The 57,671-nt window shown below is 73.7% G+C and carries 45 protein-coding genes, 1 tRNA gene and 1 pseudogene (2 of these 47 cut by a window edge); 25 read left to right on the plus strand and 22 right to left on the minus strand.

What is annotated here, in order from left to right:
• On the plus strand, positions 1 to 43 hold the end of the coding sequence (locus tag AB0K02_RS02645) for an ATP/GTP-binding protein (RefSeq protein WP_365990490.1). Its footprint begins 578 nt before the window's first position; 43 of the gene's 621 nt are visible here — the last part of the coding sequence; its start codon lies beyond the left edge, outside the window; its stop codon occupies positions 41 to 43.
• Positions 44 to 287: 244 nt separating this feature from the next.
• A complete protein-coding gene (locus AB0K02_RS02650) occupies positions 288 to 1,379 on the plus strand; it encodes a selina-4(15),7(11)-diene synthase (protein WP_365990738.1) in 1,092 nt (363 codons plus the stop codon).
• Positions 1,380 to 1,486: 107 nt separating this feature from the next.
• Here the strand turns inward: AB0K02_RS02650 and AB0K02_RS02655 are convergent, their stop codons facing one another.
• The 5 genes from AB0K02_RS02655 to AB0K02_RS02675 form a co-directional block, all read right to left on the minus strand.
• Positions 1,487 to 2,398, minus strand: coding sequence for a LysR family transcriptional regulator (locus tag AB0K02_RS02655; protein ID WP_365990491.1), 912 nt, complete (start codon positions 2,396 to 2,398; stop codon positions 1,487 to 1,489).
• Positions 2,399 to 2,407: 9 nt separating this feature from the next.
• The gene (locus AB0K02_RS02660) at positions 2,408 to 3,412 is read right to left on the minus strand and encodes a DMT family transporter (RefSeq protein ID WP_365990492.1); all 1,005 of its coding nucleotides are present in this window, start codon (positions 3,410 to 3,412) and stop codon (positions 2,408 to 2,410) included.
• A 179-nt stretch (positions 3,413 to 3,591) separates the two neighbouring features.
• Positions 3,592 to 3,822, minus strand: coding sequence for a hypothetical protein (locus tag AB0K02_RS02665; protein WP_365990493.1), 231 nt, complete (start codon positions 3,820 to 3,822; stop codon positions 3,592 to 3,594).
• Positions 3,823 to 3,845: 23 nt separating this feature from the next.
• Positions 3,846 to 6,059, minus strand: coding sequence for a 4-alpha-glucanotransferase (gene malQ / locus AB0K02_RS02670; RefSeq protein ID WP_365990494.1), 2,214 nt, complete (start codon positions 6,057 to 6,059; stop codon positions 3,846 to 3,848).
• Between the two features lie 10 nt (positions 6,060 to 6,069).
• Positions 6,070 to 6,339: a hypothetical protein gene (locus AB0K02_RS02675; protein WP_365990495.1), complete on the minus strand. Its 270-nt coding sequence runs from the start codon at positions 6,337 to 6,339 to the stop codon at positions 6,070 to 6,072.
• Between the two features lie 295 nt (positions 6,340 to 6,634).
• On the opposite strand from AB0K02_RS02675, the gene AB0K02_RS02680 reads away from it, so the two are divergent.
• Positions 6,635 to 9,547 (plus strand): beta-N-acetylglucosaminidase domain-containing protein, encoded by a 2,913-nt coding sequence (locus AB0K02_RS02680; protein WP_365990496.1) that lies wholly within the window; start codon positions 6,635 to 6,637, stop codon positions 9,545 to 9,547.
• A gap of 153 nt (positions 9,548 to 9,700) precedes the next feature.
• Here the strand turns inward: AB0K02_RS02680 and AB0K02_RS02685 are convergent, their stop codons facing one another.
• A complete protein-coding gene (locus AB0K02_RS02685; protein ID WP_177150873.1) occupies positions 9,701 to 10,237 on the minus strand; it encodes an HNH endonuclease in 537 nt (178 codons plus the stop codon).
• Positions 10,238 to 10,494: 257 nt separating this feature from the next.
• On the opposite strand from AB0K02_RS02685, the gene AB0K02_RS02690 reads away from it, so the two are divergent.
• The 12 genes and pseudogenes from AB0K02_RS02690 to AB0K02_RS02745 all read left to right on the plus strand — a co-directional run bounded on the left by AB0K02_RS02690 (position 10,495) and on the right by AB0K02_RS02745 (position 26,687).
• A complete protein-coding gene (locus AB0K02_RS02690) occupies positions 10,495 to 11,565 on the plus strand; it encodes a mechanosensitive ion channel family protein (protein ID WP_365990497.1) in 1,071 nt (356 codons plus the stop codon).
• A gap of 176 nt (positions 11,566 to 11,741) precedes the next feature.
• Positions 11,742 to 12,944, plus strand: a complete 1,203-nt coding sequence (locus tag AB0K02_RS02695; protein WP_365990498.1) for an ROK family transcriptional regulator — start codon at positions 11,742 to 11,744, stop codon at positions 12,942 to 12,944.
• A 118-nt stretch (positions 12,945 to 13,062) separates the two neighbouring features.
• Positions 13,063 to 13,203: pseudogene (locus AB0K02_RS02700) on the plus strand (carbohydrate ABC transporter permease); the annotation flags it as partial.
• 3 nt (positions 13,204 to 13,206) lie between these two features.
• Positions 13,207 to 14,472: a 6-phospho-beta-glucosidase gene (locus AB0K02_RS02705; RefSeq protein ID WP_365990499.1), complete on the plus strand. Its 1,266-nt coding sequence runs from the start codon at positions 13,207 to 13,209 to the stop codon at positions 14,470 to 14,472.
• 92 nt (positions 14,473 to 14,564) lie between these two features.
• Entirely contained in the window at positions 14,565 to 15,536 is a 972-nt protein-coding gene (locus AB0K02_RS02710) for a BadF/BadG/BcrA/BcrD ATPase family protein (RefSeq protein WP_365990500.1), read from the plus strand.
• A gap of 375 nt (positions 15,537 to 15,911) precedes the next feature.
• Positions 15,912 to 17,249 carry a hypothetical protein gene (locus AB0K02_RS02715; RefSeq protein WP_365990739.1) on the plus strand — a complete coding sequence of 446 codons (1,338 nt, stop codon included), beginning with the start codon at positions 15,912 to 15,914 and terminating at the stop codon, positions 17,247 to 17,249.
• A gap of 11 nt (positions 17,250 to 17,260) precedes the next feature.
• The gene (locus tag AB0K02_RS02720; protein ID WP_365990501.1) at positions 17,261 to 18,370 is read left to right on the plus strand and encodes a glutamate ABC transporter substrate-binding protein; all 1,110 of its coding nucleotides are present in this window, start codon (positions 17,261 to 17,263) and stop codon (positions 18,368 to 18,370) included.
• Between the two features lie 157 nt (positions 18,371 to 18,527).
• Positions 18,528 to 19,865 (plus strand): hypothetical protein, encoded by a 1,338-nt coding sequence (locus tag AB0K02_RS02725; protein WP_365990502.1) that lies wholly within the window; start codon positions 18,528 to 18,530, stop codon positions 19,863 to 19,865.
• Entirely contained in the window at positions 19,862 to 22,510 is a 2,649-nt protein-coding gene (locus AB0K02_RS02730) for a tetratricopeptide repeat protein (RefSeq protein WP_365990503.1), read from the plus strand. The genes AB0K02_RS02725 and AB0K02_RS02730 overlap by 4 nt, the downstream gene beginning before the upstream one ends.
• Before the next feature lie 3 nt (positions 22,511 to 22,513).
• Positions 22,514 to 23,827 (plus strand): PP2C family serine/threonine-protein phosphatase, encoded by a 1,314-nt coding sequence (locus AB0K02_RS02735; protein WP_365990504.1) that lies wholly within the window; start codon positions 22,514 to 22,516, stop codon positions 23,825 to 23,827.
• Positions 23,828 to 24,041: 214 nt separating this feature from the next.
• The gene (locus AB0K02_RS02740) at positions 24,042 to 25,403 is read left to right on the plus strand and encodes a VWA domain-containing protein (RefSeq protein ID WP_365990505.1); all 1,362 of its coding nucleotides are present in this window, start codon (positions 24,042 to 24,044) and stop codon (positions 25,401 to 25,403) included.
• 69 nt (positions 25,404 to 25,472) lie between these two features.
• Positions 25,473 to 26,687, plus strand: a complete 1,215-nt coding sequence (locus AB0K02_RS02745) for an FHA domain-containing protein (protein ID WP_365990506.1) — start codon at positions 25,473 to 25,475, stop codon at positions 26,685 to 26,687.
• A gap of 357 nt (positions 26,688 to 27,044) precedes the next feature.
• On the opposite strand, the gene AB0K02_RS02750 is transcribed toward AB0K02_RS02745, so the two are convergent.
• The 3 genes from AB0K02_RS02750 to AB0K02_RS02760 all read right to left on the minus strand — a co-directional run bounded on the left by AB0K02_RS02750 (position 27,045) and on the right by AB0K02_RS02760 (position 28,603).
• Positions 27,045 to 27,545 carry a hypothetical protein gene (locus tag AB0K02_RS02750; protein ID WP_365990507.1) on the minus strand — a complete coding sequence of 167 codons (501 nt, stop codon included), beginning with the start codon at positions 27,543 to 27,545 and terminating at the stop codon, positions 27,045 to 27,047.
• Between the two features lie 79 nt (positions 27,546 to 27,624).
• Positions 27,625 to 27,855 carry a DUF397 domain-containing protein gene (locus tag AB0K02_RS02755; RefSeq protein WP_365990508.1) on the minus strand — a complete coding sequence of 77 codons (231 nt, stop codon included), beginning with the start codon at positions 27,853 to 27,855 and terminating at the stop codon, positions 27,625 to 27,627.
• A 370-nt stretch (positions 27,856 to 28,225) separates the two neighbouring features.
• Positions 28,226 to 28,603, minus strand: coding sequence for a hypothetical protein (locus AB0K02_RS02760; protein ID WP_365990509.1), 378 nt, complete (start codon positions 28,601 to 28,603; stop codon positions 28,226 to 28,228).
• Between the two features lie 162 nt (positions 28,604 to 28,765).
• Between AB0K02_RS02760 and AB0K02_RS02765 the strand changes: the two genes are divergently transcribed.
• Positions 28,766 to 29,995: a helix-turn-helix transcriptional regulator gene (locus AB0K02_RS02765; protein ID WP_365990510.1), complete on the plus strand. Its 1,230-nt coding sequence runs from the start codon at positions 28,766 to 28,768 to the stop codon at positions 29,993 to 29,995.
• On the plus strand, positions 29,992 to 30,372 hold the full coding sequence (locus AB0K02_RS02770) for a hypothetical protein (protein ID WP_365990511.1): 381 nt from the start codon (positions 29,992 to 29,994) through the stop codon (positions 30,370 to 30,372). Before AB0K02_RS02765 ends, AB0K02_RS02770 begins: the two co-directional genes overlap by 4 nt.
• 223 nt (positions 30,373 to 30,595) lie before the next feature.
• On the opposite strand, the gene AB0K02_RS02775 is transcribed toward AB0K02_RS02770, so the two are convergent.
• Positions 30,596 to 31,579 (minus strand): methyltransferase domain-containing protein, encoded by a 984-nt coding sequence (locus AB0K02_RS02775; protein WP_365990512.1) that lies wholly within the window; start codon positions 31,577 to 31,579, stop codon positions 30,596 to 30,598.
• 365 nt (positions 31,580 to 31,944) lie between these two features.
• Here AB0K02_RS02775 and AB0K02_RS02780 point away from each other — a divergent pair, with 365 nt between their 5' ends.
• The 4 genes from AB0K02_RS02780 to AB0K02_RS02795 all read left to right on the plus strand — a co-directional run bounded on the left by AB0K02_RS02780 (position 31,945) and on the right by AB0K02_RS02795 (position 39,638).
• A complete protein-coding gene (locus AB0K02_RS02780; protein ID WP_365990513.1) occupies positions 31,945 to 32,352 on the plus strand; it encodes a globin in 408 nt (135 codons plus the stop codon).
• A 167-nt stretch (positions 32,353 to 32,519) separates the two neighbouring features.
• Positions 32,520 to 35,876 (plus strand): FtsX-like permease family protein, encoded by a 3,357-nt coding sequence (locus AB0K02_RS02785; RefSeq protein WP_365990514.1) that lies wholly within the window; start codon positions 32,520 to 32,522, stop codon positions 35,874 to 35,876.
• Between the two features lies 1 nt (position 35,877).
• Positions 35,878 to 38,694, plus strand: a complete 2,817-nt coding sequence (locus tag AB0K02_RS02790) for an ABC transporter permease (RefSeq protein ID WP_365990515.1) — start codon at positions 35,878 to 35,880, stop codon at positions 38,692 to 38,694.
• Positions 38,691 to 39,638 carry an ABC transporter ATP-binding protein gene (locus tag AB0K02_RS02795; RefSeq protein ID WP_365990516.1) on the plus strand — a complete coding sequence of 316 codons (948 nt, stop codon included), beginning with the start codon at positions 38,691 to 38,693 and terminating at the stop codon, positions 39,636 to 39,638. The genes AB0K02_RS02790 and AB0K02_RS02795 overlap by 4 nt, the downstream gene beginning before the upstream one ends.
• Positions 39,639 to 39,770: 132 nt before the next feature.
• Here the strand turns inward: AB0K02_RS02795 and AB0K02_RS02800 are convergent, their stop codons facing one another.
• The 7 genes from AB0K02_RS02800 to AB0K02_RS02830 all read right to left on the minus strand — a co-directional run bounded on the left by AB0K02_RS02800 (position 39,771) and on the right by AB0K02_RS02830 (position 48,556).
• Entirely contained in the window at positions 39,771 to 40,439 is a 669-nt protein-coding gene (locus AB0K02_RS02800) for a hypothetical protein (protein WP_365990740.1), read from the minus strand.
• Positions 40,440 to 40,447: 8 nt separating this feature from the next.
• Positions 40,448 to 40,927 carry a thioesterase family protein gene (locus AB0K02_RS02805; protein ID WP_365990517.1) on the minus strand — a complete coding sequence of 160 codons (480 nt, stop codon included), beginning with the start codon at positions 40,925 to 40,927 and terminating at the stop codon, positions 40,448 to 40,450.
• Between the two features lie 8 nt (positions 40,928 to 40,935).
• The gene (gene ettA, locus AB0K02_RS02810; RefSeq protein WP_365990518.1) at positions 40,936 to 42,600 is read right to left on the minus strand and encodes an energy-dependent translational throttle protein EttA; all 1,665 of its coding nucleotides are present in this window, start codon (positions 42,598 to 42,600) and stop codon (positions 40,936 to 40,938) included.
• 196 nt (positions 42,601 to 42,796) lie between these two features.
• On the minus strand, positions 42,797 to 44,206 hold the full coding sequence (locus AB0K02_RS02815) for an LAETG motif-containing sortase-dependent surface protein (protein ID WP_365990519.1): 1,410 nt from the start codon (positions 44,204 to 44,206) through the stop codon (positions 42,797 to 42,799).
• A gap of 259 nt (positions 44,207 to 44,465) precedes the next feature.
• Positions 44,466 to 44,918 (minus strand): single-stranded DNA-binding protein, encoded by a 453-nt coding sequence (locus tag AB0K02_RS02820; RefSeq protein ID WP_365990520.1) that lies wholly within the window; start codon positions 44,916 to 44,918, stop codon positions 44,466 to 44,468.
• A 119-nt stretch (positions 44,919 to 45,037) separates the two neighbouring features.
• Positions 45,038 to 46,840, minus strand: coding sequence for a GTPase (locus AB0K02_RS02825; RefSeq protein ID WP_365990741.1), 1,803 nt, complete (start codon positions 46,838 to 46,840; stop codon positions 45,038 to 45,040).
• 96 nt (positions 46,841 to 46,936) lie between these two features.
• Positions 46,937 to 48,556 (minus strand): GTPase domain-containing protein, encoded by a 1,620-nt coding sequence (locus tag AB0K02_RS02830; protein WP_365990521.1) that lies wholly within the window; start codon positions 48,554 to 48,556, stop codon positions 46,937 to 46,939.
• A gap of 310 nt (positions 48,557 to 48,866) precedes the next feature.
• Between AB0K02_RS02830 and AB0K02_RS02835 the strand changes: the two genes are divergently transcribed.
• The 4 genes from AB0K02_RS02835 to AB0K02_RS02850 all read left to right on the plus strand — a co-directional run bounded on the left by AB0K02_RS02835 (position 48,867) and on the right by AB0K02_RS02850 (position 51,833).
• Positions 48,867 to 48,939 (plus strand) — tRNA-Arg (locus tag AB0K02_RS02835).
• A gap of 214 nt (positions 48,940 to 49,153) precedes the next feature.
• A complete protein-coding gene (locus tag AB0K02_RS02840; RefSeq protein WP_365990522.1) occupies positions 49,154 to 49,582 on the plus strand; it encodes an SRPBCC domain-containing protein in 429 nt (142 codons plus the stop codon).
• On the plus strand, positions 49,579 to 50,145 hold the full coding sequence (locus AB0K02_RS02845) for a TetR/AcrR family transcriptional regulator (RefSeq protein ID WP_365990523.1): 567 nt from the start codon (positions 49,579 to 49,581) through the stop codon (positions 50,143 to 50,145). Before AB0K02_RS02840 ends, AB0K02_RS02845 begins: the two co-directional genes overlap by 4 nt.
• Positions 50,146 to 50,564: 419 nt before the next feature.
• Positions 50,565 to 51,833, plus strand: coding sequence for a Cmx/CmrA family chloramphenicol efflux MFS transporter (locus AB0K02_RS02850; RefSeq protein ID WP_365990524.1), 1,269 nt, complete (start codon positions 50,565 to 50,567; stop codon positions 51,831 to 51,833).
• Here AB0K02_RS02850 and AB0K02_RS02855 read toward each other — a convergent pair.
• The 5 genes from AB0K02_RS02855 to AB0K02_RS02875 form a co-directional block, all read right to left on the minus strand.
• Positions 51,739 to 52,269 carry a MarR family transcriptional regulator gene (locus tag AB0K02_RS02855; RefSeq protein WP_365990525.1) on the minus strand — a complete coding sequence of 177 codons (531 nt, stop codon included), beginning with the start codon at positions 52,267 to 52,269 and terminating at the stop codon, positions 51,739 to 51,741. The genes AB0K02_RS02850 and AB0K02_RS02855 overlap by 95 nt on opposite strands.
• Before the next feature lie 128 nt (positions 52,270 to 52,397).
• Positions 52,398 to 52,871, minus strand: a complete 474-nt coding sequence (locus AB0K02_RS02860) for a DUF1772 domain-containing protein (protein ID WP_365990526.1) — start codon at positions 52,869 to 52,871, stop codon at positions 52,398 to 52,400.
• A 159-nt stretch (positions 52,872 to 53,030) separates the two neighbouring features.
• Positions 53,031 to 54,545: a von Willebrand factor type A domain-containing protein gene (locus tag AB0K02_RS02865; protein WP_365990742.1), complete on the minus strand. Its 1,515-nt coding sequence runs from the start codon at positions 54,543 to 54,545 to the stop codon at positions 53,031 to 53,033.
• A 194-nt stretch (positions 54,546 to 54,739) separates the two neighbouring features.
• On the minus strand, positions 54,740 to 55,615 hold the full coding sequence (locus AB0K02_RS02870) for an ABC transporter permease (protein WP_365990527.1): 876 nt from the start codon (positions 55,613 to 55,615) through the stop codon (positions 54,740 to 54,742).
• Positions 55,612 to 57,671 carry the 3' portion of an alpha/beta fold hydrolase gene (locus AB0K02_RS02875; RefSeq protein ID WP_365990528.1) on the minus strand. 712 nt of this gene lie beyond the right edge of the window, so 2,060 of the gene's 2,772 nt are visible here — the last part of the coding sequence; its start codon lies beyond the right edge, outside the window; the stop codon is at positions 55,612 to 55,614. Before AB0K02_RS02875 ends, AB0K02_RS02870 begins: the two co-directional genes overlap by 4 nt.

The raw sequence follows: 57,671 nt of genomic DNA on the forward strand, positions 1-57,671 counted from the left end.
GCATTACCTGCAGTCCTTGGCCCAGGCCCCGGCGGCGTCGTGACCGGTCCCCGGCCCCCTGCGGCCGGGGTCCGCGAAAGGCCGCCCGCGGGCGGCCGCCGGTGGTGGGGTTCACGCACCGGTTCCAGCCACCGATGGACCGTTGCGCTCCGGTATGCCGGGGATTCGCCCCGTTGGATCAGCCAATCCGGCTGAGTACGATGCGTCTCGATGATCACTTCGAGGTGCAAGTTGCGCGTGTGACAACGGAGTTGACGTGCCGCACCCGCATCGAGAGGCAGGCCGCAGTGGAATCCGAGCTGACCGTTCCACCGATCTTCTCGCCCATTCCACCGGCGATACACCCCAGGCACGCGGACATAGACGTCCAGACCGCGGCCTGGGCCGAGACGTACCGCATCGGCTCCGAGGCGCTGCGCGCCAAGCTGGTGGTGCAGGACATCGGCACGTTCTCGGCGCGGATCCTGCCCGAGGGCCGCGAGGAGGTCGTCTCGCTCCTCGCGGACTTCGTCCTGTGGCTCTTCGGAGTGGACGACGGCCACTGCGAGGAGGGCGAACTGGGCCACCGGCCCGGGGACCTGGCCGGCCTGCTGCACCGCCTGATCCGGGTGGCGCAGAACCCCGAGGCGCCGATGATGCAGGACGACCCGCTGGCCGCGGGGTTGCGGGACCTGCGGATGCGCGTCGACCGGTACGGCACCGCGGGCCAGACCGCCCGCTGGGTGGACGCCCTGCGCGAATACTTCTTCTCGGTGGTGTGGGAGGCGGCCCACCGCCGGGCCGGCACCGTGCCCGACCTCAACGACTACACCCTGATGCGGCTGTACGACGGCGCGACCTCGGTCGTGCTGCCCATGCTGGAGATGGGCTACGGCTACGAGCTCCAGCCCCACGAGCGAGACCGCACCGCCGTGCGCGCCGCGGCCGAAATGGCGTCGTTCGTCATCACCTGGGACAACGACATCTTCTCCCACCACAAGGAGCACAAGGCCCCCGGCTACTACCTCAACGCCCTGCGCGTGCTGGAGCATCAGGGCATGAGCACCGAACAGGCGCTCACCACCGCGATAGCCCAGCGGGACCGGGTGATGTGCCTGTACACCCGCCTGAGCGAGCAGTTGTCCGAGCAGGGCAGCCCCCAGTTGCGCCAGTACCTGCGCAGCCTGTCGCACTTCATACGCGGAGCCCAGGACTGGGGCATCAGCTCCGTGCGCTACACCACCCCCGACGACCCGGCGAACCTGCCGCCCGTCTTCAGCGGCACCCCGACGGACGACCGCCACGAGCCGCTGGGCATCCCCGCCATCGCCTGGTGGTGGGACCTCGTGCCCGGCCCCGTCCGCACCGTGCACGGGCGGCACGCCGCGCACACCGCCTAGAGCCGCGCCGGTGGGTGGCCAGGTGCGAAGGAAGTGGCCTCGGCGGTGGCGCATCCGGGCCGCATACCGATGATCGTGACGCCACGGGACGCGTAGTGGGCCGGGGCTCAGCCCGCCCGTGACGGCTCACGCAGGGCCGACAGTACCCGCGCGATGCCCGGGGACGTCTCCGAGCCGCGCCGTACCGCCGCCAGGACGTGACGGCGCGGCTGGTCACGCTCCAGCACGCGCATCGCCACGCCGCGCCGGCGCTCCGCGGCCGCCATCCGCGGGACCAGCGCGACGCCCATCCCGGCCTCGACCATCGCGAGGATGGCGGTCCAGCCCGCCGCGCTGTGCGCCTGTTCGGGAACGAAACCGGCGCTCTCGCAGGCCGCGAGTGTGATCTCCGACCAGGGGCCGCTGCCACCGAAGATCCAGGGCTCGTCCGACAGGTCGGCCAGCCGCAGCCCGTCACGCTCCACGAGCGGGTGGTCCGCCGGCAGCGCCACGTCCAGCGGGTCCGCGAGCAGCGGCACCAGGGCGAACCGGGGATCGCGGGCCGTCGGGGCCTGGGCGGCCAGCGAGAGCGCCAGGTCCACCCGGCCCGAGGACAGCAGGTCGTACGCCTCGGCCGCCTCCGCCTCCCTGACGCGTACCTCCAGACCCGGATGCGCGGCCCGCAGCCGCCGCACGGCGGGCACGACCAGCGCGGGCACGGCGGTCGAGAACGCCCCGACGCGCACCGTGCCCGTCTCGCCCCGCAGATACCCCGCCAGTTCGGCGTCCGCGCGCTCCAACTGCGCGAACACCGACTCCGTGTGACGCAGCACCAGGTGGGCCGCGTCGGTGAGCCGGACCCGGCGGCCGTGCGCCTCGAGGAGCGTGACGCCGAGCTGCGACGCCAGGTTCGACAGCTGCTGCGAGACGGCAGAGGGCGTCATCAGCAGCGCCTCGGCCGTCGCCGTCACGGTCCCCCGCTCACTGAGCGTGCGCAGGATCCGCAGCTTCCTGATGTCCCACTCCCGCGTACCGGTCATGTCGGCACGCTATCCGGACCGGGTGCGGCCATCACCCGCCGGTTGCAGCACGCCCCCGCCCCTGCGGTCACTCGGCGGCATCGCGCCTTTCGCCGCCGCCAGCATCACTCCGCCGAGGATCAGCGCCATGCTCACGAACTGCGCCGGCCCCATCGACTCGCCCAGCACGGCGTACGACAGCAACGCCACGCACACGGGCTGCAGGTAGTAGACGGCTCCCGCGCGGGAGGCGCCGATCAGGGCGACGGCGCGGTTCCAGGCGAAGAAGGCGACCGCCGAGGAGAAGACGCCGACGTACACCAGCGGGCCCACCGTTCCCGCTGTCGGGGCGAAGCCGCCCTGGAGGGCGAGGCTGACCGCGAAGACGGGCGCCAGCAGCAGCGCGCCCAGCACGAACGTGACGAAGAGCAGGACCCGCCCGTCGATCCCGGCGGGACGCCGTCGCAGCAGCGCGCTGTACGAGGCGAAGCTGAGCGCCGCGGCGAACATCCAGAGGTCTCCTGCGGAGAAGTCCGCCGACAGGGAGCCGTCGCCGACCAGCAGCAGCACTCCCCCGCAGGCGACCAGCATCCCCGTGGCGCGGCGCGCGCCGAGCCGTGCCCCGCCCAGCCTCTCGTACAGCGCCATCACCACGGGCGATGCGGCCATGATCAGGCCCATGTTGCCGGCGGACGTGGTGAGCCCGGCCTGGTTGACGAGGGTGTTGTAGACGGTGACACCGAGCAGGGAGGCGGCGAGCAGGAAGGGCATACGGCGGCGGATCAGCGCGCGCTGCCGCCATGCGGCACGCACCGCGAAGGGCGCCACCGCGACGACGGCCACGATCCAGCGCCAGAAGGCGGCCTGCACCGGCGGCACCGAGTCGTGCAGGGCCCGTGACGTGACGAAGCTGCCGGACCAGACGACCGTCGCCACCGCCGCCAGCAGCAGCCCCGGCGCCGCGCCGCGTCCCGCCCGTCGTGCGGCGGTCGTCCTGCTGGTGGTGCGGGCGTGCTCCGGGGCCTTCACCGTCATCCTGTGCCTTCCTGCCGGGCTGGTGGGTGCGTCCACCGTCACCCGGGAAGACTCCTCAGGTCCATCGAATACTTACGACGATTCTTTTCAGCAGATCTGAACAATCGAGCCCCGGGCACGACGAAGGCGCCCCGGACACGTCGTGTCCGGGGCGCCTCGAAGGCTGGGTCAGCGCGGCGTCAGCTCTGCTTCCGGGACTTGTCGAACACCATCACCAGGCCGGCGATCACCACGAACAGGGCGATCGGCGCCACGACGTACAGGCCGAGGGTCTCGACCACGCTCAGGCCGGGACCCGGGTCGTCGCCGTCGTCCGGGGTGAGCGCAAGCGCGGGGGACGACATCAGCAGCATCATCAGCGTCGTACCGGCTGCGACGGCGCCGGCGCGCAAGGCGTTCTTCTTGTCCACGGTGCAAACGTAGCGAACGCCTTTCAGGGCCGCGCGCCCGGGGGTGCCGTACGGGACGCAGAGCCGGTCGCCCGGGATGCCGTACGGGACGCAGAGCCGGTCGCCCGGGATGCCGTACGGGACGCAGAGCCGGTCGCCCGGGGTGCCGTGCGCGAGGCGCCGGCGTTCTCCGCGGGGGCGAAGACCGTCATCAGCCGGTTCAGGCGGGGCGAGGCGGCGAGGTCCTCCAGGGACGTCGGCCGGCCCTCGCCGTCCGCGACGGGAAGGCGCCAGTTCGGGTACTCGTCCCAGGTGCCCGGCAGGTTCTGCGGGCGGAGGTCGCCGACCGCGTCCGGCAGCCAGACCCCGACCATGCGCGCCGGCGTGCGCAGCAGGAAGCGGTAGACCGCCCGGATGCCGGCCTCCTCGTCACCCGCGCCCTCGGGCAGCAGGCCGAGGCCCTCCAGCAGGCCCAGCCATTCCCGTACGTCGGCCGCGTCATCGGTCCGCTCCTGTTCGAGGCCACCGGTCAGCAGGCCGAGCCGGTGGCGCAGCTCCACGTGGCCGCCGCTGAGCCGGGCCGCGGTGGACGGCAGGTCGTGGGTGGTGGCGGTGGCGACGCATCCCTCCCGCCACCGCTCCGGCGGCAGCGGCCTGCCGTCGCCCGCCCAGTCCCGCTCGAACCAGAGCACGGAGGTACCCAGCACGCCGCGGTCAGCGAGCGCCTCGCGCACGCCCGGCTCGACTGTGCCGAGGTCCTCTCCCACGACGACGGCGCCCGCGCGGTGCGCCTCCAGGACGAGGACCGCCAGCATCGCCTCGGCGTCGTAGCGGACGTACGTGCCCTCGGTGGGCGGGGCGCCCTGCGGCACCCACCACAGCCGGAACAGACCCATCACATGGTCGATGCGCAGCGCGCCCGCGTTGCGCAGGATGCCCCGCAGCAGACCGCGGTAGGGCGCGAACCCGGTGGCGGCCAGCGCGTCGGGGCGCCAGGGCGGCAGACCCCAGTCCTGGCCGCGGGCGTTGAACGCGTCCGGCGGGGCGCCGACCGACATCCCGGCCGCGAAGACGTCCTGCTGGGCCCACGCGTCGGCGCCGCCGGGGTGCACTCCGACGGCCAGGTCGTGCACGACGCCGACGCCCATGCCCGCCTCGCGCGCCGCCCGGCCCGCGGCGGCCAGCTGGGTGTCGGTCAGCCACACGAGGCGGCTGTGGAAGTCGACCCGGTCCATCAGCTCGCTCCGCGCCCGCGCGGTCGCGGGGGAACGGGGGTCGCGCAGCTCGGCCGGCCAGCTGTGCCACACGGAGCCGTGCACCTCGGCGAGCGCGCACCAGGTCGCGTGGTCCTCCAGGGCCGGGCCCTGCTCGGCGAGGAAGGCGCAGTAGGCGGCGTGGCGGCCGGGCGTCAGCGGGACGGTGTGCAGGATCTCCAGGGCCTCGCGCTTCAGCTCCCACACGGCGTCCCGGTCGATCAGCGCGCCCTTGGCGAGGACGGACTCCCGCAGCTCGGCACCCTTGTCCCGCAGCTCCTCCAGCCGTGCGCGCCGCGTGTGGTCCGCGTACGCGTACTCCGGGACGTCCTCGACACGCAGGTGGACGGGGTCGGGGAAGCGGCGCGACGAGGGGCGGTACGGGGAGGGGTCGGCGGGGGCGCCCGGCACCGAGGCGTGCAGCGGATTCACCTGGACGAAGGACGCGCCCAGCGCGCGGCCGGACCAGGTGGCGAGCTCGGCGAGGTCCCCCAGATCCCCCATGCCCCAGGAACGCGCCGACAGCAGGGAGTACAGCTGCACCAGGAAGCCGTACGACCGGCCCTCGGGCCGGGGCGCCTCCCGGGGCGCCACGACGAGGGTCGCGGCGGCGGTGCGGCCGTCGGGGGTCTCGGCGCAGAGCCGGTGGACGCCGTGCGGCATCCGGTCCCAGCCGCCGGGCCGTCCCGCCCCGGGGACGATCTCGGCGCCGTCCTCGGTCTCGACGCGCAGCCGGGTGCCGCCGGGCAGGCCGTCGAGCGCGGACGGCGGCTGCGTCCGCGCGCCGTCCTGCCAGACGACGACCGTCTGCGGCAGCAGTCGCGCCGCAGCGGCGCGGTCCGCACGGTCCAGGGCGGCGCTGACCGCCCGCGGGGTGGACGCGTCGACGCCGAGCGCGGCGAGGACGGCGACGACCGTGGTGTCGGGGACCGCCACGGTCACGCCCTCGGAGGGCTGGAAGGCGGTGGCGACTCCATGCAGCGCGGCGAGCCGGGCAAGGCCCATGCGGACTCCTTCAGACCCCTGGTGACTCCGTGCCGCCCGCCGTGCCGTGGGCGGTCGGCTCGCTGGTCAGGGGCGCGATGTCGGCGAGCGGGGGCTCGCTGGTGAGAGGGGCGGCGTGAGCGAGCGGGGGCTCGCTCGTGAGCGGCACGTCGTGGGCGAGCGGGGGCTCGCCGGTGAGCTGTACCTCGTGAGTGAGCGGGCAGCCTGCCGGGTCATGTGCCGACTGCGCCGGGACCTGTTTGGACAGGGCGGAGAGCAGCAGGTGCGCGGATGCGGCCACGGTAAATCACTCCAAGCGGGCGTGAACGGTCGTGAGCGGGTCACAGCAGCCCTACCCCGTGGGCACGACCGCAGACGTAAACGATCGGCCAACGTGTTCCGCGTCACATGGTGTTGCCCTTCCGGCGGTCGGCCACGGCGGCGCGCCGATCCGCTCCGGAGGTCTGCCGACCCGCCCCCGGTCGCCCACCGCACCAGGCAAAAGGCACACAACGGCCAGGCACATTGACACTCTCGCGGTGGGGTGGTGGGCTCGAACCGACCGGAACGGCAGGGGAGAACGAGGGGAGACCGGCGTGCGGCTCGGGGGCGGAAGACGTACAGCGGCGGCCGTCGCCGTCGCCGTCATCGGCGGCCTGCTGGGCGGGGCGCCGGGGGCCGTCGCGGCCCCCGCGGAGCCCGGCGCACCGGCGGGCTCCGCGCAGGATCCCGAGGGCGCCGCGACGGCGCCCTCCGTGTGGCCGCGCCCCCAGTCGCTGCGGCCCACGGGCGGCTCCGTCCCGCTCGGCGACGAGGCGACCGTCGTCGCGGACCCGGCCGCCGACCCGTACGCGGTCACGCTGGTGAAGGACCTGCTGCGCGAGGCCGGGGTGCGTACCGTGCACACCGCACTGCCCGGCCGCGGGCCGGTGTTCCGGATCGGAGGGCCTGGCGCGCACGAGGCGCTGCGCGCCCTGCGCGCGGCGGAGCGCGCCGACCTGCCGACGGGCGGCTACCGCCTGGCGGTGGGGCGTACCGGCGGTCGCGACACGGTCGCCCTCGACGGCGTGGGCGGCGACGGCCTGTTCCACGGGGTCCAGACGCTGCGGCAGCTCCTGACGGACGGCCGCGTCGCGGGCGTCGTCGTGCGCGACTGGCCCGCAACGGCCGTGCGGGGCACGACGGAGGGCTTCTACGGCCGGCCCTGGTCCCACGAACAGCGGCTCGCGCAGCTCGACTTCATGGGGCGCACCAAGCAGAACCGCTACCTGTACGCCCCCGGTGACGACCCCTACCGGCAGTCGATGTGGCGTGAGCCGTACCCGGCGGCGCAGCGCGCCGAGTTCCGGGAACTGGCCGAGCGGGCGCGCCGCAACCACGTCACCCTCGCCTGGGCCGTCGCGCCCGCGCAGTCCATGTGCCTGGCCGACGACAAGGACGTACGGGCGCTGACCCGCAAGATCGACGCGATGTGGGCGCTCGGGGTGCGCGCCTTCCAGCTGCAGTTCCAGGACGTGAGCTACAGCGAATGGCACTGCGAGAAGGACGCGGAGACGTACGGGTCGGGGCCCGAGGCAGCGGCGAAGGCCCAGGCACGGGTCGCGGACGCCGTCTCCCGGCACCTGGCCGACCGCCACCCGGGCGCCGAGGCGCTGTCGGTGATGCCGACCGAGTTCTACCAGGAGGGGGCCACGGAGTACCGCGCGGCGCTCGCGAGGGAGCTCGACGCGGCGGTGGGCGTGGCGTGGACCGGTGTCGGCGTCGTGCCGCGCACCATCACGGGACGTGAACTGGCGGGCGCGCGCGAGGCGTTCGACCATCCCCTGGTCACGATGGACAACTACCCGGTCAACGACTACGCGCAGGACCGGATCTTCCTCGGTCCGTACACCGGCCGGGAGCCCGCGGTCGCGACCGGCTCGGCGGCTCTGCTGACCAACGCAATGGAGCAGGCGTCCGCCTCCCGCATCCCGCTGTTCACCGCGGCCGACTACGCCTGGAACCCCAAGGGCTACCGCCCCGAGCAGTCCTGGCAGGCCGCGCTGGACGACCTCGCGGGCGGTGACCCGCGCACGCGGGAGGCGCTGGCGGCCCTGGCCGGGAACGACTCCTCGTCGATACTCAGCCCCGAGAACGAGTCGGCGTACCTGCGGCCGCTGATGGACGCGTTCTGGCACTCGCGCACCACGACGGACGCCGGGGCGCGGGACCGGGCGGCGGCCGCACTGCGTTCGGCGTTCACGGTCATGCGCCGCTCGCCCGAGCGCCTCGAGCACACGGCCGACGGGCGGCTGGCCCATGAAGTGCGGCCGTGGCTGGACCAGTTGGCCCGTTACGGCCGGGCCGGCGAGCTGGCGGTCGACATGCTCCAGGCCCAGGCGCGCGGGGACGGGCAGGCGGCCTGGCGGGCGTCTCTCGGCTTGGAGGCGCGCCAGCGGGAACTGCGGGCGAGCAGGGCCACCGTCGGCAAGGGTGTGCTCGGCCCGTTCCTCGACCGCGTGGTGAAGGAGTCGCGGGCGTGGACGGGCGCCGACCGGGCCCGGGAGGGCGAGGACACCGTCCGCCTGGAGCGGCCGCGCCCGCTGACGGCGGTCACGGCGATGACCGAGCCCACCGCCTCCCCGCGCGGGCGTCTCGAGGTGCACGTGCCCGGCGAGGGCTGGCGTGCGCTGGCGCCGCTGTCGGCCGGGGGCTGGACGCAGACGGACGCGAGGGGCGTGAAGGTCGACGCGCTGCGGGTGTCGCCTGACGGGGACGAGCCGGTCCCGGTCCGTTCGGTGGTGCCGTGGTTCGCGGACGAGCCCGCGGCCGGACTCGACCTCGTCCGCAGCCAGACCAGCGCCGAGATCGGCGGTGCTCCGCAGCGCGCCGGGGTGCGCCTGACGGCGCAGCGGCCCGGTGAGGTGCGCGGCGCTCTCACCGCGAAGGCGCCGGCGGGCATCGAGGTGAAGGTGCCCAAGGAGACGACGGTGCCTCGCGGGCTGCGGACCACGGTCCCGGTGGAGGTCACGGTTCCCGAGGACACGCCGGCGGGCGAGTACCAGGTCCCGCTGTCGTTCGCGGGGCAGGAGAGCACGCTGACGGTGCGGGCCTTCCCGAGGACGGGCACCACGGACCTCGCGCGCACCCCCGGCGTGCGCGTCTCCTCGTCCGGCGACGAGACCGCGGACTACCCGGCATCGGCCGCCGTCGACGGCGACCCGCGCAGCCGCTGGTCCTCGACGCCGGGTCCGACGGCCTGGTGGCAGCTGGAGCTGCCGCGGCCGGAGCGGGTGGGCCTGGTGGTGCTGCACTGGCAGGAGGCGTACGCGACGAGGTACCGCATCCAGGTCTCGCCGGACGGCCGGGTCTGGCGCACGGCGGCGACGGTCACGGACGGCAGGGGCGGTCGCGAGGCGGTCCGCATGGACGCCAGGGACACCCGCTTCGTGCGGGTGCAGGGCGACGAGCGGGTCACCGAGTTCGGGTACTCGCTGTTCTCGGTGGAGACCTACGCGGTCGCGGAGTGACGCGCCTGCGCGGTCCCGGAGCGACTCGGAGTGCACGCCGGCTCGGTCGCGGAGTGCGCGCCGGCGCGGAGTCACAGGCGGCCGGCGGCCCGGGCGCGCGGCGCCCTCCCCGCTCGTGCGGGGAGGGCGGGCACAAAAAATGGCCTGCGGTCGTCAGGCGGAAATGCCGTCGATCCGGGCCATCGCGTCGTCCGCGCCGTACGGCTGCAGGTAGGGCAACCAGCGCGGGTCCCGGTGCCCGGTCCCGATGATGCGCCAGGCCAGTCCGCTCGGCGGCGCGGGCTGGTGGCGCAGGCGCCAGCCCAGTTCGCGCAGGTGCCGGTCGGCCTTGACGTGGTTGCAGCGGCGACAGGCCGCCACCACGTTGTCCCAGGCGTGCTGTCCCCCGCGACTGCGCGGAACGACATGGTCGACGCTGGTTGCGACGCCACCGCAGTACATACAGCGCCCGCCGTCGCGGGCGAAGAGCGCTTTGCGGGTGAGAGGAACGGGCCCCCGGTAAGGGACCCGCACGAACCGTTTGAGCCGCACCACACTGGGAGCGGCGACGACACGGGTCGCGCTGTGCATGAAGGCGCCGGACTCCTCGAGGCAGGTTGCCTTGTTCTCCAGGACGAGGACGAGCGCGCGGCGGAGCGGTACGACGCCGAGCGGCTCGTACGACGCGTTGAGGACCAGGACATGCGGCACGGTGGATGCCTCCTTGTACGCCGGCGGCGCGTGGCTCGCGCCGGGACGATCTGTCTTCAGTTTGTCCTCATGGCCGGTCCCGGCGCCACCACGTGCACGTAACGGGCTGGAGGTGTTTTCCGCCACAGGCCTCGGGACGTTCCTCCCCTTTTCTTCCCCCGGGTGAGCCTTGTCTCTCCCCCGGCCGACCACGCGGTGGCAGCCTTCGTCCCCCGTTAGGGTGGTTGGTCTCATCGCACGCCTGGAGGTTCTCCCCCGTGACCGCGTTCTGGTCCGCCGTCCGCGCGGACGCCGATCCCGCGCCCGCACCCGTCACGCTCGACGAGGCCGCCAAGCAGGCGGGCGACGCCGCCGGCTGGGTCGAGGAGAACTGGTCGACCTGGCTGAACACCGGGCTGCGCATCGCGCTGATCCTCGTCGTGGCGCTGGTCCTGCGCATGCTCGTCCGCCGGGCCCTGACCAAGCTCATAGAGCGGATGAACCGCTCCGCGCAGGCGGTGGAGGGCACGACGCTCGGCGGTCTGCTGGTCAACGCGGAGCGGCGCCGGCAGCGCTCGGAGGCCATCGGCTCGGTGCTCCGCTCGATCGCGTCGTTCGTCATCCTCGGCACCGCGTTCCTGATGATCCTCGGAGCGTTCCAGATCGACCTCGCGCCGCTGCTCGCCTCCGCCGGTGTCGCCGGTGTCGCGATCGGTTTCGGCGCGCGCAACCTCGTCACCGACTTCCTCTCCGGCGTCTTCATGATCATGGAGGACCAGTACGGCGTCGGTGACTCGGTCGACGCGGGCGTCGCCTCCGGCGAGGTGATCGAGGTCGGCCTGCGCGTCACGAAGCTGCGCGGCGACAACGGTGAGATCTGGTACGTCCGCAACGGCGAGATCAAGCGGATCGGCAACCTCAGCCAGGGCTGGGCGACCGCCGGCGTCGACGTCACCGTCCGCTCGTCCGAGGACCTGGACCGGGTCAAGGCCGTGATCGGGGAGGTGGCGGAGGACCTCGCCAAGGACGAGCCGTGGAACGAGCAGCTCTGGGGTCCGGTCGAGGTGCTGGGCCTGACCGAGGTGCTGCTGGAGTCCATGACCTTCCGCGTGTCGGCGAAGACGATGCCGGGCAAGTCGCTCGGTGTGGAGCGCGAGCTGCGCTGGCGGATCAAGCGGGCCTTCGACGCCGCTGACATCCGGATCGTCGGCGGTCTCCCGCAGCAGGCGACGGAGGCGGCCGCCGACCCGGCCGCCGGTATGGCGGCGCCGTCCGCCTACGCGTCGACGACGTCGCCGCAGTCCCTGGCCGCGTCCCCGATCCAGCCGCCCGCCAACTTGTCGAAGTAACCGCCCGCCGGGCCTCCGAAGGCCCGGCGGGCACCGCTCTCAGCGCCCCCTGGGCGACCGCTTCCCTCGCCCAGGGGGCGTCTGCCATTGACGACCCGCTGACGGGCGGCTTATTTTCCTCGACAGGACAGGAAAGTTTCCTAACAGTCCAGTGCGAAGAGGCAGGTGCGATCCTCGTGGCCGGAACCACCCCCGGGACCCCGCGTGTGCTGCGCGCCATGAACGACCGTGCCGCACTCGATCTGCTGCTGGAGCACGGTCCCCTCTCCCGCAGCCGGATCGGCAGGCTCACCGGTCTGTCCAAGCCCACCGCCTCCCAGCTGCTGGCCCGGCTGGAGGCCGCGGGCCTCGTCGTCGCCACCGGCACCACCGCGGGGCGGCCGGGACCGAGCGCCCAGTTGTACGCCGTCAACGCCCGCGCCGCCTACGCCGCCGGGCTCGACGTCACCCCGCATCGCATCCGCGCCGCCGTCGCCGACCTCACCGGCGCGACCGTCGGCGAGTTCGAGCTGCCCACCCCCGGGCGGCGTGCGCAGAGCGTCGTCCGGCAGGTCACCGACGCGCTCGACGGCGCCGTCAAGGCCGCCGGCGTCACCCGCGCCGAGGTCCACCGCACGGTCGTCGGCACGCCCGGCGCCTTCGACCCCTCGACGGGCCGCCTGCGTTATGCCTCCCACCTACCCGGCTGGCACTCCCCCACCCTGCTGGACGAACTCGCCGCGGCGCTGCCGATGCCCGTCGAGTACGAGAACGACGTCAACCTCGTCGCCGTCGCCGAGCAGCGCGGCGGCGCCGCCCACGGCCACGAGGACTTCGTCCTGCTGTGGAACGAGGAGGGCCTCGGCGCCGCCGTCGTCATCGGCGGCCGGCTGCACCGCGGCTTCACCGGCGGCGCCGGCGAGGTCGGCTTCCTGCCCGTTCCGGGGACTCCGCTGGTCCGCCAGGTGACCAAGGCGAACAGCGGCGGCTTCCAGGAACTGGCCGGCGCCCAGGCTCTGCCCCGGCTCGCGCGGGAGCTCGGCATCCAGGACGTCGGCAGCGGTCCGCACACGGAGGTCGCCGCGGCGCTGCTCGCCCGTGCCGCCGAGGCGGACTCGGGGCCGTACCGGCAGCTGCTCGACGCGTACGCGACCGGGCTCGCGACCGGGCTCGCGTCCATGGTCGCCGTGCTCGACCCGGAGCTCGTCGTCCTGTCCGGCGCGGTGATCGTCGCCGGCGGGGAGCCGCTGCTCGAGCGCGTCCAGGGCGAGCTCACCGAACTGGCGGCCTCCAGGCCCCGGCTGGTGCTCGGCTCGGTGCGCCGCGGCCCGGTGCTGCGGGGCGCGCTGGAAAGCGCCCTGGCCACGACCCGCGACGAGGTCTTCGACACCTCCCGCTGAACCCCCACGTCTCCGCTTCCCCTACCGCGACTCCGTCCTCGCCGACTCCGGCCTCATCGCAGGAGACATCGCCATGCCCGCACACCGCCGGACCACTGCCGCCGCGCTCGCGGCGGCGTCCTTCAAGGACGTCCACCAGAGCGACCGGAACCCGACCACGGCGGCCACGCCGCTGATCACGACACCGGTGAGCGTGGTCTTCTTCTTCGCACACAAGGCCTTCATCGAGGGCGCCACCCTGACCGGAGCGAAGGGCTGATCCATGAGACTCGCTGTTGTGGGGGGCGGTTCCACCTACACGCCCGAGCTGATCGACGGCTTCGCGCGGATGCGCGACACGCTGCCGGTCTCCGAACTGGTGCTGATCGACCCGGCCGCCGACCGCCTCGAACTCGTCGGCGGCCTGGCCCGCCGGATCTTCGCCAGGCAGGGCCACGACGGACGGATCGTCACCACCCGCGACCTGGACGCGGGCGTCGCCGACGCCGACGCGGTCCTGCTGCAGCTGCGCGTCGGCGGTCAGGCCGCCCGCCAACAGGACGAGACCTGGCCCCTGGAGTGCGGCTGCGTCGGCCAGGAGACGACGGGCGCGGGCGGCCTCGCCAAGGCGCTGCGCACCGTTCCGGTGGTGCTCGGCATCGCCGAGCGCGTCCGCCGCGCCAGCCCCAACGCGTGGATCATCGACTTCACCAATCCGGTCGGCATCGTGACGCGGGCGCTGCTCCGGGCCGGTCACCGCGCGGTGGGCCTGTGCAATGTCGCCATCGGGCTCCAGCGCAAGTTCGCGAAGCTCCTCGACGCCGACCCGGCCGGCGTCCACCTCGACCATGTGGGGCTCAACCACCTCACCTGGGAGACCGGTGTACGCCTCGGCGGCCCCGACGGCACCGACATGCTGCCCCGGCTGCTCGCCGAGCACGGCGACGCCATCGCCGACGATCTGCGGCTGCCGCGCCCGCTGCTGGACCGGCTCGGCGTTGTCCCCTCGTACTACCTGCGCTATTTCTACGCGCACGACGAGGTGGTGCGGGAGCTGCGCACCAAGCCGTCGCGGGCGGCGGAGGTCGCGGAGATGGAGCGCCGGCTGCTCACGATGTACGGCGACCCGGCTCTCGACGAGAAGCCGGACCTGCTCGCCCGGCGCGGTGGCGCCTTCTACTCCGAGGCCGCCGTCGACCTCGCCGCGTCGCTGCTGGGCGGCGCGGGCAGTCCGGTGCAGGTGGTGAACACCTGGAACGAGGGCACCCTGCCGTTCCTGCCGGACGACGCGGTCGTCGAGGTGCAGGCCCGGGTCGGCACGGACGGCGCCGCACCGCTGGCCGTGCCGGAGCTCGATCCGCTGTACGCGGGGCTGATCGCCGATGTGACGGCGTACGAGGACCTGGCGCTGGATGCCGCGCTGCGCGGCGGACGCGACCGGGTCTTCAAAGCCCTGCTGGCCCACCCGCTGATCGGCCAGTACGCGTACGCGGAGAAGCTCACCGACCAGCTGATCGCGCACAACCGGGAGCACCTGGCGTGGGCGTGACCGGCATCCCCGGGAGCCGCCCCGGTGCGGTGGGCCCGTCGGGGAGCCCGTCGGCCGGGCCGGCCGGGGGGAGCTCCCGTGGACCCCGCGGAGTGGTCATCGCCATCGACGCGGGGAACAGCAAGACCGATGTGGCCTGCGTCGGCACCGACGGGGCAGTCCTCGCATCGGCGAGGGGGCCCGGATTCCAGCCGCCGAAGGTCGGCGTCACCGCGGCTGTGGACACGCTCGCGTCGACGGTCGGCGAGGCGCTCGCCACCGCCCGGGCCCGCGGCACGCCGGCCGGCGCCGCCGAGCATGTCTCTGCCTGTCTCGCCAACGCCGACCTGCCGGTGGAGGAGGCGCAGTTGACGGCGGCTCTGCACGAGCGCGGGTGGGGGCGCACGACGCAGGTGCTCAACGACACCTTCGCCGTTCTGCGCGCCGGGGTCGACGAGCCGCGGGGCGTCGCCGTGGTGTGCGGCGCGGGCATCAACTGCGTGGGAATGCTGCCGGACGGCCGCACCGCGCGCTTCCCGGCCGTCGGGAAGCTCTCGGGTGACTGGGGCGGCGGGGCCGGACTCGCCGACGAGGCACTGTGGTTCGCGGCACGCGCCGAGGACGGGCGCGGCGAGCCGACGGCGCTGGCCCGCACGCTTCCCGCGCACTTCGGTCTCGACTCGATGTACGCGCTGATCGAGGCGCTGCACCTGGGCCGTATCGCGGCCGTGCGCAAACACGAGCTGACTCCGCTGCTGTTCGCCGCCGGGGCGGACGGTGACCCGGTGGCGCGCGGTCTGGTGCGCCGGCTCGCGGAGGAGGTGGTCGCCATGGCCGCGGTGGCACTGGGACGGCTGGACCTTCTGGAGGAGGAGGTGCCGCTGGTGCTGGGCGGCAGCGTGCTCGCGGCGCGGCACCCCCGGCTCGACGCGGACCTCGCCGAACTGCTGGCCCTCAAGGCCCCCAGGGCGGTGGTGCGCGTGGTGACGGCGGCGCCGGTGCTGGGCGCGGCGCTGCTCGGACTTGACCACGTCGCCGCAGCGCCCGAGGCTCACCGCACGCTGCGGGCCCGGTACGGGGGTTGAGGCCCAGGGTGGCCGCGCGCGCCGTCCCGCTCCCTGGGGCGGGGCGGGCGGCGCGCGCGTATTCGGCCAGGGGCCCGGTCCGGCGCGGCGCACGTTCACCCGTTCGGTGGGAACCGGGCCGGGCCGGGAAGCGTATTCACTGTGGGGACAAGGGTGGGGGGACGGGCCTGGCACGACGCCGACGGGGGCCCGGGACGCGAAGAGTTGCACAAGATCCAGTCAATTGTGGTGTGAAGCAGTCCCCTGCGGCCATACTGCTGGCCGGGAGTTGTCCCAGGACCCGCCGGGGGGCGGGCCGTCGGCGACCGAGGGGGAGGTCACGTGACACACCCGCCGAATGCGCGCACCGCGCCCCGGCCGGCCGCGCCCGTGCCCGTGCCCGCACGGCCTCCGGCAGGACCGGCGCCCCGCGGCGCCTGGGCCGAGGGGAAGCGACGGCTGCGGGCGGCGGCGACGACCGAACCGGGGCGGCTGCAGATCATCGGGGCCGTGCTCGCGGGGCTGGTGGTGCTGTTCGGCGCGGTGACGGCGTGGGAGGTCGCCGACCGGGCCGCCTCCGCCGACGACGTGGTGAGCCGGAGCCAGCCGCTCAGCGCGGACGCCGCCTCCATCTACCGCTCGCTGGCCGACGCGGACACGGCGGCGTCCAGCGGCTTCCTGGCCGGCGCCGAGGAGCCCCGCGACGTCCACCAGAGGTACGAGAAAGACATCGCGCTCGCGTCACGGCTGCTGGTCAAGGCCGCGACGAACACCGACAGTTCGAGCGAGTCGGGCCGTCAGATCGCCGAGCTGAACGAGCAGCTTCCGCGGTACACGGGCCTGATAGAGACCGCCCGCGCGAACAACAGGCTCGGCCGGCCGCTCGGCGGCGCGTATCTGCGCTTCGCCAACGAGCTGATGACCAAGCAGCTCCTGCCCGCCGCCCAGCGGCTGTACGACGCGGAGACGGCGCGGCTGGAGCAGGACGACGAGGACGCGCGCTTCTGGCCGGTGCTCTCGCTGGCGGCCGGCGTGGTCGCCCTCGCCGTGCTGGTGTGGGCCCAGCGGCGCAACTACCGCCGCACGAACCGGGTCTTCAACCAGGGGCTCCTCGCCGCCACCGCGGCGTCCACCGTGCTGCTGCTGTGGCTGGCGGTCGGGCACACAGTGGCCCGCGCCCAGCTGAACGACGCCAAGGCGCACGGCCAGCAGTCCCTCAAGGTCCTGGGCGACGCCCGCATCAACTCGCTGAAGGCCCGGGCCAACGAGAACCTGACGCTGGTCGCCCGGGGCGCGGTGCTGACCGACGACGGCAAGAGCGACAAGTACGAGACGGAGTACGCCGGCGGCATGGCGCGGCTCGGCGAGCAGCTGGGCCGGGCGCAGCGGCTGGCCGACGACGCCGAGGGGCGCGGTCCGGTCGAGGACGCCGTGCGGAGCGTGTCGCAGTGGCAGACGCGCCACAAGGACGTGACCGCCACCGACAGGGCGGGCGACTACGACGGTGCGGTGCACAAGGTCATCGGTGGCAAGGGCTCCACGGACGAGTCGTTCGACCAGGTGGACAAGGCGCTGGAGAAGGCGCTGGCGCACGAGCAGCGGGAGTTCACCGAGGCTGCGGAGGACGGGCGCGGAGCGCTCGGCGGTCTGCCGGCCGGGGCGGCGCTGCTGGCCCTGCTCGGGGCCGTGGCGGCGATCCTGGGCATCAACCGCAGGCTTTCGGAGTACCGGTGAGAGGGGGAGAGATGACGGACACCAGGTCGGACTCGCGTCCGAGGCGCCCTCGGCGGCCGAGCAGCCTGCGCGGCTGGGGCGGTGTCGCGGGGATGGCCGCCGCGTGCGCGCTGACCGCGGCCGTCACACTGCTGCCGCTGGCCCACGGCGGCGCGGACGCCCTCAGCCCGCACCCCGCCGGTCAGGGCATCGCGGTTTCCGGCACGGCGGACGACTGCGAGGACCCGGAGGCGTCACTGCGCCCGTCCTCGGCCGGCGGACCGAACATCGACGCGATCAAGGAGCGGGGCAAGCTGATCGTCGGCGTCGACCAGAACAGCTACCGCTGGGGCTACCGGAATCCGGGCGGCGGCCAGAAGGGCGCGGACGGTCCGGCGGGCGGCGGCACTGCGGGGCCGGGGGGACCGGGCGGTCGGACCGGCGGCGTCCTCGAGGGCTTCGACATCGACCTCGCCCGCGCCATCGCCGAGAACATCGTCGGCAGCAAGGACGCCGTCATCTTCCGCGCGATACCGACCAACCAGCGCATCGCCGCGCTCGACAGCGGCGCGGTGGACATCGTGGTGCGCACCATGACGATCAACTGCGCCCGGATCGAGCAGGTCGCGTTCTCCACGGCGTACTTCCAGGCGGGACAGCAGGTCCTCGCGCCGAAGAGCTCGCCGATCACCGGGTACGACACGTCCCTGGCCGGCAAGCGGGTGTGTTCGGCCGAGGGATCGACGGCGTACGAGGCGCTGGAGAAGAACAGCTTCGGCGCCACGTTCCGGGACGAGCACGACGGGCAGCCGGCCGACGAGGACCTGTACACCGTGCCGAACCAGCTGGACTGCCTCGTCAGGCTCCAGCAGGGCCTGGTCGACGCGATCGTCACGGACAACGCCCTGGCGGCGGGCCAGGCCGCCCAGGACCCGGCGATCGAGCTCAAGGGCGGCAAGCCGTTCACCACCGAGTACTACGGCGTGGCCACCAAGCTGGGCAAGGACGACCTCGTGCGCCGGGTGAACCAGGTGCTCGTCGACTACCGCAAGGGGCCCTGGATGCAGTCGTACAGCAAGTGGCTGGCCGCCGATCTGCCCGGCATAACGGCGCCGCCGGAGCCGAAGTACCGGGCGGAGTAGGCCGGCGCCGGTGAGGCTCGCCGGGCGGCTGCCCCGGTGGACGGCCCGGGGCACGAGCGGCAGGACGGGCACGGCCTGGACGGGTCCCGGCCCGGTCCGCAACAGTTCGGACCAGTTCGGAACGGTTCGACAAACGAGACGAACGGAGAGGTGATCGATGGGCGTCGCGGGACCCTTCCCCGGCTCGGCGGGGACGCCGCACGGGCCGGTGATGGACCGGGACGAGGTGGACCGTGCGCTGGCGCGGCTCGGCGCGGAGCACGAGGCGGTCGAGACCTCGCTCCTCGCCCTCCAGGACCACGCCGGGCGACGGCTCCTCGAAGGAGCCGAGCTGACCGGCGTCACCAAGGAGCGCTGGGCGACCGCCGAGCAGTCGATCACGCTGCTGTGGAACTACTTCGACGCGTACACCGCCGCGCTGACGGACATCCGTGAACTGCGCGCGCGCCGCCGCTGGTCCAGCCGCGAGGACCTGGCCGAGCTGACCGAGCGGCTGCGCGGCCGCAGCGTGACGGTGGCCGGCCAGGCCGCGGCTCCGGCTCCGTCGCTCACCGGCCCCGCCCGGCTCTCCGAGCAGTTCACGCTCGAGGAGCTGGTCGCCCGGATGAACGAGCTGTACGCGGCCGCGCTCGACATGGTCGTCGCCGCGGACGCGGTGTGGTCGGCGCTGCCCGCCCGCATCGACCTGCTCTCCGCCGAGCTGCAGCGCACCCGTTCGCTCGCCCGTTCCGTGGGTGTCCGGCCCGGGGAGCACCCGTCCGGGGACGACCTGGAGGACATCACCGACGAGCTGTCCACGCTGCGTGCCCAGGTGGTGTCCGACCCGCTCGCCTTCTGGCGGCCCGCGCCCGGCAGTTCGGCGCCGGGCGGCGGCCGCCCGGACACCGACCGCTACGACCGCGCCGCGCGCGCCCTGGAGGACGTGCGGCGGGAGATCGAGGCCGTCCTCCGGGTCCGGCAGGACTCGGAGGAGCGGCTGCTGAGGCTGCGCGACGTGCTCTCGCGCGCCGACCGGACGCTGACCGAGGCCCGCTCGGCGCGCGGTGAGGTGCTGGCGAAGATCGCCGCGTCCGAGGTGCCCGCGGTCAGCGGGCCGCCCACGGCCCTCCAGGAGCGGCTGGCCACGGCCGCCGAGTACCGGCGGCACTCCCAGTGGCACCGGCTGTCGCCGCTGCTGGAGTCGCTGGAGCGGGAGGCCGAGGACGAACTGCACCGCGCCAGGGAGTCGTTGACGGCCGTGACCGCGCCGCTGGCCGTGCGCGCCGAGCTGCGCGGCCGGCTCGACGCCTACAAGGCCAAGGTCGCCCGGCACGGCATGGCGGAGGACCCGCTGCTGATCGAGCGGTACGACGCGGCCCGGCGGATGCTGTGGAGCGCGCCGTGCGATCTGCGGGCCGCCGAGCAGGCGGTGCTGCGCTACCAGCAGGCCGCCGCCGAGGTGCTGGTGCCCAGACAGGGCGGAGCGGAGCCCGAGGACCGCAGGGGGGATTCATGAGCGGGACGACGAACTGCCAGCGGCCCGGCTGCGAGGGCTCGTACGAGGACATGGGCGGCGGTGAGATGTATTGCGGCACGTGCGGTCTCGCGCCCGTCGTGTCCTCCACCGGCATGGTCGGCTCGCAGCCCACCGGCATCGCGGGCGGCGGCCGGGACTCGTCGTCGGCGCGCGGCGGTTCGCGCTCCTCCCGGACGTCGTCCCGGTCGTCGTCCTCGCACCGTTCGGTGTCGGGCAGGCTGTCGCGGTCGCTGACCGGCAGCAGCACGTCCTCGCGCTCCGTCTCGGTGCGCAGCTCCGGTTCGTCCTCCGCCTCCTCGGGACGCGGCAGGCTGGGCGCCGGCCTGGTCACCGTGCCGGAGGTGCCGCGGCCGGACCCGCGTACGGCGGTGATGGCCGACCCCGAGGTGCCGGAGCGGAAGCGGTTCTGCTCGCGCTCCGACTGCGGGGCGCCGGTGGGCCGCGCACGCGGAGACCGCCCCGGGCGCACGGAGGGCTTCTGCACCAAGTGCGGTCACCCGTACTCCTTCGTGCCCAAGCTCAAGGGCGGCGACATCGTGCACGGCCAGTACGAGGTCGTGGGCTGCCTGGCGCACGGCGGTCTCGGCTGGGTGTACCTGGCGGTGGACCGCGCGGTGTCCGACCGGTGGGTGGTCCTGAAGGGCCTGCTGGACACGGGGGACCAGGACGCGATGGCCGCGGCGATCTCGGAGCGCCGCTTCCTCGCCGAGATCGAGCACTCCAACATCGTCCGCATCTACAACTTCGTGGAGCACCTCGACCAGCGCACCGGCTCCCTGGACGGCTACATCGTCATGGAGTACGTGGGCGGCAAGTCGCTGAAGGAGATCGCCAACGAGCGCCGCGGCCCGGACGGACGGCGCGACCCGCTGCCGGTCGAGCAGGCGTGCGCGTACGGCATCGAGGCGCTGGAGGCACTCGGCCACCTGCACAGCAGGAACCTGCTCTACTGCGACTTCAAGGTCGACAACGCCATCCAGCAGCAGGACCAGCTCAAGCTGATCGACATGGGCGCGGTCCGCAGGATGGACGACGACGAGTCCGCCATCTACGGGACCGTCGGCTACCAGGCTCCCGAGGTCGCGGAGGTCGGCCCGTCCGTGGCCTCCGACCTGTACACGGTCGCGCGCACGCTCGCGGTGCTGACCTTCGACTTCCAGGGCTACACGAACATGTTCGTGGACTCCCTGCCCGACCCGGAGCACATCCAGGTCTTCCGCACGTACGAGTCGTTCTACCGGCTGCTGGTGCGCGCCACCGACCCGGATCCGGGGCGCCGGTTCGCCTCGGCCCAGGAGATGGCCGAGCAGCTGACGGGAGTGCTGCGGGAGGTCGTCGCGATGCAGACGGGCCGGCCCCGCCCGGCGCTGTCGACGCTGTTCGGGCCCGAAGTCCGCGTCACCGACACCCAGTTGTTCGCGGAGCTCGACGAGGACGTCTCGGTGCTCGGCGCCCGTCCGGCCGCGGGCGCGCGCCGCCCGAGGGCCCAGGCGTCCGGGAGCTCCCCGGCAGCCGCCGCGGTGGGGCCCGGGGCGCCACCGTCGCCGTCGCTGCCGAGCGCGCCCCCGCCGCCGGCCGGCCTCCCCGGCCCCTCCGCCCCTGCCCCCGTGCCCGCCCAGCGCACACCGGACGGCGCGACCGCCCTTCCGGCGCTCGCCCCGCACCTCGCCGCGCTCGACACGCGCGGGACGGCCCTCGCCCTGCCGGTCCCCCGGGTCGACCCCAACGATCCGAACGCGGGCTTCCTCGCCGGTCTGATGGCCTCGGCCCCCGCCGAGCTGATCGCCGCGCTGCACGCGGCCGCGGCGAGTTCGCCGGAGACACTGCTGCGGGAGCTGCGCGCCCGGCTGGAGACGGGCGATGTCGCGTCGGCGGCCGAGACGCTCGCCACACTGGAGAGTTCGCGGCCGGACGACTGGCGCGTCGTCTGGTACCGGGGCGTCACCTCGCTGGTGACGGGCGACCACGAGGCGGCGGCGCTGTCGTTCGACGCGGTCTACGACGCGTTCCCTGGCGAGAGCGCGCCCAAGCTCGCGCTCGGCCTGTGCGCCGAGGTGCTCGGCCAGCTCGACAACGCCGCGGAGTACTACCGCCTGGTGTGGACGACCGACCCGAGCTTCGTCAGCGCCGCGTTCGGGCTCGCCCGCGTGCAGATCGCCGCGGGCGACCGTGCCGGGGCCGTACGGACGCTGGAGTCGGTGCCCGAGGTGTCCATCCACTACACGGCGGCGCGGGTGGCCGCCGTGCGGGCGAGACTTCGTCGGCGCGCCGCGCACGAGCCTCTTCTGGGCGACCTGTCGGCGGCCGCCGCGCAGGTGGACGCCCTGGGCGGCTTCGGTCTCGACCCGGTGCGACGCGAGAAGCTGACGACCGAGGTGCTGGGGACGGCGCTCGACTGGGTACTCTCCGGAAGTCCCGGAGCCCTGCCGTCCGTTCCGACCGCATCCCCCGCGCCGAGCGCGAGCACACCGACCGTGCTGCTCGGCAGCGAACTGGACGAGCGCGGCCTGCGCTTCGGCCTGGAGCGCTCCTACCGGGTCCTGGCCCGGCTCGCCCAGCGCGGTGAGGAGCGGATAGAGCTGGTGGAGCGGGCCAACCGCTACCGCCCCCGGACGTGGGTGTGATTGATGGCGCAGATGCACCAGCCGGCCAAGGGCACGGCCTGCCCCAGCTGCGAGGAGCCGGTGGAGCCCGGCGACCGGTTCTGCGGAGCCTGCGGGTACGACCTGTCGGCCCTGCCCGCACCGTCGCCGGACCGGCCCACCCTGGCCATCGGGACACCCGTGGAGTGGCCGGCCGCCGCCGGCGCCGACACGTCGGGCATGTCGCCGCGCACACAGCAGCCCGGGGACCTGCCGGGCACCGACTCCGACGGCGGTGAGCTGTCGGGCCCCGGCGTGCGCTACGACACCCCGCCCTCGGGCGACTTCGAGCTGGCCGCCCCGGATCCCGCCAGGGCCGCGCCGGCCGACCCGCGCGCCGCCGGGCTCCCGCCGGCGCCGGAGGCCTCAAAGGCGCCGGACGGCAAGCTGTGCGTGGCCTGCCGGTCGGGCCACGTCGATCCCGACGGCTACTGCGAGCACTGCGGCCACGCCCAGCCGCGCGAACGCGACCACATGGAGCAGGAGCTCGAGTCGGTCGCCGCCGTCAGCGACCGCGGCCTGCGCCACCACCGCAACGAGGACGCGTTCGCGGTCTCCGCCACCTCCCTGCCGGACGGTTCGCCCGCCGTCGTCGCGGTCGTCTGCGACGGCGTCTCGTCGGCGACCCGCCCGGACGAGGCGTCCGCGGCGGCCGCCCGCGCGGCCAGCGAGCAGCTGCTCGACTCGCTGCCGCGCGGCACCCACCCGCAGCAGGCCATGCACGAGGCGATCGTCGCCGCCGCCACGGCGGTCAACTCCCTTGCCCAGGACACCGGAAGCGAGGACCCCGACCAGGGCGGCCGGCAGAACGCGCCGGCGTGCACGATCGTCAGTGCCGTCGCCGCGGGCGAACTGCTGGTCGTCGGCTGGGTCGGCGACAGCCGTGCCTACTGGGTGCCCGACGACCGCAGCGGCCCGCCCGCGCGGCTCACCGAGGACGACTCGTGGGCGGCACAGATGGTCGCCGCCGGCCTGATGAACGAGGCCGAGGCGTACGCGGACGAGCGCGCGCACGCGATCACGGGCTGGCTGGGCGCCGACGCGTACGAACTGGACCCGCACACCGCGTCGTTCAAGCCGGACCGCTCCGGCGTCGTCGTGGTCTGCACGGACGGCCTGTGGAACTACGCGGAGGGCGCGGACGAGATGGCCCGGGCCGTCCCCGCCGACGCGGCCGAACGGCCGTTGCGCAGCGCCCAGGTACTGGTCGGCCACGCCCTCGACGGCGGCGGCCACGACAACGTCACCGTGGCGGTGCTGCCGTTCACGGTCCCGGCCGAAGGGGCGGCACCCGCCTGACGGTGGCCGCCCCGGGGGCCTGCCCGCTCCTTCCTCGACCACGCCCCGACCGTTCCGACCGACCGCCTCACGACCACGCCGCAACGGTCCACCGGGCCGCGCCCCGCCCCGCGGCCCCCGGGACCTCCCGCCCCGCGTCCCGTCCCGACCGTCCTGACCTGTCCTGAGCTGTCCCGACTCTCTGCCCAGGTGGAGCCCCGAGGAGCCGATGCAGATGGCCGTTTTCTCCAAGTCCCAGGTGCCGCAGTTCTCGGTCGACGTCTACCAGAACGAATACCTTCCGGAGGGCGGCCGCGAGGTCAACGCGATCGTCACGGTGACGGCGACCGGTGGCGGCACCACCGGCGGCGTTCCGCTGCCGAGGGCGACGCCGACGCCCTCGGCCGTACCGGACCCGGCGGCGCCGGCCGCCGGGGTCGTGATCATGGTCGACTGCTCCGGCTCCATGGACCATCCGCCGACGAAGATGCGCAACGCCCGCGACGCCACCGCCGCCGCCGTCGACACCCTGCGCGACGGTGTCGCGTTCGCCGTGGTCGCGGGCACCCACAAGGCGGAGGAGGTCTACCCGGGCGGCGGGCGGCTCGCCGTCGCCGATCCGGCCACCCGTGCCCAGGCCAAGGAGGCGCTGCGCCGGCTGCGCGGGGGCGGCGGCACCGCGATCGGCGCCTGGCTGCGGCTGACCGACCGGCTGCTCTCCTCCGCGGACCTGGCCATCCGCCACGGCATCCTGCTCACCGACGGCCGCAACGAGCACGAGTCGCCCGCGGACCTGCGCGCCGCGCTGGACGAGTGCGCGGGACGGTTCACCTGCGACGCCCGCGGCGTCGGCACGGACTGGGAGGTCAAGGAGGTCACCGGCATCGCCTCCGCGCTGCTCGGCACGGCCGACATCGTCGCCGATCCCAGCGGCCTGGCCGCCGACTTCACGCGGATGATGGAGCACGCGATGGGCAAGGGGGTCGCGGACGTGGCGCTGCGGCTGTGGACGCCCGTCGGCGTGGAGATCGCGTTCGTCAAGCAGGTCGCGCCGACCGTCGAGGACCTCACCGGGCGGCGTACCGAGGCCGGCCCCCGGGCCGGCGACTATCCGACCGGCTCCTGGGGCGACGAGTCGCGCGACTACCACATATGCGTCAGGGTCCCGGAGGCGGGAATCGGCCAGGAGATGCTGGCGGCGCGGGTCTCACTGATCGTCCCGGCGGCGGACGGCGGTGCTCCCGAGGTCCTGTCCCAGGGGCTCGTCAGGGCGGTCTGGACGGACGACATGGCGGCCTCGACCTCGATCAACCCGCAGGTCGCGCACTACACCGGCCAGGCGGAACTGGCCCAGGTCATCCAGCAGGGTCTGGACGCCCGCAAGGCGGGCGACATCGACGGCGCGACCGCGAAACTGGGGCGCGCCGTGCAGCTCGCGGCGCATTCGGGAAACGAGGACACTGCGAAACTGCTTTCGAAGGTGGTGGACGTCGTCGATGCGGCGACGGGTACTGTGCGACTGAAGGCGAAGGTCGCGGAGGCGGACGAGATGACTCTCGAGACGCGCTCCACCAAGACGGTTCGCGTGAAGAAGTAGACACGAACAGTACGCACGAGCGGACGTGATCGGCCCTGGGGCCGGAGAAGGAGAGGGGGACGCGCCGACATGCCGACCTGCCCGAACGGACACCAGTCGGGTTCCGACGACTGGTGCGAGGTCTGTGGCCACCGCATGGCCGGTCCTGGCGCTCCCACGGGAGCCGTTCCGCCACCGCCTCCCCCTCCGCCGTCCTACGGCTACCCGGGCCCGGGCGGCGATCCGAACGCCACCGCCCAGGCCGAGCTCTGCCCGCAGTGCCGTACGCCCCGTGAGGCCATGGCCCCCTTCTGCGAGGAGTGCCGGTACAACTTCCTCACGCACACGGCGACGTCGTACACGCCGCTGGCGCCGCCTCAGCAGCCCGGCCTGAACCTCCCGCCGGGCTTCCAGTCGCAGCCGGGGCCGCCCGGGCCGCCCCCGCACCAGGGCCCGCCGCCCCCGCCGCCCCACCAGGGGCCGCCCCCCGGCCCGCCCCCGCACCAGGGACCGCCGCCCGGCCCCCAGCAGCGTGACCCGTTCGAGTACCAGGGCTCGCGGCCGTCGCAGATGAACCGGCCCGCCGAGCCGCTCAGCCAGGAGCCGCCCGGGCCTCAGCAGCCTCCGCAGGCGTTCCAGCAGGGCGGTCCGCCGCCCCCGCCGCCCGCGTTCCAGCAGTCGGGGCCCGCCGCTCCGCCCGCACCGCCCGCACCGCAGCACACGGGCGGAGGCGACGACTGGATGCTGCCACCGCCGTCGCGTACCCAGTCGCCCCCGCCGCCGGCGACCCAGGGCCCCCCGGCGTCCCAAAGGGCGCAGAGTCCGCAGGGGCCCCAGGGACCCGCGCCGTTCCAGCAGCAGGGCGGGCAGTCCGCGCAGTTCCCGGGCGCGCGGGCCCCGATGGGCTGGACGGCCGTGATCGGGCCCGACCGCGAGTACTTCATGGCGATGATGCAGCGCAGCGGCCCGGAGGCCACGGGGCTCAACCTGCCCGCGTACTCCCCCGAGCAGCGACTGCCGCTCACCGGCACGCAGGTGACCATCGGCCGCCGCAGGCACTCGACGGGCGAGTCCCCGGACATCGACCTGTCCGTGCCGCCGGAGGATCCCGGCGTCTCGCACCAGCACGCGGTGCTGGTCCAGCAGCCGGACGGCTCGTGGGCGGTCGTCGACCAGAACTCGACGAACGGCACGACGCTCAACGGCGCCGAGGACCCGATCCAGCCCTATGTCCCGGTCCCGCTCAACGACGGCGACCGGGTCCACGTCGGCGCCTGGACGACGATCACGGTCCGCCGCGGCTGAAGCCCCCTCCCCCGGACCGGGCCACCGGTCCGGGGCTGGCCACGCCCGAGGCGGACAGGTACAGAGTCCAGCCCGAGCCTCTGGCCACCGTCATCCAGGGCGAGCCCGGCGAGAGCGGGGAGGGCAGCCAGGCGCCAGGCGCGTCGAAGCCCAAAGACGAGGGGCGTTCTGGACCACCTCGACGACCTCATCGACTTCTTCCGTCCGACCAGCTTCTCCTTCGCTCCCACGCGTTCGACTACCCAACGTGCCCCGATTCATGGACCCCGAGCCGACCGCCCCCACGCCCGCCCCCTCCGCGCAGCCCAGCGACCTCCGCCTACCCTGAGCCTCAAACGCTCGACGCGTAACCACAGGTCAGCCGAGCGGGCAGCTGAGATAGGGATGGTGCCGGTTGGGGCAGCACACCACGTTCAGCGAGACGATGCTGCCCGACCGGTTGTAGTACACCCAGCTCACGTCGACGCCGACCGGCAGGACTTCGAGCGCATACTCCCGCCTCGTCTCCAGACTCGCGTACGCCCGCCGCCCGTCCTCGCGCTCCATCGGCGGGTTGTCGAGGAAGTGCTTCGTCATCCAGTCGAGGGGCGCGGTGGTGTCAGTCCACGTCCGCTCATGCGACGCCTGCTTGCGCTTCAAAAGCCAGTAACCCGACATCATGGGCGGCAGGTTCGAGGCCGGGAACTCGGCTGCGACCTCGCGATACCGCTGAAGGATGCGGATGGCCGTCTTGTCCTCGTCGGAAGCAGGAGGCGCGGGAGGGTCAGGATGCGGAGGCCGCCGGTCACCTTCCCGGTGGTAGCTGTCGGGCGATCCGATCCACGGGCCGTAGGCGTGGAAGTGTCCTGTCCAGGTCATGCGCGCCTTCCTGGGAGAGAAGGCGGGCCGCCCTCGCCAGTGCGAGGACGACCCACCGGGGTTGAGATGTGTAGCAGGGTCAGGCGGTAAGGCCCCGCCGCTTCACCCAGCCGAGGGCGAAGTCGTCCAGCTCGGACCCGGTGTAGCGCAGCTCCTTGCCAGCGCCCTCGGGCTTGGAGTCGCGGACGATGAACGAGTCGGCCGCGCCGGGGATGGCGACGAAGTCGACGCAGCCCTCGGTGCAGGGGCCGCCGCAGAAGTTCGTCGTCGTCACGTCGCCGCTGACGGGCAGTTCGTAGATGTTCTCCATGGGGTATTCCTCCCTGGTGCAACTGCGCTGCGGAGATGCGGTCTCCGCGCCGTCGTGCACTTGCCGACCCACCCCGGCCCGACCTGTCCTAGGGGGCGGCCGGGGTGGGCGCTGGGTTCCGCCCCCGAAGGGGGTGAGCCGAGGGGGAATCGACCGGGGCCTCACCTCGGGGGCGGAAGATCATGTGGTCAGCTCCCAGTAGGCGGTCATGAGCACCACGGAGGTGAGGATCATGAGCCCTTGGAAGATCCACTGACGCCAGCCGGGCGGGCGTCTGTGCCGACCTCCCGGCCGGTGAGGAGGCCGACCGCCAGAGCAACGATGAGGCCGAGCAGGGTGAGTACGTAAACCACCTGTTGCGCTCTGGGGCTCACGCTGCACCCGTCCCGCTCCTCTGGGTGTAGATCCACAGCAGCCGGCGCGTCAGGTCGGCGACCTCGCGCATGAAGAAGTAGGCCGTGAAGGTCGGCGCGTTCTCGGTGGGACGGTTCTTCAGGTCGAGCACCCTGTACGCCTTGCGGCGCTGCTGCCTGACCATCTCGTCCTGGTCAGAGCCCAGTTCTTCGGCAAGGAGCAGTTGCAGGTGCCCGACCAAGACCGGCGTCTTGGCGTCGATGTGCTCGCGGGTCGAAGTGCCCAGCCCCATGGCGAGCGCTGCGTTGGTGCTGTCAGTGATCAGCTCGACATCGATCGTTCCGTCACCGTCTTCGGCCCTCGTCACGTCGAATCTGCTCGTCTCGGTCTTCACGGCGTTTCCCTCGCTGACTGACGGCGGTTTCACCGGATGGAGACAAGCGTTCCGCTCGAAACGCGTGTGGGCCACGGCGTTCATGGGTCAGTGTTGGGACAGCTCTGGGACATGCGACACACCATGGTTGAGAGCGGCACGATCAGGGGAAGGGGGGCCTGTATGAGCATCGCCGAGAGGCGCAGGGCTCTGGGCTTCACCCAAGAGGGGTTCGCCTTCGCGGTGGGCGTCGACCGGCGCACCGTCGGCCGTTGGGAGCGGGGTACATCCAGACCCCAGCCTCCCCAGCGGCCGAGAGTTGCCGAGGTGCTACAGATGGACCTAGAAGGACTCGACGCCTTGCTCGCCGCGGCCCAGGTGCCGCTGAAGCCCGAGCAGTTAGGGTCGAGCGCCGACTGCGGCCCAGGAGACACAGACGAGATGATCCGACGCGAGTTTCTGCGCCTGATGGCGGTCGCCGGCGCGCTCGCCGCCGTCCCGATAGACGAGGCGGACGCCCAGGGAGGCCCCGATGACTTCGGGCGCATGAACAGCCACCTGTGGCAGGTCTACCAGCTCTCGCGGGCCAAGCACTCGGTGTATCCCGTGGTCCAGTCTCAGCTCACCGCGCTGAACGATGCGCTGCGCGACGGGCGAGCCCAGACCAGCGCGCTGTGCATCGCAGTCGGCGACCTGTTCCAGCTCGCGGGCGAGCTGGCCTTCGACGCCAACCGGTACGACGATGCCGCCGCTTCGTACTCGCTGGCGGCCAGCGCGAGCAAGGAGGCCGGCGCGTACGACCTGTGGGCCTGCGCCCTGATCCGCAGTGCCTATGTGGACCTCTCGGAGCATCGCTACAAGCAGGCCGCGGACACCCTCGGAGCGGCTCGCCGCGTCGCGCTGCGCGGGGATGGCAGCCTTGCGACGAAGCACTGGGCTGCCGCTGTCCAGGCCGAGGCGTACGCGTGGCTCGGCGACTTCGATGCCTGCGAAGAGGCGCTCGACGAGGCCGAGAAGGTGGCCGACCTCGGGGGGCAGGTGTCCAACGGCGGCTGGCTGCGCTTCGACGGCTCACGTCTGGCGGAGGAGCGCGGGGCCCGGTACTTGCAGCTCGACCGGCTGGACCTTGCAGAGGCTGCTCTGAAGGATGCGTTGACGCTTGCCCGGCTCGCTCCTGGACACTCCTTCCGGCGTCGTGGCGCTGTGCTAGCCGACCTGGCGGCCATCGGTGCCAAGCGGAAGGACGCCGAGCAGGTCATGCACTACGGGGGCGAAGCCATCCGTCTGGCGCGGGCCTCCGGGTCCGGCTACGTCGCCCGTAGACTCCAGACCCTGACTGCCGAGCTGGGCTCCTTCGGGCGCGACCGGCGTGTAGCCGAGTTGAGGGCCGAGGTCGGCACCCTGACGGCATGACGAGAGGGGATGGCATGACCACCGAGGGCGCACGAGTCTTCCGCGAGGCGTGGATCGCGGGAGTGCACAAGCACTTCCCCGGCGAGCCGAAGCCGAGCTACGTGACCCCGTGGGAAGAGACGCCCGACTGGGAGCGTGCGGCGGCAGGCGCGGTGTACGAGCAGGTGCGCCAGTTCCTCGAACTGAGCGGCGGTCACGCTTCCCGCCTGACGCGCGAGCAGAAGGGCCGCTTCGTCGCGACGAGCTGGACGGCGCAGATGTTCAAGCACTTCGAGGACCCGAAGCCGGGGTACGTGGCGGACTGGCCAGACCTGCCGGACTGGCAGAAGGAGACCGACTCGGACATCTTCGAGGCCGTCGAGGACAGCCTGAAGTAGGCCGTAACGCACGAAAGACCCCCAGAACGCTGGCCTGGGCGTTCTTTTCTTCCGCCGAGTCCGCTTCTCCATGCCGGCCCCGTGGCCTGCTGGGCGTCGTTCACGTCACCACAGGTGGCCCGGATCAGGAAGCGTGTCATCAGCTCGTGCGCGCGGTGCAGCCCCCCGCCCCGGGCCACCGGTCCGGGGCGGCGCGGGTCGCCGGTCGCCCGCGCCCCTGCCGTCAGGCGGACGGGCCGAGCGGCCAGACGTACGGGCCTTCGGGGTCGTCCAGCCAGGCCCACTGGTGGTCGGCGGTGACGGTGATCCCGAAGCGGTTGCGCTCGGGGCGGCGTTCCCGCTCCCACAGCGACATGGCCTCGCGTGGGTCCAGGCTGTTCGCGGTCAGGCTCAGCAGGAAGCGGAACAGGTCGTTCTCGATCGCGCGCCGGGGCAGTCCGCCCGCTCGCGTCTCCGGCGGCGCCGCCCCGCCGCGCAGCGGTACGAAGAAGGCCGACGTGCGCAGGAAGCGCCCCTCGGCGCTGCGCCCCTCCGGGCCTTCGCGCACCCGCAGCCTGATGACCCCGGTCGACAGCGGAGCGACGATCCGGGCGCCCGGGTTGCACTGCGGCAGCCACTCGCGCGGCACCGACGGCAGCGTGCAGGTCGCGATGACGCAGTCGAAGGGCGCGCGCTCCGGGCAGCCCCGCGCTCCGTCACCCGTGACCACGGTGGGCCGGTAGCCGGCCGCGGCCAGGTGCTTGCGGGCGGCCTCGGTGATCTCGGGGTCCAGGTCGACGGTGGTGACCGCCTCGTCGCCGAGGCGGTGCGCGAGCAGGGCCGCGTTGTAGCCGGTGCCCGCGCCGATCTCCAGGGCCCTGTCCCCGTCGCGTACGCCGAGGGCCTGGAGCATCTCGGCCATCAGCGAGGGCTGGCTGGAGGAGGAGACCAGTTCGCCGTCCCTGACCCGGGTGGCCAGCGGCTGGTCCGCGTAGGCCCCGCGGAGCCAGCGGGCCTGCTGCTCGGGGTCGGGGTCCTCGCACCACAGGCGTTCGTACGTGCCCGTCCGGCCGATGAAGTAGTACGGCACGAACAGATGCCGCGGCACCTCCTCGAACGCGGTCCGCCAGGCGGGGTCGGTCAGCTCGCCGGCGGCCACGATGCGGCGCACGAGCGCGGAGCGCGCCTCGGCGCCCGGCTCGGCGAATCGGTCCGCGTGTGCAGCCATGCCTCCACTGTCCTGCGCCCGTGGCGGTGAGGCGAGCGTCCCGGCCGCGCGGGGTCGCCGATCGCCGCGGTCGCCCGGCCCGGCAGGACACCGGCCCCCGCCGCGCCACCGGCACGGGAGAGCCACCGCGGACGCCGGGAAAAGCCGGGAGGACCACTGCGGGCGCCGGGAGGCCGGGCGGGCCGCTGCCGGGCCGCGAGGCCGGGCGGGCCGCTGCGGGGCCGGGCGGCGCGGAAGGCCGGACCTAGGCCCTCCGTCCTCCGCCGTGCGTCTGAGAGCATGGACGGTGCCGCATTCTCCGGGGGACGGCCCCCCGGCCGACTCCACTCGGTGCGTGCCAGAGACACATTGCGAGGCTCATCAAGGTGAACGAGATTCCGCGCGGGACCCTTCAGGAGCAGACCTTCTACGAGCAGGTCGGCGGCGAGGAGACCTTTCGGCGCCTCGTCCACAGGTTCTACCAGGGCGTCGCCGAGGACCCGCTGCTGCGCCCGATGTACCCGGAGGAGGACCTCGGTCCCGCCGAGGAACGGCTCGCGCTCTTCCTGATGCAGTACTGGGGCGGGCCGCGCACCTACAGCGACAACCGCGGCCACCCCCGGCTGCGGATGCGGCACGCCCCCTTCACCGTCGACCGGGCGGCGCACGACGCGTGGCTGCGGCACATGCGGGTGGCGGTCGACGAGCTCGGCCTGCCCGAGGAGCAGGAGCAGCAGCTCTGGAACTACCTCGCCTATGCCGCGGCCTCCATGGTCAACACGCCGGACCAGTGACTCACCGAGCCGCCGGGGCGCCCTGCCCGCGCGGAATCCGATCATCCGTCGCCGGATAACGGTCACGATCAGATCAAGGTCGGGCTGCAAGCGGTTTCCACCGGCCGGTGTCCTCTGAAAGCATTTCGCCAAGGGTGCTTCGGGGAATCCGGCTGGGTGGGGGACGTGTGACGGGGTTCGTACTACTGCGCGTCGGAGCACACCGCCTCCTTCTCGCCGCGGCCCTGCTCGCGGTCGTCCTGACGACCTGCGTCCTCGCCGCGCTCACCGCGTTCTCCGGTTCGGTCGGGGACGCCGCGCTGCGCCACACGCTCGGCGGCCGGGAAGCGGCGAACTCCTCTCTGGTCGTCACCGCCCAAGTCCCCGGCGAACGTCGCGCGTCCGCCCACGAGGCCGTCGTCCGCGGCGCGCGGACGTCGTTCGGCGGGCTGCCGGTGACGGTACGGAAGCTGGAGCGTTCGGGGCCGTACGCGCTGCCGCGCTCGCTCCAGGCACCCGAGGCCCGCAAGGGCGAACCGGACCTGACGCACTTCGCCGCCCTCGACGCCACCCGCGTCGAGACGGTGGCGGGTGCGCTGCCCGGCCCCGCCGCCGACGGCCCCGTCCCGGTGGCGCTGCCCGAGACGGCCGCCGAGCTGCTGGGCGTACGGCCGGGGACGCTGCTCACCCTCAGCGACCGGCTCACGGAGAAGCCGCTGAGGGTCAGGGTCACCGGCGTGTACCGGGCAACGGACCCGGCCGATCCGTACTGGCAGCTCGACTCGCTCGGCGGGCGCGGCGTGCGCACCGTCGCGTTCACCACGTACGGGCCCCTCCTCGCCGACCCCTCGGTGCTCGCCTCCGGCCGCGCCACCGCCGGGGAGACGGCGTGGCTGGCCACCGCGGACTTCCGCAGGGTCACCACCGACCGGATCGGCGCGCTCCGCTCGGCGGCCGGGCACGGGCCCGAACAGCTCGCCGCCGACCGGGCGTTCGGGGGCGCGCCGACCGTGCGGACGGCGCTGCCGACCGTCCTGGCACAGAGCGAGCGGGCGCTGCTGGTGGCGCGTGCCACCCTGCTGATCGTCGCCGTGCAGCTGGTGGTGCTCGCCGCCTGCACGCTGCTGCTGGTGGCCCGGATGCTGAGCAGCGAACGCGCGGGCGAGACCAGTCTGTTGCGCGCCCGGGGCGCGTCCCGGGGCCGGATCGCGGCGCTCGCCGCGATCGAGGCGGCGCTGCTGGCGCTGCCCGCCGCGGTCTGCGCGCCGCTGCTGGCGGGCCCCCTGACGCGGCTGCTGGCCGAGCACTCGGCGCTGACCCGGGCCGGACTGCGCCTCGGCGAGGCGCCGACCGCGCAGGTCTGGCTGGTGGCCGGTGCGGTCGCGGTGTGCTGTGCCGCGGCGGTGGTGGCCCCCGCTCTGGCCGCGACGGGTGACGGGCCGCGGCGCGGGCGTGGCCGCGCCCTGCCGGCACCGGTCAGGGCCGGAGCCGATGTGGCGCTGCTGGCCATCGCGGTGGTGGCGTACTGGCAGCTCGACCGCCGGACCGGCGCCACCGGCGAAGGCGCGCTCAGCGGCGACCGTGAGGGCGACCTCGGCGTCGACCCGCTGCTCGTGGCGGCGCCCGCCCTCGCGCTCCTCGCGGGCACGCTACTGACGCTGCGTCTGCTGCCGCCCGTGGCGAAGTTCGCCGAACGCCGGGCGGCCGGCGTCCGGGGTCTGTCCGTGGCGCTCGCGGGCTGGCAGTTCAGCCGCAGGCCGCTGCGCGGCGCGGGCCCTGTCCTGCTGCTGGTGCTGGCGGTCGCGATGGGCATGCTGGCGGTCGGGCAGAGCGCGTCGTGGGACCGTTCGCAGCGCGACCAGGCCGACTTCCGGGCGGGCGCGTCGGTCCGTGTGACGGACGACGGGACGGGCGGGCCGGGGGACGCCGGCCTGTACCGGGCGCCGGCCGGTGTGCGTACGGCCGCTCCGGCGCACCGCGCGACGCTCCCGCTGTCCGGCGACCGCACGGCCACCCTGCTCGCGCTGGACACGGCCGACGCGGACGAAGCGCTGTTGATGCGCGGCGACCTGGCGGACGAGGAACCGGCCGCGCTGCTGGCCGCCCTCGCCCCGGTGAAGAGCGCCAGGCCGGGCCTGCTCCTGCCCGACGACACCCGCCGCGTCACGCTGGACCTGCGTCTCACGAACGAGGACACACCCTCCGGCACGTCGCCCGACGGCCTCTCGGTCAGGGCTGTCGCGGTCTTCGAGGAGCGTCACGGGACGGCCTACCGGACGTCCGCCGGCGAACTGCCCGCCGACGGGCGTGACCACACGGTGACGCTGGACCTGGACTGGACCGCCTCGGGCGGGCGGGCCGCTCCCGCCGGACCGCTCGCGCTGACCGGCCTGCGGCTGCTCGACGCCCCGGTCCCCGCGCAGGCCGAGCGGCATCGCCTGAGCGTCGAACGGGTCCTGGCGGCGGGCCCCGGAGGTGACTTCCGGCCCGTCGCGGTCCCCTCGGGACTGCGCTGGGCGGGCACGTACACCGAGACCCGGGGCAGCGAGGCGCACAAGCCGGTCGCGGTGCGCGCCGACGAGCCGGGGGCGCAGCCGCTGAGCGTGGTGTACGGGGCCGGCCCGGCGCCGGTGACCGACGACCGGTGGAGTCCGGCGGCCGAATTCGCCGTCCAGGTCGGCGCGGTGCGCCCGGCGGCGCCGCCGCGGATCCCGGCGGTGGCGACGGACACCTTCCTCGACGCGTCGGGGGCGAAACCCGGCGACAGCGTCGACGTCACCCTGGGCGGCGAGGAAGTCCGCGTGACGATTGTGCGGGCCGTGCGGCAGCTGCCGACCACCGGGCCGGCGGCAGTGACGACCGGCGGCCGGGTCCCGTCCGGGCAGGACGGTGACCAGGCCGCGGACGGCGGCGGGCTGCTGCTCGATCTCCGGACGGTCAACGAGGCCCTCGCCCGGCTCTCCGGCACGTCCCTGCGGCCCACCGAGTGGTGGCTGAGCACCGCCGCGGGCAAGGCCGCCCCGGTGGCCGAAGAGCTGCGGGCCCGCCCCGACGTGGAGCCGGGCCAGGTGCTGGTACGCGACGAGACGGCCGGTGAACTGCTGGGCGACCCGCTGGGGGCCGGGCCGCGCTCGGCGCTGCTCGCGGTCGCCGTGGTGGCGGTGGCGCTCGCCGCGGTCGGCTTCGCGGTGAGCGCGGCGGGGTCGCTGCGCGAGCGGGCGGCGGAGTTCGCCGTGCTCCGCGCGCTCGGCACGCCGCGACGCGGGCCGGCCCGGCTGGTGGCCGCCGAGCAGAGCGTGCTGATCGGCATCGCGCTGCTGGTGGGCCTGGCCCTCGGCACGGTGCTGACCCGGGCGGTGGTGCCCCTTCTGGTCCTGACCGCGCAGGCCACGCAGCCCGTTCCGCGGGTTCTGGTGCACCTGCCGGCAGAGCGGGTCGGTCTGCTGCTCGCCGCCGTCGCCGCACTGCCGCTGGCGACCGTCGCCGTCATCGCCCTGCGCCGCGCCGATCCCGCGGTGACGCTGCGCCATCAGGGGGGCAACTGACATGACCACGAACCCCGCCGGCCGGCGGCCCGGGACGCAGCCGAAGGAGACACCCCCTGTGGGCCCGCACCGCCGCTTCGTCGCCCCCTGGGTCAGGACCCGGCTGCGCACGGCGCCCGGGGCGGCCCTCGCCTTCGGCCTCCTCGTGCTGCTCACGTCGTTCCTGGCCGCCGCGTTCCCCCGTGCCGTGGACTCCTACGAGAACCGCGGGCTGCGCCATGACGTCACCACGGCCGCGCCGTCCCGGAGCGGACTGGAACTGACCACGCCCCCTCCTCGCATCGAACTGCCCGAGGCCGCGCGGGAGGCGTCCCTGCTGCCCGCGCGGCTCGGCCCCCTCCACCGCAAGGTGCTCGGTCTGCTCCCCGAGCCGCTGCGCGCCGATCCCGGCCAGTCGGCGTACGGGGTGCGGACCGCGAAGACCCTGGTGGCCCGCGACCGGTGGCTGCCGCGGCCCGACACCAAGGACCCCGAGTTCACGCTGGCCGCGCACAGCGGCCTCGCCGAGCACGCCACCGTGCGCGAGGGCCGCCTGCCGCAGGTCACGGGGAAGGTGACGGCCGGGACGAGGGAGGTCGAGGCGGCCGTCACCGTGCAGACGGCGAAGACGCTGAACATCAGGACCGGTTCGGTCGTCCACCTCGGCGACCCGGCCGGGACGGTCCTGTCCGCACGGGTGACCGGAATCCTCGAACCCCGTGATCCCGGGGGCGGCTACTGGTCCCACGACTCGCTGCTGCGCACCCCCGGACTCGACTCCACGCCGACCACCCTGCCCCAGGTCTACTGGAAGGGCGCGCTCCTGATCGCCCCCGAGGCGGCGCCCGCGCTGCTCGGCACCACCGGCGATCCGCAGCCCTACTGGCGGATCGCGCCGGCCACCGCGCATCTGACCGCCGCCGACGTGCCCCGGCTGACCAGCCGTGTCGCCTCCCTGGAGGACGGCCCGGACCTGCTGAGACTCAAGGAGGCCGTGGACGAGAACGCCGAGCTGACGACGGACCTGGACGGCATCCTCGCCTCCTACCGCTCGATGCGGTCCGCCATCGCGCCGGTGGTGGCCGTCGCCGCGTTCGGTGTCGGCGCCGTCGCCACGGTCGTGGTGCTCATGACGGGCGGGCTGTTCGCCGCCCGCCGCCGCGGCGAGATCGCCCTGCTGCGCTCACGCGGCGGATCGCTGCGGGGCATCGGCGGCCGGCTGCTCGCCGAGACCTCCGTCGTCACCGTGCCCGCCGCGGCCGCCGGACTCCTGGCCGCGGTCCTCGCCGTCGACGACGCCCGACTGCCGTACGCCGCGCTCGGCTCCGGGGCCGTCGCCCTGGTCGCCTGCGCCGCCCTCCCCGTGCGCGCGATGGCACGGCACCGGGTGGCGCGCGCCCACGGGGGACGCGACGACCTGGTGCTCGCGCGGCCCTCCGGCCGCCGCAAGGTCGCCGAGATGACCCTGCTCGTCCTGGCGGTGGGGGCGGTCGTCGCGCTGCGCCGCCGCGGCACCTCGGACGCGGGCGACCATCTCGTCAGCGCCGCGCCGGTCCTGGTCGCCCTGATCGCCGCGCTCGTCCTCGTACGGCTGTACCCGCTGCCGCTGCGCTGGGCCGCGCGGCCCGCCGCACGGCTGCGCGGCGCGGTCGGGTTCCTGTCGCTGGCCCGTGCGGGACGTTCGTCGGCGATCGGCGCGCTTCCGCTGCTCGCGCTGCTGGTGGCACTGACGACGGCGGGCTTCGGCGGTTCGGTGCTCGCGGGTGTCGACGACGCGCGGGCGCAGGCGGCGCTGCTGGCCACCGGCGCGGACGCCCGGATCTCCGGGGACAACGACGCCGTGGCCCTGCCGGCGGGCGCGGGGCTGGCCGTGCGCGCCGTGTCCGGCGTACGGACGGTGACATCCGTGCAGATCGAGCACGCGCTCAGGATGCCGGCCGACGACGACGCCCCGACCGGGCCGCCCGCGGCGTCGCTGGTCGGCGTGGAGCCGAAGGCGTACGCGGCGCTCTCCCGCGGGCTGGACCTCGGCCCGTTCTCCGCGGACACGCTGCGCGCCACCGGCGGCGCGTCGCCCGTGCTGCGGGCGGTCGCGTCCCCGGGCGTCGCCGAGTGGCTGGGCAGGGGACCGCACCGGATCAGTTCGCTGGCGGGCGAGTTCACGGTGGAGGTCGCGGCCGTACGGGAGCGCACGCCCGCCGTGTCGTCGGCGGACTTCCTGATCGTCGACGGCTCCCGGCTGACCCACCGCGCGCCCACCGCCCTGCTCGCCACCGGCGACGCGGTGGACGGGCGTGCACTGCGGGCCGCCGTACGCGACCTGGACGAGGACCTCACCGTACGGCTGCGCGCCGAGGCTCGGGCCTCTTTCACGGACTCGCCCCTGCAGTCGGGCGCGGAGCGCATCTACGCAGCCGCGATCGGCGCGGGCGCGGGGTACGCCGTCCTCGCTCTGCTGCTGTCGCTGCTGCAGTCGGCACCGGAGCGCACCATGCTCCTCGCCAGGCTCCGGACCATGGGCCTGACCACCCGGCAGGGGCGACAGCTGCTGGGCCTCGAAGCGCTTCCCCCGGCGCTGCTCGCCGCGTCCGGCGGCGTACTCGTCGGCCTGGCCACGATCCGGCTGCTCGCTCCCGGCGTCGACCTGGTCCGGCTGGCGCTGGCCGCCGCGCCGGGCGTCGCGCCGGTGGACGGCGCCACACTGCGGGCCGACGCGTGGTCGCTGCTGCTGCCCGCGGCCGCTGTGGTGCTGCTGACCGCGGCGGTCGCCGGGGCGCAGGCCTGGTGGACGGGGCGCCGCGGATCCGTCAACGAACTCAGGGCAGGAGACATGCGATGACCGACACGACCCTGGAGGAACTCGAACGGCGGGTCGCGGCCCGGCGCGAGAAGCCCTCGTACGGGCACGACGCGCTGATCACCTGCGACCGGCTGGTCCGGGTGTTCTCCACGGACGGCGTCGAGGTGCAGGCCCTCCAGGGGCTCGACCTCCTGGTGAAGGAGGGCGAGTTGATGGCTCTGGTCGGCGCGTCGGGCAGCGGCAAGTCGACCCTGATGAACATCCTCGCCGGTCTCGACGTGCCCACCGCGGGCGCGGCGCGCGTCGCGGGCTGCGACCTGCTCGCGATGGACGCCAAGGCCCGGCTGCGCTACCGCCGCGAGGTGGTGGGCTTCGTGTGGCAGCAGACGGCCCGCAACCTGCTGCCGTACCTGACGGCGGCACAGAACGTGGCGCTGCCGATGCAGTTGCGGGGCGGGAGCAGGCGCAAGGCGGAGCGCGTCCAGGAGCTGCTGACCATGCTGGGCGTCGCCGCGTGCGCGGACCGGCGTCCACAGCAGCTCTCCGGCGGCCAGCAGCAGCGTGTCGCGATCGCCGTCGCACTCGCCAATTCCCCCTCGGTCCTGCTCGCGGACGAGCCCACGGGTGAGCTCGACTCGGCGACGGGCGAACAGGTCTTCGCCGCGTTCCGCCGCGCGAACGAGGAGCTGGGCACGACGATCGTGATCGTCACCCACGACCAGGCGGTCGCGACGGAGGTCCGCCGCACGGTCGCCATACGCGACGGCCGCACCTCCTCCGAGGTGCTGCGCCGCACGGAGGTCGACGCGGCGACGGGCCAGGAATCGGTGGTGGCCCGCGAATACGCCATGCTGGACCGCGCCGGCCGCCTCCAGCTCCCCGCCGAGTACACCTCGGCCCTGGGCATGTCGGACCGCGTGGCCCTGGAACTGGAACCGGACCACATCTCCGTCTGGCCGGACGACAACACGCCGCCGCCCTGACGCCCCTCACGCGCCGCGCGCGCCGCAAAGCGGACTGGGGGCCATGTGCAGCAGGGGTGTCCAGTCGCGCCGCGAAGCGGCTGCGGCCAGGGGTCACGGCGCGAAGCCGGGTCCGTCGAAGACGCCCCGTCGTCAGGCCGTCGGCCGCACCGGCGTCACGCTCAGCCCGCCCAGCCCGTTCGTCCGCACCGCCACCGACCCGAACGGGGTACGCAGCCTCAGCCACGTACCCGCCGACAGCAGCGCCACCGGCACTCCCGGGCGCAGGAAGCCGAGCGCCTGCGCCGCGTGGACGGCGCGCAGCGTCAGGCCCGTGCCGCCCACCGTCCGCGACCAGATCTCGCGGCCGATGCGGTCCCGCTCGGCGCGCGTGCGCCGCTCCGCAGGCAGCGCCTCGTCCCGCGCGCGGAACTCCGCGACGGCCGCCGCCACCGCGCCCCGCATCGCCTGCACGTCCGGCAGCCCCGCCAGCTCGCGCCAGCCGCCGCGCGGCGGCAGCACGCCGGCCCAGGGCGGCCCGGTCACGGCGCCGGGCACCGTGAACTGCGCACCGCCCAGCGACTCCAGCAGCTCCCCCGCCGACACGGTGACGTCGAGCTCGACCGGCTCGGCCAGCCGCGCCGTACGGATCGCGAGCACCTCGAAGGAGGGCGGGCGTCCGAACACGGCGAGCGCACCGCTGCCGGCCTGCAGTCTGACCGCGGCGGCGCGGTCGTAGTGGATCAGCCGGGCGAGGAAGGCGGCGAGATCGTCCGCCTCCCTCGCGTCGGCGAGGTGCAGGCTCTGCACGGGTACGGACATGGGCACGGTCATGCGACGAGGGCGTCCTCGGGCTTCTCGTCCCGAGCGTCCCCGGCGGCGTCGCTCCGGGCGCCGTCGTCGAGGTACTTCTGCAGGAACGACTTCTCCTCCGCGCTGATCCGGCGCGGCCGGCCCTCGGCCAGGTTGTAGGGGACGACGACGGTCGAGGCCCGCACGTACACCTGCGCGGGGTCGTCCGCCTCCTTCACCTCGTAGGCGATGGTCAGCGACGCCGCCGCGATCCGGGTCACCCACGACTCGATGACCACCGGTTCGTGCCGGTGGACCAGCGGCCGCAGGTAGTCGATCTCGTGGCGGGCGACCACCGATCCGCCGGAGAAGGACGGCGAACCGTCCCCCGGCGCCAGCCGGAACATGAAGTCGATCCGCGCCTCTTCCAGATACCGCAGGAAGACGACGTTGTTGACGTGCCCGAAGGCGTCCATGTCCGACCAGCGCAGGGGGCAGCGGTAGATGTGGCGAGCCATGCGCTGCCTCAGCCCCGGGTGAGCTTCTTGTAGGTGGCACGGTGCGGACGAGCCGCGTCCGGGCCGAGACGCTCGATCTTGTTCTTCTCGTACGACTCGAAGTTGCCCTCGAACCAGAACCACTTGGAGTCGCCCTCGTACGCCAGGATGTGCGTGGCGACGCGGTCGAGGAACCAGCGGTCGTGGGAGACGACCACGGCCGCGCCGGGGAATTCCAGCAGCGCGTTCTCCAGGGAGGACAGCGTCTCCACGTCGAGGTCGTTGGTCGGCTCGTCGAGGAGGAGCAGGTTGCCGCCCTGCTTCAGGGTGAGCGCGAGGTTCAGGCGGTTGCGCTCACCGCCGGACAGGACCCCGGCCGGCTTCTGCTGGTCCGGTCCCTTGAAGCCGAAGGCGCTGACGTACGCGCGGGACGGCATCTCGACCTGGCCGACGTTGATGTAGTCCAGCTCGTCGGAGACGACGGCCCACAGCGTCTTCTTGGCGTCGATGTTGGCGCGGCTCTGGTCGACGTACGAGATCTTGACGGTCTCGCCGACCTTGATCGTGCCCGAGTCCGGCTTCTCCAGGCCCTGGATCATCTTGAACAGGGTCGTCTTGCCGGCGCCGTTCGGGCCGATGACGCCGACGATGCCGTTGCGCGGGAGCGTGAAGGACAGGTCGTCGATGAGGACCTTGTCGCCGAACGCCTTGTTCAGGTTCTCGACCTCGACGACGACGGAGCCCAGACGCGGGCCCGGCGGGATCTGGATCTCCTCGAAGTCCAGCTTCCGCATCTTGTCGGCCTCGGCGGCCATCTCCTCGTAACGCGCGAGACGGGCCTTGGACTTGGCCTGCCGCCCCTTCGCGTTGGAGCGGACCCACTCCAGCTCTTCCTTGAGGCGCTTCTGCCGCTTGGCGTCCTTCTGGCCCTCGACCTTGAGGCGGGCGGCCTTGTTCTCCAGGTACGTGGAGTAGTTGCCCTCGTACGGGTGGGCGCGGCCGCGGTCGAGCTCGAGGATCCACTCGGCGACGTTGTCCAGGAAGTAGCGGTCGTGGGTGATGGCGACGACGGTGCCGGCGTACTTGGCGAGGTGCGCCTCCAGCCACTGCACCGACTCGGCGTCGAGGTGGTTGGTGGGCTCGTCGAGGAGCAGCAGGTCGGGGGCCTCGAGGAGCAGCTTGCACAGCGCGACGCGGCGCTTCTCACCACCGGAGAGGTTGGTGACGGGCCAGTCGGCGGGCGGGCAGCCGAGGGCGTCCATGGCCTGCTCGAGCTGGGCGTCGAGGTCCCACGCGTTGGCGTGGTCCAGCTCCTCCTGGAGCTTGCCCATCTCCTCCATCAGCTCGTCCGTGTACTCGGTCGCCATCTGCTCGGCGATCTCGTTGAAGCGGTCGAGCTTGCCCTTGACCTCGGCGACGCCCTGCTGGACGTTCTCCAGGACGGTCTTGGACTCGTCGAGCGGCGGCTCCTGGAGGAGGATGCCGACGGAGTAGCCGGGCGAGAGGAAGGCGTCACCGTTGGACGGCTGCTCCAGACCCGCCATGATCTTCAGCACGGTGGACTTACCGGCGCCGTTGGGGCCGACCACACCGATCTTCGCACCGGGCAGGAAGCTCAGCGTCACGTCATCGAGGATGACCTTGTCGCCGTGCGCCTTGCGCGTCTTGCGCATCGTGTAGATGTACTCAGCCAAGAGAAACCGTCCGGCAAGCAGTGGGTGGGCAGATACACCCATCTTGCCGTACGCCGCCCCCCGGACGGAAACCGTGGCCCGGCCGACGCGGAAGGCCCCGCACGCGCGGCCACCGCCCACGACGCGCGAGGGGCCCGGCACGCCTCCCGTGCCGGGCCCCTCTCTCAGCGCTGTGTCACACCGCGCGGTCGTTCACTCACTCGCCGGCTGCGGACTTCTTGCGGAGGAAGAACACCGCGCCGCCGCCGATCAGCACCAGCACGATCGCGATGCCCGCGATCATCGGCGTGGCGCTGGAACCGCCGGTCTCGGCGAGGTCGCCCTCGGAGCCACCGGACGTGCCGCCCGCCGACGCCGGGCTGGGCTGGGACGACGGGGTCTCGGTGCCCGGCTGCGGCGTGCCCGCGGTCTTGCAGTCCAGGACACCCTTGAAGTTCTTCTCGAAGCCACCGGGACCGGTGATCGTGAAGTCGTACGCCTGGTCCTCGGCGACCGGCACGGTCACGGTCCGGGACTCCCCGGCCGGGATGGTGTGCTTGATGCCGGCCAGCTCGAAGGTGAAGGGGGAGTCGCCCTTGTTGCCCGCCGTGATGTCCACGCCGCCCTTGGCGCAGTTCTTCTCAGCGGTCACGGACGGGATCGCGCCCGTCTTCGCCCACGTCGCGGTCGCGGTCGCGGAGACCGTGGACTGGCTGGACCCGGCCAGGATCTGCGTCTGGCTCTTGCTCGCGCTGGCGAACGCGCGTCCCACCGGAACCGACATGGTCGCCTGGGCGGTCAGCGAGGCCGTCCCGTCGGCCGCGCCCGCCGGGACGTCGAAGTACAGCTTGCTGCCGTCGACCGCGGAGGTCAGCGGCTTGCCCGCCTCGTCCGTGATCTTGACGCCACTGGCGGCGGCGTCGGCCGGCGGCGTGACGGTGACCTGGCCGGCGTCGGTGCGCACCGTCACCGGACCGAGCCGGCTGCCCGCCTTGCCGGAGACCGCGTTCGGCTCGAGGCTCAGCGAGGCCGTGGGCTCGGCGAGGTCCTGGGCGGACTTCTCCAGCCAGTCCGCCAGCTTCTCGGCCGCGGGGTCGACCGCCGTGACATCGGCGCCGTCCGAGAAGCGCCAGATGGCGACCTGGGTGCCGGCCGCCGCGGTCTCGGCGGTCAGCGACCCGGCCTTCGCGCCCTTGGCCAGCTCGGCCAGGTCGTCGACCTGCGGGTAGGAGTGCTGGAGGATCCAGCGGATCTTGCCCGCGTCCTTGTTGGTGCGCAGCGACGTCTGGTCCCAGGGGGTCTCCAGGTACTTGGCCTGGGACTGGGTCGGGTTGTGGATGTCGATGCAGTACGTCTTCAGCTGACCGCCGCCGTCGACGGTCATCTCGAAGAGCCCGGCGGCGATCTCCTTGCTCTCGCCGTCGTTGTGCAGCAGAGCCTTGTCGAACGTCTTCAGCCCGTCGAGGGTGGCGACGGCGCCCCCCTGGTGCTGAGTGCCGTCGTCGGCGGCGGCCATGCCCGCGCCGGCGAGGGACCCTGTGGCGATCAGGCCCGATACGAGGGCCGCCGCGGCAAGACGCGCGGCACGCCGCCTGCGTACGGCAGACGCAGAGAACAGAGCAAACACAGCAGAATTCCCCTCTGGGCGAGAACTTCGCGTGTGACGCGTGGGGGAAGTGTCTCGCCAGCTAACTCAAGTGCCCCGTGAGTACGCGGGAATCCTATGGACGGCGCCCAGCCCGGTCCCCCGTCATGTCATCAGATAACCATTCCGACTCGTAATCGTTATCACGGTCGGTCAATTCACCCCCCGATCACCCGTTTTACCGGCCCGCGCCCGCTGCGCGGTGTAGTAGCTCCGGCCCCAACTGCTCCTCAACTCCCCCTCAAGGGACGGGAGCCGGCTCCTTCGCCCGTCGGCCCACCCCCGGCTCCTCCAGGTCGCCCGGCCCTCCGCGCCGGGCCGCCGGCACCGACTCGCCCCTCGCCACCCGCCGGAACGCCGCCGTCCCGCGCGTCAGGTCGTGCCCCGCCGCCAGCGCGTCGATGTCCACGAACGTCCGCCGCCTGCCGTCCCCGTCCTCCTCGCGCACCTTCAACCGGCCGTGCACCACCAGCGGTTCGCCCACCGACACGGAACCGGCCAGATTCGCCGCGAGCGACCGCCAGGCGAAGACGGTGTAGAAGCTCGTCGGTCCGTCCGTCCATGTGCCGCTCTGCCGGTCCCACCGCCGCGATGGCACCGCGAAGCGGAATCGCGCCATCCCTCCCGTGGCCGTTTCCCGGTACTCCACATGCGTGGCCACATTCCCGACCACCGTCACCGTCGTGTCGTTCATGACGGTCACCTCCCCGTCCGGTCGCATTGCCCGATCGCTGTCTTCCGGGCTCCATGCTGGACCGGACGGAGAAGACCCGCGGACGCCTGTGGACAGGCGTCCCGTTGTGGAAAACCCCGTCACCCGATCCGGGCACGCACCCGCCCCGCGCCCGGCCGTGTCGTCCCCGACACCGTCGCGTACTGCTCCCGCACCTCGCGGTAGCGCATGAGCTCCGCCGCGATCGGATCGAGCACCTTGGCCCTGCCGCAGCCCGCGGCCGCCTCCTGCAGCCCGCGTCTGACGTCCTGGCCGTATCTCCGGGCCGGCCCCTTGGCGGCCGCCGCGCACGCCCACTCCACCAGCGGGCCGCCCACGATGCCCGCGAGCATCACCAGCACCGGCGGGATCAGCCCCGGCTCCAGCACGCCGACGATCTGGCCCACCAGCCACAGGCCGCCGAAGATCTGAAGCAGCGTCATCGACGCCTGGGCCAGCACCGCGGCCGGCCACCACGCCGGGCGCTGGGGCCGCCCGCTCGTCGCCGCGGCCTCGCGCGCCGCCAGTTCGTCCAGCGCCTCGGGCAACCCGTGCGCGCCCCGCACCGCCGCCTCCCGCACCGCCTGCGCCCACGGAGCGGGCAGCCCGCGCGACGCCTCGCCGGCGACCGTGCGGACCGCCTGCTCGACCCGCTGACGGGCGGTCAGTTCCTCCTCCACCGGAACGGCGGGAGGCTCCAGGGCCGCCCCCGGCATGCGCTTGTGCTCGTACCAGCGCCACAGCCGCAGCCAGGGCGTCCCGCACGCCCGTGACGCGTTCCTGCGCCACTCGCGCTCCGCGGCCTCCCCGGCCGCCGTCGCGCCGATCGCGTCCGCGAGCCGGGCCGAGAAGTCGTCGCGGGCGCGCTCGTCCAGACCCGTCCTGCCGTCGGCGACGTACACGGGGCGCAGCTTCGCCGCCGCCGCGTCCACGTCCGCGGACAGCCGCAGCGCCGCCGCCTCCTGCCCCTGCACGAACTCGCCGACCATTTCCCGCAGTTCACCCACGCCCTCGCCCGTCAGCGCGGACAGTGCCAGGACCGTGGCGCCCGGTTCGCCGTGCTCGCCCAGCGCCATGCCGTCCTCGTCGAGGAGCCGCCGCAGGTCGTCGAGGACCTGGTCGGCGGCCTCGCCGGGGAGCCGGTCGATCTGGTTGAGCACCACGAACGTGATCTCGGCGTGCCCGGCGAGCGGCCTCAGGTAGCGCTCGTGCAGGGCGGCGTCCGCGTATTTCTCGGGGTCGACGACCCAGATCACGGCGTCGACGAGCGCGAGCACCCGGTCGACCTGCTCTCGGTGGTGCACCAGGGCCGAGTCGTGGTCGGGCAGGTCGACCAGCACCAGCCCCTGCAACTGCTCGTCGCCGTCGCCGCCCGCGAGCGGCCTGCGGCACAGCCGGCCGGGGATGGCGAGCCGTTCCAGCAGCCCGGCGGCGCCGTCCGACCAGGTGCAGGCCATGGGCGCCGACGTGGTCGGCCTGCGCAGCCCGGTCTCGGCGAGGCGCACTCCGGCGAGCGCGTTGAAGAGGGTCGACTTGCCGCTGCCCGTCGCGCCGGCGATCGCGACCACCGTGTGGCGGGAGGAGAGCCGCTGGCGGGCGGCGGCCTCGTCGAGGACCCGGCCGGCCTCCGCGAGGGTGCGGCCGTCCAGGCGGGTCTGGGAGAGCCCCAGCAGTTCACGCAGCGCGTTGAGGCGGTCGCGCAGCGGCCCGGCGCAGGCGCCGCCGATCGGCACCTCGTGAGGGTCCTGCGAGGCGGCGCCGCGGCGGTGACCGGTCTCCTCGTCGCCGGCTTCCTCCTCCCCTTCCGGGTCGGGGGAGCCGCCCGCGGACCTCGGCTCGGCGCGGCGCGCGATGAGACCGTCGTCCCAGCGGTCAGCGGCCTCCCCTGCCACGGCCGTCTCCACGCCGCCCGCTTTCTCGCGCACTGCCCCGTTCGGGGTTCCAGCGACGGCCTCGTTCCCCGTCTCGTTGTGGTCGTCGGTGACGGCGGTCACCCGCGCTCACCTCTCCTTCTGCAGTAGGGACAGCGCGGCGATCAGCTCGGCCTGCGGCTCGGGGGTCAGTTCCAGGGCGTCCAGGGGCGCCAGGCGGCGGTCCCGTTCGCCGTGCAGTACGGCGTCGATGGAGGACGAGACAAGTTCGCCGCCCTTGTCGCGCAGCCTCAGCGCGCCCTGGGCGCCCATCCGTTCGGCCAGCCGCTCCCCCGCGCCGCGGGCGCGCCGGCCGCCGAGCAGAGCGGTGGCGAGCAGCGCGGCGACGGTCTCGGCGTCTGGGGCGGCGTTGCGCTCCATCCCCCGTACCTCCTCCTCGGCGATCTCCTCCAGCACCCGCCGCCAGCGGCGCACGGCCATCCCGATCCGCTCGCTCGTCTCCAGGTCGACGCGGTGGTGGGGGGTGACGGCCGCCGCGGCGGGCTCACGCCGCCAGGCGCTCTGCACCTGCTCGTCGGCGGCGGCCACGGCGCACTGCAGGAGCGCGGACAGGCTGGCGACGAGCGCGTCGAGCAGTTCGGCCGCCGTGCTGTCGCGGGGGTAGCCGCGCCAGCGGGTGCGCGCGTCCCCGGCGAGCACGGCACCGGCACGCAGCTGCTCCCGCACGCGCTCGCGCTGCTTCTCGTACGCCTCCTCCACGGCGCCCGTGAGCCGTACGGCCGCCGCGTACTGGGCCGCGACCGCGCTCGCGAGCTCCGGCATCCGCGCGTCCAGAGAGGCGAGAACGCCGCCCGCGGTGCGCCCGAGCGCCTGCTGGCGCGCGGCCGGGTCCTGCGCCCGGTGGGCGAGCCAGGACAGCAGGGGCGCGACGGCGGTGGTGGGCAGCAGCCCGTTGCCGGCGCCCGCGGACTCGGGCAGCTCGGGGATGGTGAACCGCGGCACATGGCCGAGCCCCGCCTTGGTCAGCAGCGCCGCGTACTGGCGCGAGACCTCGTCGACGACCTGGTGCGGCACCCGGTCCAGCACGGTGACCAGCGTGGCGTCGTACTCCTTCGCCGTACGCAGCAGATGCCACGGCACGGCGTCCGCGTAGCGCGAGGCGGTGGTCACCATGACCCAGACGTCGGCGGCGCAGATCAACTCGGCGGCCAGCAGGCGGTTCTCCACGACGAGCGAGTCGACGTCGGGCGCGTCGAGGAGGGCGAGGCCGCGCGGGAGGGTGGACGCGGTCTCGATCCGCAGCGCCTTCTCGTCCGGGTTCTGCTTCCCGGTCTTGCGGGGCCGCCCGGCCCCGTCCCGCTCCCCCTCCTCATCGGCGGGAGGCATCCAGACGCGGGGAAGTTCCGGGAGCACCCGCATACCGGCGAACCAGTGGTGGTCGTCGGGGTGGCAGACGAGGACGGGGGTCCGCGTGGTGGGCCGCAGCACCCCGGCCTCACTGACCTTCCTGCCCGCAAGGGAGTTGACGAGTGTGGACTTCCCGGCGCCGGTGGATCCGCCGATCACGGCGAGCAGCGGGGCCTCGGGGTCCTTGAGGCGGGGCACCAGATAGTCGTCGAGCTGCGCGAGCAGTTCGACACGCGTCTGCCGGGCGCGGGGCGCGCCGGGGAGCGGGAGTGGCAGACGCACGGCGGCGACACGGTCGCGCAGGGCGGAAAGTGCGTCGATCAGCTGAGGCCGTGCATCCAAGGTCACCACATGCGAAGAATGCCCAATTTGATCGGCTTTTTGAAGCGTATGGGCCTCTCTGCGCGCCGACAGGACAGACGGTACACATGGGACGAGTGGGACGCAGGCATAACGAGTGCACAACACCCGCGTCGCGAGGCGTCAAAAGCGGTGCACGGATCGCACCTGCCTGCGATTATCGGTTCGCTTCACCGAACCTCCACATCGTGCCACGCAGGTGAGGCAACCGGGCCAAGGCGATCGGAGCCCTATCCTTGACCCCGGCAGGCCGGGCGACCCGAGCGGGCTCCTGGCCGCAAGGCCGCTTCCGGCCCCCGTAGCTCAGTGGATAGAGCAGGCGCCTTCTAAGCGCTTGGCCGCAGGTTCGAGTCCTGCCGGGGGCGCACCGTCCGCACCACCGCAAGGCCCTCCCGCCGGGAGGGTCTTTTTGCTGGTCAGGGGCAAGTTAGCGGGCGGGGCGTAGAGGGCGCGTAAGCGCCGGACCGCCCGCGCACCCCGGCGCGCCGCGAGCCTGTGCGCTTGCGTAGCTAACGGCGTTAGCCGTACGATCCGAGTGTCGGCTAACGCCGTTAGCCACGGTCCCTGCAGGGAGGCCCCATGCACGCCGTCCGCACCCACATCGACATCGCCGCCCCTGCGTCCCGCGTGTGGCAGGTGCTCACCGACTTCGACGCGTACCCGCGGTGGAATCCCTTCATCGTCAGCGCCACGGGGGTGGCCGAGGTGGGTGCGGTGTTGGAGAACGTCCTCGTCAACAACGGGTCCACCATGCGTTTCCGCCCCACTGTCCTGGCCGCCGTACCCGGGCGGGAGCTGCGGTGGGTCGGGCGGTTCGGGGTCCGCGGTCTTCTCGACGGGGAGCACTCCTTCGTCATCGACGAGACCGGACCCGGCAGCGTCCGGCTCACCCATGCCGAGACCTTCACCGGTGCCCTGGTGGCCCTGCCCTTCATACGCCGTAAGCTCGACGTTCTCGACGCCTTCCACGCCATGAACACCGCCCTCAAGCAGCGAGCGGAGCAATGACCGACCAGCCCGACCGTTCCCCGCGTACCCCGCGCGCCGCCCAGATCGTCGCCGCCGCACGCGAGTTGCTGGAGGAGCGCGGGCGTGACGAACTCACCATGCGCGCCCTCGCCGAACGTCTGGGCATCCGCGCCCCTTCCCTCTACAAGCACTTCCGCAACAAGGAAGCCGTGGAGGCGGCCCTCGTGGAGGACGGTCTCGCCGAAATGGGCGCCGCCCTGCACGCCGCCCTGCGCGAGGCGGAGCGCGCCGAGCGCGTACCAGCACTCCTGGCCGCGTACCGACGGCACGCGCTCGCTCGCCCCGGTCTCTACCGCCTCAGCACCGCGGGCCCGCTGCCGCGCGCCGCCCTGCCCCCGGGGTTGGAGGAGTGGGCCGGCAGCCCGTTCTTCGTCGCCACCGAGGACTCGCACCTCGCCCAGGCCCTGTGGTCGTACGCGCACGGGATGGTCGTCCTCGAACTCGATCGCCGCTATCCGGGCGGCTCCGACCTCGATCTCACATGGCAGGCCGGGGCGCGTGCCTTCACGGCGCAAGCAGATGTGCGCAGTTCGCGGGACTGAGGACGGAGACCGGGGGCCGGGCGTTCTCGCGGCGGCCGTCCGGCGCTCTCGCGCGATCGGCAGTGCCCGCCACATGGTCGTCCCCGGACCGCATGCATCAACCGGCACGCACCCGGAGGGCGGCAAACGACGGGCACGCGCGACCGGTTGCGCTTGACCAGCATGTCGTCGAAATTCGCTGGACCGCGCCCCGTGACGTTCCTACGGTGGGTGGCCATGGCCAGTCCTGAGGCGTCAAGACTCTAGCCACCGGTCGTCCGGTGGCTTCGCCGCGTACCCGTCGGGCACGTCGTCCGCCGCCGGATCACCACGCAACGGGCTGTGTTCCGCCCGGCTCGTGAGTCCCTTCGCGACTCCGACCCGGGTCCCTTCGCGTGCGGCCCCTCACGTCTTGCGTGCCGGGGCCCTGGAGTCTTGCCATGCCACTTGCTCTGTACCTGCTCGGACTCGCCGTCTTCGCCCAGGGAACGTCCGAGTTCATGCTGTCCGGCCTCGTGCCGGAGATCGCCGCCGACCTGGGGGTGTCCGTCCCGGCGGCGGGGGCGCTGACCTCCGCGTTCGCCGTCGGGATGGTCGTCGGCGCGCCGCTGACGGCCGTCGTCGGTCTGCGGTGGCCCCGGCGCCGGGCGCTGCTGTTCCTCCTCCTGGCCTTCCTGCTCGTCCACGTGCTCGGCGCGGTCACCGGCAGCTTCGGCGTGCTGCTGGCCGCGCGGGTGGCCGGCGCGCTGGCCACCGCGGGCTTCCTGGCCGTGGCGCTGGCGACCGCGACCGCCATGGTCGACGCCGGCTCCAAGGGCCGCGCCACCTCGGTCCTGCTCGGCGGCGTGACGCTCGCGTGCGTCGCCGGTGTGCCCGCCGGGGCGCTGCTCGGTCAGTTGTGGGGCTGGCGCTCGGCTTTCTGGGCCGTCGCCCTCGTCTCCGTGCCCGCCGTCGTGGCGGTCGCCCGCTCGGTGCCGGCCGGCCCGGTGGACGCAGGTGTGCCGCGGGTGCGCGGCGAACTGCGGGCCCTGCGCAGTGCGCGTCTTGCCGTGACCCTGAGCGTGGGGGCGCTGGTGAACGGCGCCACCTTCTGCACGTTCACCTATCTCGCCCCGCTGGTCACCGATGTCGCAGGGCTGAACGCGGTGTGGGTGCCCGTGCTCCTGGCCCTGTTCGGCATCGGGTCGTTCGCCGGCACCACCGTCGCCGGGCGGCTGGCCGACTCCCGGCCGCTCCAGGTCCTCGTGCCTGGCGGGGCGACGCTGCTCGTCGGATGGGCCGTCCTCGCGCTCACCGGCGGCAGCCCGGCCGTCCTGCTCGTCCTCGTCCCCCTCCAAGGGGCGCTGTCGTTCGCCGTCGGCTCGACCCTGATCGTCCGCGTGCTGTACGAGGCGGCCGACGCCCCCGCACTGGGCGGCGCCTGCGCGACCGCGGCCTTCAACGTGGGCGCCGCGCTCGGCCCTTCGCTCGGTGGGGCCGCGATCGGGGCGGGCTTCGGCTACCGCTCACCCCTGTGGGTGAGCGCCCTTCTGGTGGCCGCGGCGTTCGTCACCGCGCTCACCGCCACCGGCGTGGCCCGCGCGGGCCGTGGTGACGGGAGGCAGCGGGCGAGCCTCAGCGGTGGCCGCCCTGGGGCATGTCCGACCAGCCCAGCGGATACAGCTCCGCCTCACGGCCCCCGACGGCAGGTTCCGCGCCCGCCTCGGTGAACGCCCCCAAGGCGCTGACCAGTGCCGCTCGCTGCTCCGGGTCGAGCCGGGACACGATCGCGGCGATCTCCGCTCGGCGGCGGCCGGTGACGTCCTCGACGATGCGCCGGCCGTCGTCCGTCAGCCGCAGCACGGTCTCCCGGCGGTTGTCGGGGTTGACCTGCCGGTCCGCGAGACCGGCGGCGATGAGCCGGTCCATCATCCGCAGCGCGGTCGACGGATTCACCCCGAGCCGCTCGGCCAGGACGACCAGCTTCGCGGGCCCCTCCGTGGAGAGCACGACCAGGAGACGGAACTGGGGCAGTGTGACCCGGTCCTCCACGGCGGCCAGCGAGCGGGCGGAGACCGCGACGAGGAGCCTGGACGCGGTGAGCACCGCGCGGGTCACGGCGTCGACGTCGTCCATGTCCCCTGGGGTCCGCGCTGGTTGGTTCATGACGTCTTTCTATCGCGCGGTGCCTGGCCAGGGGATCGCCGGCCCCGTCGAGCGCCAGATCGCCGGGCCCCGGTCGGCGGCGGGATCCGGGCTCGTCGCCGGCCGGCTTCCGCGGCGGCGGCCGATGCCTACGGGAGCGCGGCGCACACCAGCAGGACGAAGGCCGCCAGTGTCAGGAGCGTCCGGGCCAGGTGCAGCCGGTTCCACCGGGCCTCGAAAGCCGCGCGGACCCGGCTGTCGGGCACGGGCGGCGTGGCGTTCTCGGATGCCGCGAGCGCGTTGTTGAGGGGGATGTTGCCGACGGCGGTGACGAGGTGGTTGAGGACGGCGCAGACGAGCCCGGCGACGATCAGCCACCGCTCGGTGGCGGTGCGGCCGTCGACGGGGACGGCGAGCGCGGCGGCCGGGAGGGCGACGATCGCGACGAAGACGAGAAGGAAGACCGCCCTCGGCACCGTCTCGTTGACGCGGCGCATCGCGGCCACGAACTGCTCGTCGGACAGCCGGGCGAGGCCGGGCATGACGCCGGTCAGGAAGATGAGCATGAAGCCCGCGTACAGACCGGTGGAGACGACGGCGAGGGCGAGCAGGAGGGTCGGCATGGGCCACATCATGGCGTGACGGGGCCGGGGGTGCAGCCGAGTTGACGCTCCCGCGCACCCGTCGGCCCGCGGCCCCGCCACCGACTCGCCGACCCCCTCGGACCGCCGACCCCTCCGACCCCGTCGCCCGTCCCCCTCAGCCCCCCACCCGCTCCGCCGTCAGCCCTTCAGACGCTCCGCCCGGCCGATCGCGTCAGCCAGGTCACGCACCGCCGTGTCCTCCGTCGAATCCGCCAGTGCCCGAGCCCGCTCGCGCAGTTCGGCGAGGCCGGGCGAGCCCGGCACGGAGCCGTCGCGCAGCTCGTCGGCGAAGTACGCGGCCACCGCGGCCACCTGGAGCCGCTTGGACGCCGTGCCCCACAGCGCCCCGTCGATCGCGCCGGTCTCCACCGAGCCCGACCGCTCGTGCGGCGCCCGCGTCGCGGGGTCGAGCCAGCGCACGGTGGCCGTGGCGACATGGCCGCTCGCCCCCTCCCGCAGGCGTACGGCGTACAGCGCGGTCACCGTGTGGCCGGGGCCGACCTCGCCGCCGTCGACGCGGTCGTCGCGGAAGTCCTCGTCCGCGACGGCCCGGTTCTCGTAGCCGATGAGCCGGAACTGCTTGACGGTCTGCGGGTCGAAGGCGACCTGGGCCTTGGCGTCGCGTGCGCGCAGCTCCACGTGCGCGGGCAGCTGGTCGACGAAGACCTTCCTCGCCTCCTCCTCGTCGGAGACGTACGTCGTGTGCCCGTCGCCCTCGTCGGCGAGGCGTTCCATCAGCGCGTCGCCGTAGTCGCTGCCGACGCCGACGCCGAAGAGGGTGATGCCGTGCTCGCGGCGGGCGTCGTCGATGCGGTCGAGGATCGCGTCGGCCCCCGTCCGCCCGGTGTTGGCGAGCGCGTCGGACAGCAGCACGACCCGGTTGGTGGCGCCCTTCCTGCGGCCTTCGACGGCCTCCTCGTAGCCCTTGGTGACCCCGGCCTCCACGTTGGTCGAGTCGGTGGGCTCCAGGTCGTCGACGACGTCGTGGATGCTGTCGCGGTTGCCGTCCAGCCGCGTCATGGGCAGCCGGGTCTCTGCCTCGTCGCTGAAGGTCACGACCGCGATCGAGTCGTCGTCGCGCAGCTGGTCGGTGAGGGTGCCGAGCGACTTCTTGACGAGGTCCAGGCGGCCGGGCTCGGACATCGAGCCGGAGATGTCGATGACGAACGTGAGCGCGGCGGGCGGCCGTTCGCTCGTGCGCGCGGGCGCGGCCGTGGACAGCCCCACGCGGACCAACGACCAGTCCTCGCCGCCGCCGTCCCCGTGCACCTCGCCTTCCGGGGCCTGCGGCCGCGCGCCGTCGACGGTGACGGAGAAGCCGTTGCCCTCGGGGCGTTCGTAGTCCTGGCGGAAGCTGTTGACGAACTCCTCGGGCCGCACCTCGTGCGCCTGCGGCAGCCGCCCCTCCTTCAGGGTGCGGCGGGCGTAGCCGTAGGAGGCGGTGTCGACGTCGAGGGCGAACGTGGACAGGTAGTCCGCGGGCGGTGCGGACTCGCGCGCCTTGTCGGCCTCCCCTTCGGCGGCTCCCTCACCCGGCGCGCCCCGGCCGCCGTCGGGAACGGCCGGGGCGGGCAGCGCGCCGTCCGGCCCGCGGCTGTCGGTCTGATCGGTGGCGATGTTCTCGGAGCCCGAGCAGGCCGACGTCAGCAGCATGCCGCCGGCCAGCGCGGCGACCACCGCCGTCCTCGCCGCTCGTCCGCCCCTTCTCCCCCACACACGGAACGTCATCCGGTTCTCCCCCTCGCATCGAACGGCACTTGTGAATGTGACGTCCGAGACCGCCGCGAGGAGCAGACGAAGGGGTTGCGGAAGGATCTCAATGCGGCAACGGCGCAGCCCGGCCGGTCCTACGACACGATGTCCTTGCGGGAGAAGTTCCGGAAGGCGAGCGCGAACAGCACCAGCGCGTATGTGACCGACACGGACGCCCCCTTCACCATGCCCGTCCACTCCAGCTGCGGCTGGAGCGCGTCGATCCAGGCGAACTGCCAGTGCGCGGGCAGCACTTCGCGCCAGCCGCCCAGCGCCGTGACGGCGTCCAGCACATTGCCGATGATGGTCAGCCCGACCGCGCCGCCGACCGCGCCGAGCGGTGCGTCGGTCTTGGTGGACAGCCAGAACGCCAGCCCCGCTGTGACCAGTTGGGAGACGAAGACGAACGCCACCACGAGCCCCAGCCGCCCCAGTGACTCCCCGGCGCCGAGCGATCCGCCCGTGGGCAGTTCCAGCGGCCCCCAGCCGTAGGCGACCGTGCCCGCCACCAGCGCCACCAGCGGCAGCAGCACCATCGCCGCCGCGCTGAAGCCGAGCGCCACGGCGAGCTTGGACCACAGCAGACGTGTCCGGGGCACCGGGGCGGCGAGCAGGTAGCGCAGCGACGACCAGCTCGCCTCCGAGGCGACGGTGTCGCCGTGGAACAGCGCCACCGGCACCACCAGCAGGAAACCCGCCGAGACGAACAGGCAGGTGGCGGCGAAGTTGGCACCGGACGCGGTCGCCGTGTCCATCAGGGTGATGCGGCCGTTGTCGCGGCCGTCCGGGGTGCCGCCGATCGCGAACGCCGCGATCAGGACGAACGGCAGCGCGGCCAGGATCCCGGCCATCACCAGGGTCCGGCGCCGCCGCAGCTGCCGGACCGCCTCCACCCGCAGGGGCAGGGTGTGTCCGGCCCGGTAGCCGGGGGCCGACCCGACGAGCGTGGCGTCTTGCACGGGCGCGCTCATGCCGAGCCTCCGATCAGGGTGAGGAACGCGTCCTCCAGGCGGCGGTGCGGTCCGACGCCCGTCAAGGGAACGTCCAGACGGACCAGTTCGGTGATCATCGCGGTGGCGCTCGCACCGTCCAGCCGTACGAGCAGACCCTCGTCCGTGCGTACGGCCGAACCGATGCCCGGCAGTGCGGCGATCTTCTCGATGACCGGCTCGGGCACCTCGCCCGCCGTGGTGACGAGAAGGGTGTCGCTCTCGCCGGTGATCTCGGCGACGGGACCGGCCTGTACGAGCCGGCCGCGGTCCATGACGACGAGGTGCGTGCAGGACTGCTCGACCTCCGACAGGAGGTGGCTGGAGACGATGACGGTCCGGCCCCCCGCCGCGTACCGGATCATCACGTCCCGCATCTCGCGGATCTGCGGCGGGTCGAGCCCGTTCGTCGGCTCGTCGAGGATCAGCAGGTCCGGCAGGCCGAGCATGGCCTGGGCGATGGCGAGACGCTGCCGCATGCCCTGGGAGTAGGTGCGTACGGCGCGGGCCAGCGCGTCACCGAGGCCGGCGATCTCCAGCGCCTCCTCGATGTGCGCGTCGGCGACCGGTCGGCCGGTCGCCCGCCAGTACAGTTCCAGGTTCTCGCGGCCCGACAGGTGCGGCAGGAAGCCCGCGCCCTCGACGAACGCGCCGACCCGGGAGAGCACGGGGGCGCCGGGCCTGATCGCGTGGCCGAAGACGCGGATCTCGCCGTCGTCGGGCCGGATCAGGCCCATCAGCATGCGCAGGGTGGTCGTCTTGCCGGCACCGTTGGGGCCGAGCAGTCCGAGCACCTGGCCCTTCTCGACGCGGAAGGAGAGGTCCCGCACGGCGTACCGGTCCGCGGAGTTCGCGTAGCGCTTGGTCAGTCCGGTGATCTCCAGCGGTACGCCGGCGCGCTCCGGGTCGGGCGCCGGTGCGACGGCCCGGCGGCGGGCGGTGAACAGCAGGGCGGCCGCGACAAGGGCTCCGGCGGTCGGCAGCGCCCACACCCACCAGGGCAGGCCGGCGGCCTGGGTGCGCACGGCGGGGGCGGTGGGCACGGTGAGCGCTCCGGCGAGGGAGACGGTGTACGAGGCCGGTTCGGCCGGGGAGGCGTAGCCGAGGTCGGTCGCGGACAGGACGAGACGCAGCCGGTGCCCCGCGTCGACCTGGTGGTCCACGGCGGGCAGCGTGAGGGTCACCTTCTGCGGCTTCGTGGCGTCCTCGACCCGGACGGGGGCGACGAGCTGGGCCGGCAGCACCTGCTGCCTGCCGTCGGGCCCGACGTCGTACACCTTCCCGAACAGCACGGCGTCGCCCCGGTCGGAGGTCACCTCGACGGTGACCTGCGGGGAGCCGGTGATGCGGGTGGCGCGGTCCAGCGGCGCGGAGGTGAAGCCCGCGAACTGGCCGGGGAAGTCGAGGGAGAGGCCGACGCCCAGCGACGACAGCGATCCGGCGCCGCCGCTGAGTCCGGGGACGGCGGAGATGGCGGGCGGGTTGGCGCCCGCGGGATTGGCGATGCGCTGTTCGGGTCCGGTGAGCGGGAAGGTGCGGGGGCCGCTCGCGAGGCCCGGGTAGCGGTCCGCGGTCGCGCCGCGCAGCAGTGCCTGCCCGTCGGTAGAGTCGACGCCTCCGGTGCGGCTGACGCGGAAGGCCGGCCCGGTGTCCGCGCCCTTGTCCTGCCCCAGATACCGGTCGAACCAGGCGGTGATCCGCGCTTCCACCCGGTCCGTCTCGCGGTCCCCGCCGTCGTGTCCGCCGGCCGTCCAGTCGACCGCGACGGGTGCGCCGTTGCCGCTGACGGCTCGGGCCATGGCATCGGCCTGGGAGAGCGTGAAGAGCGAGTCGGACTGGCCCTGGACGATGAGCGCGGGAACCGCGATCCGGTCCGCGACCGCCGCGGGGCTGCGCTCCTCCAAAAGCGCCCGGGCCTCGGCATCGGGCTTTCCGGCGACGGCGACGCGCTCGTACATGGCGCACAGCCGCGGCTCGAAGCGGCCGCAGCCGGCCGGGTTCGCGGGACCGGCGGTGGTGCGGCCGCCGGGGGCGTCCG

This window comes from Streptomyces sp. NPDC049597, from assembly GCF_040675505.1.
Taxonomy (GTDB): Bacteria; Actinomycetota; Actinomycetes; order Streptomycetales; family Streptomycetaceae; genus Streptomyces.

Coding starts and splice junctions, on each gene's coding strand:
- AB0K02_RS02740 (WP_365990505.1), top strand. CDS start 24,042: ATGGCCGTTTTCTCCAAGTCCCAGGTGCCGCAGTTCTCGGTCGACGTC.
- AB0K02_RS02840 (WP_365990522.1), top strand. CDS start 49,154: ATGCACGCCGTCCGCACCCACATCGACATCGCCGCCCCTGCGTCCCGC.
- AB0K02_RS02730 (WP_365990503.1), top strand. CDS start 19,862: ATGAGCGGGACGACGAACTGCCAGCGGCCCGGCTGCGAGGGCTCGTAC.
- AB0K02_RS02865 (WP_365990742.1), bottom strand. CDS start 54,545: ATGCTGCTGACGTCGGCCTGCTCGGGCTCCGAGAACATCGCCACCGAT.
- AB0K02_RS02725 (WP_365990502.1), top strand. CDS start 18,528: ATGGGCGTCGCGGGACCCTTCCCCGGCTCGGCGGGGACGCCGCACGGG.
- AB0K02_RS02805 (WP_365990517.1), bottom strand. CDS start 40,927: ATGGCTCGCCACATCTACCGCTGCCCCCTGCGCTGGTCGGACATGGAC.
- AB0K02_RS02800 (WP_365990740.1), bottom strand. CDS start 40,439: ATGTCCGTACCCGTGCAGAGCCTGCACCTCGCCGACGCGAGGGAGGCG.
- AB0K02_RS02820 (WP_365990520.1), bottom strand. CDS start 44,918: ATGAACGACACGACGGTGACGGTGGTCGGGAATGTGGCCACGCATGTG.
- malQ (WP_365990494.1), bottom strand. CDS start 6,059: ATGGGCCTTGCCCGGCTCGCCGCGCTGCATGGAGTCGCCACCGCCTTC.
- AB0K02_RS02790 (WP_365990515.1), top strand. CDS start 35,878: ATGACCACGAACCCCGCCGGCCGGCGGCCCGGGACGCAGCCGAAGGAG.
- AB0K02_RS02655 (WP_365990491.1), bottom strand. CDS start 2,398: ATGACCGGTACGCGGGAGTGGGACATCAGGAAGCTGCGGATCCTGCGC.
- AB0K02_RS02735 (WP_365990504.1), top strand. CDS start 22,514: ATGGCGCAGATGCACCAGCCGGCCAAGGGCACGGCCTGCCCCAGCTGC.
- AB0K02_RS02795 (WP_365990516.1), top strand. CDS start 38,691: ATGACCGACACGACCCTGGAGGAACTCGAACGGCGGGTCGCGGCCCGG.
- AB0K02_RS02745 (WP_365990506.1), top strand. CDS start 25,473: ATGCCGACCTGCCCGAACGGACACCAGTCGGGTTCCGACGACTGGTGC.
- AB0K02_RS02765 (WP_365990510.1), top strand. CDS start 28,766: ATGAGCATCGCCGAGAGGCGCAGGGCTCTGGGCTTCACCCAAGAGGGG.
- AB0K02_RS02660 (WP_365990492.1), bottom strand. CDS start 3,412: ATGACGGTGAAGGCCCCGGAGCACGCCCGCACCACCAGCAGGACGACC.
- AB0K02_RS02770 (WP_365990511.1), top strand. CDS start 29,992: ATGACGAGAGGGGATGGCATGACCACCGAGGGCGCACGAGTCTTCCGC.
- AB0K02_RS02705 (WP_365990499.1), top strand. CDS start 13,207: ATGAGACTCGCTGTTGTGGGGGGCGGTTCCACCTACACGCCCGAGCTG.
- AB0K02_RS02855 (WP_365990525.1), bottom strand. CDS start 52,269: ATGAACCAACCAGCGCGGACCCCAGGGGACATGGACGACGTCGACGCC.
- AB0K02_RS02870 (WP_365990527.1), bottom strand. CDS start 55,615: ATGAGCGCGCCCGTGCAAGACGCCACGCTCGTCGGGTCGGCCCCCGGC.
- AB0K02_RS02775 (WP_365990512.1), bottom strand. CDS start 31,579: ATGGCTGCACACGCGGACCGATTCGCCGAGCCGGGCGCCGAGGCGCGC.
- AB0K02_RS02860 (WP_365990526.1), bottom strand. CDS start 52,871: ATGCCGACCCTCCTGCTCGCCCTCGCCGTCGTCTCCACCGGTCTGTAC.
- AB0K02_RS02845 (WP_365990523.1), top strand. CDS start 49,579: ATGACCGACCAGCCCGACCGTTCCCCGCGTACCCCGCGCGCCGCCCAG.
- AB0K02_RS02850 (WP_365990524.1), top strand. CDS start 50,565: ATGCCACTTGCTCTGTACCTGCTCGGACTCGCCGTCTTCGCCCAGGGA.
- AB0K02_RS02755 (WP_365990508.1), bottom strand. CDS start 27,855: ATGGAGAACATCTACGAACTGCCCGTCAGCGGCGACGTGACGACGACG.
- AB0K02_RS02750 (WP_365990507.1), bottom strand. CDS start 27,545: ATGACCTGGACAGGACACTTCCACGCCTACGGCCCGTGGATCGGATCG.
- AB0K02_RS02720 (WP_365990501.1), top strand. CDS start 17,261: ATGACGGACACCAGGTCGGACTCGCGTCCGAGGCGCCCTCGGCGGCCG.